55 protein-coding genes and 1 pseudogene (2 of these 56 running past the window's edge) are annotated in these 56,556 nt (G+C 72.9%); 24 read left to right on the top strand and 32 right to left on the bottom strand.

All coding sequences use genetic code 11. The features are described from left to right. The 4 genes in view from ACFPIJ_RS20025 to ACFPIJ_RS20040 are tightly spaced (at most 23 nt apart) and all read left to right on the top strand, a layout consistent with a single transcriptional unit that may run on beyond the window. Positions 1-246, top strand: partial view of a hypothetical protein gene (locus tag ACFPIJ_RS20025; protein WP_380116661.1) — the 3' portion only. The gene continues 120 nt to the left of window position 1, outside the view; the window shows 246 of its 366 coding nt (coding positions 121-366); its start codon lies off the left edge, out of view; the stop codon is at positions 244-246. Then, on the top strand, positions 239-619 hold the full coding sequence (locus tag ACFPIJ_RS20030) for a hypothetical protein (RefSeq protein WP_380116662.1): 381 nt from the start codon (positions 239-241) through the stop codon (positions 617-619). The genes ACFPIJ_RS20025 and ACFPIJ_RS20030 overlap by 8 nt, the downstream gene beginning before the upstream one ends. A 17-nt stretch (positions 620-636) precedes the next feature. Next, on the top strand, positions 637-888 hold the full coding sequence (locus ACFPIJ_RS20035; RefSeq protein ID WP_380116663.1) for a hypothetical protein: 252 nt from the start codon (positions 637-639) through the stop codon (positions 886-888). A gap of 23 nt (positions 889-911) precedes the next feature. Next, positions 912-1,244, top strand: a complete 333-nt coding sequence (locus ACFPIJ_RS20040) for a hypothetical protein (RefSeq protein WP_380116664.1) — start codon at positions 912-914, stop codon at positions 1,242-1,244. A gap of 417 nt (positions 1,245-1,661) precedes the next feature. Here the strand turns inward: ACFPIJ_RS20040 and ACFPIJ_RS20045 are convergent, their stop codons facing one another. From ACFPIJ_RS20045 to ACFPIJ_RS20065, 5 genes and pseudogenes are all read right to left on the bottom strand, one after another. Continuing rightward, on the bottom strand, positions 1,662-4,967 hold the full coding sequence (locus tag ACFPIJ_RS20045) for an error-prone DNA polymerase (protein WP_380116665.1): 3,306 nt from the start codon (positions 4,965-4,967) through the stop codon (positions 1,662-1,664). Further along, entirely contained in the window at positions 4,967-6,487 is a 1,521-nt protein-coding gene (locus ACFPIJ_RS20050) for a DNA polymerase Y family protein (RefSeq protein WP_380116666.1), read from the bottom strand. The genes ACFPIJ_RS20045 and ACFPIJ_RS20050 overlap by 1 nt, the downstream gene beginning before the upstream one ends. Before the next feature lie 74 nt (positions 6,488-6,561). After that, positions 6,562-7,268, bottom strand: a pseudogene (locus ACFPIJ_RS64575) (hypothetical protein); the annotation flags it as partial. Positions 7,269-8,682: 1,414 nt separating this feature from the next. Beyond that, positions 8,683-9,216 (bottom strand): SAV_6107 family HEPN domain-containing protein, encoded by a 534-nt coding sequence (locus ACFPIJ_RS20060; RefSeq protein WP_203852523.1) that lies wholly within the window; start codon positions 9,214-9,216, stop codon positions 8,683-8,685. Between the two features lie 425 nt (positions 9,217-9,641). Then, positions 9,642-10,226: a helix-turn-helix domain-containing protein gene (locus ACFPIJ_RS20065; protein WP_380116668.1), complete on the bottom strand. Its 585-nt coding sequence runs from the start codon at positions 10,224-10,226 to the stop codon at positions 9,642-9,644. A 48-nt stretch (positions 10,227-10,274) separates the two neighbouring features. On the opposite strand from ACFPIJ_RS20065, the gene ACFPIJ_RS20070 reads away from it, so the two are divergent. The 8 genes from ACFPIJ_RS20070 to ACFPIJ_RS20105 are packed head-to-tail and all read left to right on the top strand — an operon-like array spanning position 10,275 to position 17,485. Further along, positions 10,275-11,189 (top strand): class I SAM-dependent methyltransferase, encoded by a 915-nt coding sequence (locus ACFPIJ_RS20070; protein WP_380116669.1) that lies wholly within the window; start codon positions 10,275-10,277, stop codon positions 11,187-11,189. A gap of 42 nt (positions 11,190-11,231) precedes the next feature. Next, positions 11,232-12,176: an EamA family transporter gene (locus tag ACFPIJ_RS20075; RefSeq protein WP_380116670.1), complete on the top strand. Its 945-nt coding sequence runs from the start codon at positions 11,232-11,234 to the stop codon at positions 12,174-12,176. Positions 12,177-12,186: 10 nt separating this feature from the next. Next, the gene (locus ACFPIJ_RS20080; protein WP_380116671.1) at positions 12,187-12,681 is read left to right on the top strand and encodes a YbaK/EbsC family protein; all 495 of its coding nucleotides are present in this window, start codon (positions 12,187-12,189) and stop codon (positions 12,679-12,681) included. Then, on the top strand, positions 12,678-13,703 hold the full coding sequence (locus ACFPIJ_RS20085; RefSeq protein WP_380116672.1) for a hypothetical protein: 1,026 nt from the start codon (positions 12,678-12,680) through the stop codon (positions 13,701-13,703). The genes ACFPIJ_RS20080 and ACFPIJ_RS20085 overlap by 4 nt, the downstream gene beginning before the upstream one ends. Further along, positions 13,700-14,236, top strand: coding sequence for a GNAT family N-acetyltransferase (locus ACFPIJ_RS20090; protein ID WP_203852529.1), 537 nt, complete (start codon positions 13,700-13,702; stop codon positions 14,234-14,236). The genes ACFPIJ_RS20085 and ACFPIJ_RS20090 overlap by 4 nt, the downstream gene beginning before the upstream one ends. Beyond that, on the top strand, positions 14,233-14,967 hold the full coding sequence (locus tag ACFPIJ_RS20095; protein WP_380116673.1) for a carotenoid biosynthesis protein: 735 nt from the start codon (positions 14,233-14,235) through the stop codon (positions 14,965-14,967). Before ACFPIJ_RS20090 ends, ACFPIJ_RS20095 begins: the two co-directional genes overlap by 4 nt. Next, complete coding sequence (locus ACFPIJ_RS20100; RefSeq protein ID WP_380116674.1) at positions 14,949-16,037, top strand: glycosyltransferase family 2 protein; 1,089 nt, start codon at positions 14,949-14,951, stop codon at positions 16,035-16,037. The genes ACFPIJ_RS20095 and ACFPIJ_RS20100 overlap by 19 nt, the downstream gene beginning before the upstream one ends. Then, positions 16,025-17,485 (top strand): phytoene desaturase family protein, encoded by a 1,461-nt coding sequence (locus ACFPIJ_RS20105; RefSeq protein ID WP_380116675.1) that lies wholly within the window; start codon positions 16,025-16,027, stop codon positions 17,483-17,485. Before ACFPIJ_RS20100 ends, ACFPIJ_RS20105 begins: the two co-directional genes overlap by 13 nt. A 187-nt stretch (positions 17,486-17,672) precedes the next feature. Here the strand turns inward: ACFPIJ_RS20105 and ACFPIJ_RS20110 are convergent, their stop codons facing one another. Then, positions 17,673-18,362 carry a CDP-alcohol phosphatidyltransferase family protein gene (locus ACFPIJ_RS20110; RefSeq protein WP_380116676.1) on the bottom strand — a complete coding sequence of 230 codons (690 nt, stop codon included), beginning with the start codon at positions 18,360-18,362 and terminating at the stop codon, positions 17,673-17,675. After that, entirely contained in the window at positions 18,343-19,260 is a 918-nt protein-coding gene (gene metF, locus ACFPIJ_RS20115) for a methylenetetrahydrofolate reductase [NAD(P)H] (protein ID WP_380116677.1), read from the bottom strand. Before metF ends, ACFPIJ_RS20110 begins: the two co-directional genes overlap by 20 nt. Before the next feature lie 185 nt (positions 19,261-19,445). On the opposite strand from metF, the gene ACFPIJ_RS20120 reads away from it, so the two are divergent. After that, entirely contained in the window at positions 19,446-20,885 is a 1,440-nt protein-coding gene (locus ACFPIJ_RS20120) for a transcriptional regulator (protein ID WP_380116678.1), read from the top strand. A gap of 445 nt (positions 20,886-21,330) precedes the next feature. Then, positions 21,331-22,398 (top strand): polyprenyl synthetase family protein, encoded by a 1,068-nt coding sequence (locus tag ACFPIJ_RS20125; RefSeq protein WP_380116679.1) that lies wholly within the window; start codon positions 21,331-21,333, stop codon positions 22,396-22,398. Here the strand turns inward: ACFPIJ_RS20125 and ACFPIJ_RS20130 are convergent. Genes ACFPIJ_RS20130 through ACFPIJ_RS20140 form a run of 3 tightly spaced genes read right to left on the bottom strand, consistent with a single transcriptional unit; the run spans position 22,334 to position 23,370 of the window. Further along, positions 22,334-22,669 carry a lycopene cyclase domain-containing protein gene (locus ACFPIJ_RS20130; protein WP_380116680.1) on the bottom strand — a complete coding sequence of 112 codons (336 nt, stop codon included), beginning with the start codon at positions 22,667-22,669 and terminating at the stop codon, positions 22,334-22,336. The two genes, ACFPIJ_RS20125 and ACFPIJ_RS20130, sit on opposite strands and share 65 nt — an antisense overlap. Then, complete coding sequence (locus ACFPIJ_RS20135) at positions 22,666-23,019, bottom strand: lycopene cyclase domain-containing protein (protein ID WP_380116681.1); 354 nt, start codon at positions 23,017-23,019, stop codon at positions 22,666-22,668. Before ACFPIJ_RS20135 ends, ACFPIJ_RS20130 begins: the two co-directional genes overlap by 4 nt. A 3-nt stretch (positions 23,020-23,022) precedes the next feature. Next, positions 23,023-23,370 carry an Rv2175c family DNA-binding protein gene (locus ACFPIJ_RS20140; RefSeq protein WP_380116682.1) on the bottom strand — a complete coding sequence of 116 codons (348 nt, stop codon included), beginning with the start codon at positions 23,368-23,370 and terminating at the stop codon, positions 23,023-23,025. A 51-nt stretch (positions 23,371-23,421) separates the two neighbouring features. Here ACFPIJ_RS20140 and ACFPIJ_RS20145 point away from each other — a divergent pair, with 51 nt between their 5' ends. The 3 genes from ACFPIJ_RS20145 to ACFPIJ_RS20155 are packed head-to-tail and all read left to right on the top strand — an operon-like array spanning position 23,422 to position 26,904. Further along, positions 23,422-24,018: a hypothetical protein gene (locus ACFPIJ_RS20145; protein WP_380116683.1), complete on the top strand. Its 597-nt coding sequence runs from the start codon at positions 23,422-23,424 to the stop codon at positions 24,016-24,018. A 34-nt stretch (positions 24,019-24,052) separates the two neighbouring features. After that, positions 24,053-26,035, top strand: coding sequence for a Stk1 family PASTA domain-containing Ser/Thr kinase (gene pknB / locus ACFPIJ_RS20150; protein WP_380116684.1), 1,983 nt, complete (start codon positions 24,053-24,055; stop codon positions 26,033-26,035). Further along, a complete protein-coding gene (locus tag ACFPIJ_RS20155) occupies positions 26,035-26,904 on the top strand; it encodes a deoxyribonuclease IV (RefSeq protein ID WP_380116685.1) in 870 nt (289 codons plus the stop codon). Before pknB ends, ACFPIJ_RS20155 begins: the two co-directional genes overlap by 1 nt. 51 nt (positions 26,905-26,955) lie before the next feature. On the opposite strand, the gene ACFPIJ_RS20160 is transcribed toward ACFPIJ_RS20155, so the two are convergent. The 4 genes from ACFPIJ_RS20160 to ACFPIJ_RS20175 all read right to left on the bottom strand — a co-directional run bounded on the left by ACFPIJ_RS20160 (position 26,956) and on the right by ACFPIJ_RS20175 (position 31,870). Further along, a complete protein-coding gene (locus tag ACFPIJ_RS20160; protein WP_380116686.1) occupies positions 26,956-27,987 on the bottom strand; it encodes a threonine aldolase family protein in 1,032 nt (343 codons plus the stop codon). Further along, positions 27,980-29,377: a class II 3-deoxy-7-phosphoheptulonate synthase gene (locus ACFPIJ_RS20165; RefSeq protein ID WP_380116687.1), complete on the bottom strand. Its 1,398-nt coding sequence runs from the start codon at positions 29,375-29,377 to the stop codon at positions 27,980-27,982. Before ACFPIJ_RS20165 ends, ACFPIJ_RS20160 begins: the two co-directional genes overlap by 8 nt. A gap of 157 nt (positions 29,378-29,534) precedes the next feature. Then, complete coding sequence (gene lpdA / locus ACFPIJ_RS20170; RefSeq protein ID WP_380116689.1) at positions 29,535-30,908, bottom strand: dihydrolipoyl dehydrogenase; 1,374 nt, start codon at positions 30,906-30,908, stop codon at positions 29,535-29,537. After that, positions 30,905-31,870: a magnesium transporter CorA family protein gene (locus tag ACFPIJ_RS20175; protein WP_380116691.1), complete on the bottom strand. Its 966-nt coding sequence runs from the start codon at positions 31,868-31,870 to the stop codon at positions 30,905-30,907. The genes lpdA and ACFPIJ_RS20175 overlap by 4 nt, the downstream gene beginning before the upstream one ends. 28 nt (positions 31,871-31,898) lie before the next feature. Between ACFPIJ_RS20175 and ACFPIJ_RS20180 the strand changes: the two genes are divergently transcribed. Continuing rightward, positions 31,899-32,687 carry a thioesterase family protein gene (locus tag ACFPIJ_RS20180; RefSeq protein WP_380116692.1) on the top strand — a complete coding sequence of 263 codons (789 nt, stop codon included), beginning with the start codon at positions 31,899-31,901 and terminating at the stop codon, positions 32,685-32,687. 52 nt (positions 32,688-32,739) lie between these two features. Here ACFPIJ_RS20180 and ACFPIJ_RS20185 read toward each other — a convergent pair whose 3' ends face one another. The 4 genes from ACFPIJ_RS20185 to ACFPIJ_RS20200 form a co-directional block, all read right to left on the bottom strand. Further along, positions 32,740-33,099 carry a hypothetical protein gene (locus ACFPIJ_RS20185; protein WP_380116693.1) on the bottom strand — a complete coding sequence of 120 codons (360 nt, stop codon included), beginning with the start codon at positions 33,097-33,099 and terminating at the stop codon, positions 32,740-32,742. 16 nt (positions 33,100-33,115) lie between these two features. Then, entirely contained in the window at positions 33,116-35,023 is a 1,908-nt protein-coding gene (locus ACFPIJ_RS20190) for an endonuclease/exonuclease/phosphatase family protein (RefSeq protein ID WP_380116694.1), read from the bottom strand. Continuing rightward, the gene (locus ACFPIJ_RS20195; protein ID WP_380116695.1) at positions 34,986-35,660 is read right to left on the bottom strand and encodes a winged helix-turn-helix domain-containing protein; all 675 of its coding nucleotides are present in this window, start codon (positions 35,658-35,660) and stop codon (positions 34,986-34,988) included. Before ACFPIJ_RS20195 ends, ACFPIJ_RS20190 begins: the two co-directional genes overlap by 38 nt. A gap of 374 nt (positions 35,661-36,034) precedes the next feature. After that, the gene (locus ACFPIJ_RS20200; protein WP_380116696.1) at positions 36,035-36,451 is read right to left on the bottom strand and encodes a PIN domain-containing protein; all 417 of its coding nucleotides are present in this window, start codon (positions 36,449-36,451) and stop codon (positions 36,035-36,037) included. Positions 36,452-36,523: 72 nt separating this feature from the next. Between ACFPIJ_RS20200 and ACFPIJ_RS20205 the strand changes: the two genes are divergently transcribed. Together ACFPIJ_RS20205 and ACFPIJ_RS20210 are read left to right on the top strand one after the other, a co-directional pair. Continuing rightward, positions 36,524-38,518, top strand: coding sequence for a diguanylate cyclase domain-containing protein (locus tag ACFPIJ_RS20205; protein WP_380116697.1), 1,995 nt, complete (start codon positions 36,524-36,526; stop codon positions 38,516-38,518). Positions 38,519-38,561: 43 nt separating this feature from the next. After that, the gene (locus tag ACFPIJ_RS20210) at positions 38,562-39,530 is read left to right on the top strand and encodes an SLAC1 family transporter (protein ID WP_380116698.1); all 969 of its coding nucleotides are present in this window, start codon (positions 38,562-38,564) and stop codon (positions 39,528-39,530) included. 21 nt (positions 39,531-39,551) lie between these two features. Here the strand turns inward: ACFPIJ_RS20210 and ACFPIJ_RS20215 are convergent, their stop codons facing one another. The 12 genes from ACFPIJ_RS20215 to ACFPIJ_RS20270 all read right to left on the bottom strand — a co-directional run bounded on the left by ACFPIJ_RS20215 (position 39,552) and on the right by ACFPIJ_RS20270 (position 52,416). Then, positions 39,552-40,841, bottom strand: a complete 1,290-nt coding sequence (locus tag ACFPIJ_RS20215) for an AAA domain-containing protein (protein WP_380116699.1) — start codon at positions 40,839-40,841, stop codon at positions 39,552-39,554. A 168-nt stretch (positions 40,842-41,009) separates the two neighbouring features. After that, positions 41,010-42,497 (bottom strand): hypothetical protein, encoded by a 1,488-nt coding sequence (locus ACFPIJ_RS20220; RefSeq protein ID WP_380116700.1) that lies wholly within the window; start codon positions 42,495-42,497, stop codon positions 41,010-41,012. 81 nt (positions 42,498-42,578) lie between these two features. Beyond that, positions 42,579-43,706 (bottom strand): hypothetical protein, encoded by a 1,128-nt coding sequence (locus tag ACFPIJ_RS20225; protein WP_380116701.1) that lies wholly within the window; start codon positions 43,704-43,706, stop codon positions 42,579-42,581. 34 nt (positions 43,707-43,740) lie between these two features. Beyond that, on the bottom strand, positions 43,741-44,535 hold the full coding sequence (locus tag ACFPIJ_RS20230; RefSeq protein ID WP_380116702.1) for a hypothetical protein: 795 nt from the start codon (positions 44,533-44,535) through the stop codon (positions 43,741-43,743). 127 nt (positions 44,536-44,662) lie between these two features. After that, positions 44,663-45,709, bottom strand: a complete 1,047-nt coding sequence (locus ACFPIJ_RS20235; RefSeq protein ID WP_380116703.1) for an acyltransferase family protein — start codon at positions 45,707-45,709, stop codon at positions 44,663-44,665. A gap of 130 nt (positions 45,710-45,839) precedes the next feature. Continuing rightward, positions 45,840-46,328, bottom strand: a complete 489-nt coding sequence (locus tag ACFPIJ_RS20240) for a DsbA family protein (protein WP_380116704.1) — start codon at positions 46,326-46,328, stop codon at positions 45,840-45,842. Between the two features lie 27 nt (positions 46,329-46,355). Next, on the bottom strand, positions 46,356-47,543 hold the full coding sequence (gene tuf / locus ACFPIJ_RS20245) for an elongation factor Tu (protein ID WP_380116705.1): 1,188 nt from the start codon (positions 47,541-47,543) through the stop codon (positions 46,356-46,358). 247 nt (positions 47,544-47,790) lie between these two features. Next, positions 47,791-48,873 (bottom strand): FHA domain-containing protein, encoded by a 1,083-nt coding sequence (locus ACFPIJ_RS20250; RefSeq protein WP_380116706.1) that lies wholly within the window; start codon positions 48,871-48,873, stop codon positions 47,791-47,793. A gap of 258 nt (positions 48,874-49,131) precedes the next feature. Next, complete coding sequence (locus tag ACFPIJ_RS20255) at positions 49,132-49,635, bottom strand: DUF2199 domain-containing protein (RefSeq protein WP_380116707.1); 504 nt, start codon at positions 49,633-49,635, stop codon at positions 49,132-49,134. Between the two features lie 8 nt (positions 49,636-49,643). After that, positions 49,644-50,450, bottom strand: coding sequence for a pyrroline-5-carboxylate reductase (gene proC, locus ACFPIJ_RS20260; protein ID WP_380116708.1), 807 nt, complete (start codon positions 50,448-50,450; stop codon positions 49,644-49,646). A gap of 131 nt (positions 50,451-50,581) precedes the next feature. Continuing rightward, complete coding sequence (locus tag ACFPIJ_RS20265; RefSeq protein ID WP_380116709.1) at positions 50,582-51,610, bottom strand: 6-phosphofructokinase; 1,029 nt, start codon at positions 51,608-51,610, stop codon at positions 50,582-50,584. Positions 51,611-51,777: 167 nt separating this feature from the next. Next, positions 51,778-52,416 (bottom strand): MerR family transcriptional regulator, encoded by a 639-nt coding sequence (locus ACFPIJ_RS20270; RefSeq protein ID WP_380116710.1) that lies wholly within the window; start codon positions 52,414-52,416, stop codon positions 51,778-51,780. Positions 52,417-52,498: 82 nt separating this feature from the next. Here ACFPIJ_RS20270 and ACFPIJ_RS20275 point away from each other — a divergent pair, with 82 nt between their 5' ends. Further along, entirely contained in the window at positions 52,499-53,458 is a 960-nt protein-coding gene (locus ACFPIJ_RS20275) for a hypothetical protein (RefSeq protein WP_380116711.1), read from the top strand. Further along, positions 53,458-53,895, top strand: a complete 438-nt coding sequence (locus tag ACFPIJ_RS20280; RefSeq protein ID WP_380116712.1) for an ABA4-like family protein — start codon at positions 53,458-53,460, stop codon at positions 53,893-53,895. Before ACFPIJ_RS20275 ends, ACFPIJ_RS20280 begins: the two co-directional genes overlap by 1 nt. Here ACFPIJ_RS20280 and ACFPIJ_RS20285 read toward each other — a convergent pair. Continuing rightward, the gene (locus ACFPIJ_RS20285) at positions 53,876-54,376 is read right to left on the bottom strand and encodes a polyadenylate-specific 3'-exoribonuclease AS (protein WP_380116713.1); all 501 of its coding nucleotides are present in this window, start codon (positions 54,374-54,376) and stop codon (positions 53,876-53,878) included. The genes ACFPIJ_RS20280 and ACFPIJ_RS20285 overlap by 20 nt on opposite strands. A gap of 30 nt (positions 54,377-54,406) precedes the next feature. Then, a complete protein-coding gene (locus ACFPIJ_RS20290) occupies positions 54,407-55,297 on the bottom strand; it encodes a phosphotransferase enzyme family protein (RefSeq protein WP_380116714.1) in 891 nt (296 codons plus the stop codon). Between the two features lie 293 nt (positions 55,298-55,590). Between ACFPIJ_RS20290 and ACFPIJ_RS20295 the strand changes: the two genes are divergently transcribed. Together ACFPIJ_RS20295 and ACFPIJ_RS20300 are read left to right on the top strand one after the other, a co-directional pair. After that, positions 55,591-56,283, top strand: coding sequence for a Crp/Fnr family transcriptional regulator (locus ACFPIJ_RS20295; protein ID WP_203852570.1), 693 nt, complete (start codon positions 55,591-55,593; stop codon positions 56,281-56,283). 67 nt (positions 56,284-56,350) lie between these two features. Next, positions 56,351-56,556, top strand: the beginning of a protein-coding gene (locus tag ACFPIJ_RS20300; RefSeq protein ID WP_380116715.1) for an ATP-binding protein. Its footprint extends 3,382 nt past the window's final position; only the first 206 of its 3,588 coding nucleotides appear in the window; it begins with the start codon at positions 56,351-56,353; the stop codon falls past the right edge of the window.

Raw genomic sequence — 56,556 nt, forward strand, 5'->3', positions numbered from 1 at the left:
GTCGGGGCGCTCGTGCTGGTGCAGGTCGTCGCGCTCGCCGTCGGGCTGGCCCGCGGGAACGGCCCCGAAGCGGGCGGCGAGGTCGTCACCCTCATCGGATACATGCTGACGGCGCTGCTGCTGCCGCCGGCCGGGGCGGTCCTCGCCCGGATGGAACCGACCCGCTGGGGTTCCCTGCTCATCGGCAGCACCGCCGTCATCGTGCCGGTGCTCATCCTGCGACTGGGACAGATCTGGAATGGCTGAACGTGTCAACCGCGGCCCGGGCCGCGTCCTGGTCGCGATCTACGGCGTGTTCGCGCTCGCCGCGACGGCCCGCGCGAGCGTGCAGATCGCCACGAAGTTCGGCGAGGCGCCCCTGGCGTACACGCTGTCGGCGCTCGCCGCGGCCGTCTACATCGTCGCGACCGTCGCCCTGGCCCGCAACAACCGCCGGATCGCCCTCGCCGCCTGCGGGTTCGAGCTGCTCGGCGTGCTGACCGTCGGCACCCTCAGCGTCGTGGACGGCGGGGCGTTCCCGGACGCCACCGTCTGGTCGGACTACGGGCAGGGCTACGGCTACGTCCCGCTCGTCCTGCCGGTCGTCGGCCTGTGGTGGCTGCTGCGCGGACGTCGGTGACCCTCACCCTGACGGGCGTGCGCGACCTCGAGTCGCTGCGGGGCCGCACCGACCTGCGTCGGCTGCGGATCGTTGCCTCGGAGCTGCCCGACCTGGACGTCCTGGAGGACCTTCCCGGGCTCACCCATCTCGAACTCGTCGCGTGCCGGATCGGCAACCCCTTCGGCTGGTCCGGGTGCGAGCGGGTCGACCTGGTGTTCACCGTCATCGAGGGTGTCCCGACGTCGTCGGCCTGCCCCATCCCGAGGAGGGCCGGGACTTCCCGCTGACCGCGGTGCCGGACGCGGACACGATGACCGAACACGAGCGACGGCAGGCGGTGGTGTACTGGGAACGCGACGGCCTCCTGCCCGGCGCTGTCGCCGGTGGCGGGCCGGTGTTCGTGCGGCCGGGGCTGGCCGCGGCGCAGGTCGACGCGGACCAGCTGCTCGCCCGCCGGTTCACCGACGACGAGCGGGAGCTGCGGTGGTGGCTGGCCGGCGCGACCGGCGACCTGTTCGACGTCGGCACCGAGGCGAGCATCGGCCACTTCGCGGACCGGTTCCCGCACCTGCTGCGGTTGCCCGTCGACGTGCCCGGCGAGCCGTACCGCCCGACGCGAACTGGCTCCTCGAGCAACGGCTGAGCCTGTGGACGATCCTGCGGGACTGCCCGCCGCTGCGGGCCGGCGCCGTCACCTGGACCGTCGGGATCTCGGCGCCCGGCCAGCTCGACCTGCTCGCCGCGACCGGACTGCTCGTCGTCGGGCGGGCCGCCGACCGGCTCCTCGTCGTCGTGGCCACCGGGGACTCGGAGTTCCGCCTGTACCACCTCGACACCCGCACCTATCTCGACGCCCTCGCCGACCGGCGACCGGACGGGGACCCGGGCGACCCAGGCGACCCGGACCTCCGACGCCTCGCGGAACTGGCCAGTACCACTGGGTCGTCGATCTCGACGACGAACAGCAGGACGATCCGCTGGTGTACCGCGTCGACCACGACGACTGGGACCACGTCCCGTCCGGCAACCGCCTGTCCGGCCTGAACCTGATCGCGGACGCCTAGCGGAAGTCGCGGGACGCCGAGCGGATCGGCAGGCTCAGCACCGCGAGATGGTCGGCGCGCAGGTTGAGCACGCCCTCGACCTTCTCCAGGATCCCGCGCACCACCATCGCACCCGCGGTCCGGGCGACCTTGCGGTGCCGCTGCCACAGCCCGGGCGTGCAGGTGACGTTGAGCATGCCGGTCTCATCCTCCAGGTTGATGAACGTGACCCCGCCGGCGGTCGCCGGGCGCTGCCGGTGCGTGACGATCCCGCCGACGGAGACCCGGCGGCCCGGCTCCACGCCGTGCAGTCGCTCCACGGACACCGCGCCGATCCGGTCGAGGTACTCCCGGGCGAACTGCGCCGGGTGCGCGTCCGGTGCCAGCCCGGTCGCCCACACGTCGGCGACCAGGCGTTCCACGGCGTCCATCCCCGGCAGCATCGGCGCCTCCAGGCCGCCGGTCGTGCCGGGCAGCCGGCCCGCCGTCTCCCGGGACGCCGCGCCCGCCGCCCACAGCGCCTCCCGCCGGCTGAGCCCGAGCCCGGCGAAGGCGTCCGCGGTGGCAAGGGCCTCCAGGTGGACGGTGCTCAGCCCGGCCCGGCGGGCCAGGTCGCTCATGGACGTGTAGGTCCCCCGTCCCTCGGCGATCCGTTCGGCGACGTCGGCGCCGATGGAGCGCACCGACGACAGTCCCAGCCGCACGACCGGCCCGCCGCGCCCCCACCCGGACGGGCCGGCGCCCGGCGTCTCCCCCACGACGGGATCCTCCAGCGTCGCCGACGCGAGACTCAGGTTCACGTCGGGGCGGCGGACGGTGACGCCGTGCCGGCGGGCGTCGTCGACGAGCGACTGCGGCGAGTAGAACCCCATCGGCTGCGCGTTGAGCAGCGCCGCGCAGAACGCCGCCGGGTGGTACCGCTTGAGCCAGGCACTGGCGTAGACGAGATACGCGAAACTCATCGCGTGGCTCTCCGGGAAGCCGTAATTGGCGAACGCGGCGAGCTTGTCGAACAGATCGTCGGCCAGCGCACCCGTGATGCCCCTCGCAGCCATTCCCTCGTACAGCCGCCGCCGGATGCGACCCATGCGCTCCATGGACCGTTTCGAGCCCATGGCGCGCCGCAGCTCATCGGACTCGGCCGGGCTGAAACCGGCCACGTCGATCGCCATCTGCATCAGCTGCTCCTGGAACAGCGGCACCCCCTTCGTCTTCTCCAGGGACTTCTCCAGCAGCGGATGTGGATAGGTGACCTCCTCGAGTCCGTTCTTGCGGCGGATGTACGGGTGCACCGAACCGCCCTGGATCGGGCCGGGCCGGATCAGCGCCACCTCGACGACCAGGTCGTAGAACTCGCGGGGTTTCAGCCGGGGCAGGGTCGCCATCTGGGCGCGGCTCTCCACCTGGAACACCCCGACGGAGTCGGCCCGGCACAGCATGTCGTAGACCTCGGGGTCGTCCAGGGGCATCGTGGAGATGTCGAGCTCACCGCCGATCATCTCGAACGCGTACCGCAGCGCCGACAGCATGCCCAGGCCGAGCAGGTCGAACTTGACGAGGCCGACGGACGCGCAGTCGTCCTTGTCCCACTGCAGGACGGTCCGGTCCGCCATCCGCGCGTGCTCGACGGGACAGACCTCGATCACCGGCCGGTCGCAGATGACCATGCCGCCGGAGTGGATGCCGAGGTGCCGGGGAAACGTCAGCAGCGCGTTGGCGTGCTCGACGACCTGCCGGGGGATGTCGTCGTGGTCGGTGTCGCTCACCGCCGCGTGCCGCTCGACCTGCTTGCTCCACGCGTCCTGCTGCCCCGGGGAGTGCCCGAACGCCTTCGCCATGTCCCGCACGGCGGACTTCGGCCGGTACGAGATGACGTTGGCGACCTGCGCGGTGTACCGCCGGCCGTACTTGGCGTACACGTGCTGGATGACCTTCTCACGCTGGTCGGACTCGATGTCGATGTCGATGTCCGGTGGCCCGTCGCGTTCCGGGGACAGGAACCGCTCGAACAGCAGCCCCCACTTGACGGCGTCGACGTTGGTGATGCCGAGCGCGAAGCAGACCGCCGAGTTCGCCGCGGAGCCCCGCCCCTGGCAGTAGATGTTGTTCTCCTTGCAGAACGTGACGATGTCGTAGACGACGAGGAAGTACCCGGGGAAGTTGAGCTCCTCGATGAGCGCCAGCTCGTGCTCCAGCTGCGCGTGCGCCCTCGGGTTGTCGCGGTACCGGTCCGCGGCCCTCGTCATCGTCAGGTGCCGCAGCCAGTCCATCTCCGACATGCCGGGCTCCGGCACCGGGTAGTCCGGCAGTTTGGGCGCGACGAGCTTCAGGTCGAACGCGAGCTCCGCACCGAACCGCGCGGCGTTCGCGACGGCGCCGGGCCAGGCCGCGAACCGGGCCGCCATCTCCGCGCCGGAGCGCAGGTGGGCGGTGCCGGCGGCGGGCAGCCAGCCGTCGATGTCGTCGAGGCTGCGCCGGGCCCGGACGGCGGCGATCGCGGTCGCCAGCCTCCTGCGGCCCGGGGTCGCGTAGTGCACGTTGTTCGTCGCGACCGTTCTGGTTCCGCTGTCCGCCGCCAGCTCGGCGAGGGCATCGTTGCGCTCGTCGTCGTACGGCCCGCCGTGCGACGTCAGCTCCACCGCCACCGATTCGGGGCCGAACAGTGCGATCAGGCGGTCCAGTTCCTGTCCTGCCCGCTCGGGGCCGTGCTCCAGCAGCGCCGCCGGGACGTGGCCCTTGCGGCAGCCGGTGAGGATCAGCGCGTGGTCCCTGAGGGTCGCCGCGACCTCCTCCAGGTCGTACACCGGCCGGCCCTTCTCACCGCCGCGGAAGTGGGCCTCGCTGATCGTGCGGGACAGCCGGGCGTACCCCTCCGGACCCCGCGCCAGCACGAGCAGGTGCCGGCCGTGCGGGTCGGGCTCGCCGTTCTGCGGCCCGGGCAGCCCCAGCGACAGCTCCGCGCCGAACACGGTCCGGATGTCGAGCTCCCTGGCGGCCTCGGCGAACCGGACCACACCGTAGAAGCCGTCGTGGTCGGTGATCGCGACCGCCTCCAGGCCGAGCCGGGCCGCGGTCTCGGCGAGCTCCTCGGGGTGGCTGGCCCCGTCGAGGAAGCTGAAGTTGGTGTGGCAGTGCAACTCGGCGTACGGCACCGCGTCGGCGGGCCGCTCCAGCTCCGGTGCGACGTACCCGGCGCGCTTGCGGGTCCACGCCGGGGAGTCCCCGCCGTCGCCGTCGTCCGCGGCCAGGGGGTCTTTTACGTACTGTCCGCTCAGCCTCTGCTCGAACTCACGCCACGGGATGTCGGGGTTGGAGAATCCCATCAGTCGTACAGCGCTTCCACGTGCCAGACGCCTTCCTCGAGCACCGCCAGGACCGCCCGTTCGTCGGCGAGCTGGAGCTGGAACCGGGCCCGCCGGCGGGCCCCTTCCTCGTCCCACCAGCGCTCGTCGACCGGCCACGGGCCCGCCCAGGCGACGATGGTTTGCCTGTCCTTGCCGATCTGGATGCTTTCCGGCGCGCCGCTGAGCTCCAGGCGCCCGCTGACCCGCACCACCTGCCCGTCCTTGTCGGTGACCTCGGCGGGCAGCGGCCGCGGGTACACGGTCGCCGGCGACGGCGACGGCAACCGCCCCGGCCACGGCGCCTCGGTGCCCTGCGCGACCCGTTCGTCGCCGAACGCGACCAGGCGGATCCGGCTGCTGTCGGCCCGCCCGCCGTCGAGGACCGCGGTGAGGACCGCGTCCGGCCCGAGCAGCCCCTGGACCCGGGTCAGGGCCCGGTGCGCGCGGTCGCGCTCGTCGCCGGCCTCCCCCCACAGCCCCGGCTGGAGCCCGAGGTGCTCGACGACCCCCTCGGGGATGAGCCGCAGCCTGGCGATGCCGCTGGTTCCGCCGGCGTTTCGTTGCAGCCAGCCGTCGAGCTGCCACCGGAGCCGGTCGGCGATCGCGGCGACGCTCAGCAGCCCGTCGTGCCGCCAGGTCCGCAGCAGCTCCTGCCCGGTGACGGTGGTCGCCTCGATCCCCAGCCGGGTGCAGGCGAGCCCGTTGCCCTGGAGCCGATCGTGCAGCCGCTCCGCGAGGGCCCTGGCCGCGAACGCGGCCGCGTCGACCCGCTCGACCGGCTCGTCGAACGTCTCGGTCACGTCCAGGTCCACCGGCGGCCGCCGCGGCGCGAGGGGCCGCTCGTCCCGCCCGCCGGCCAGCCGGTGCGCGAGCGCCGCGTCGAACCCGAACCGTGCCAGGACGTCCGGCCCCGGCAGCGCCGCGAACTCCTTGAGCGTGTGGATCCCGAGCCGCCGCAGCAGGTCCGCGAGCGCGGGGCGCCCGAGCGCGGTGATGCTGAGGTCCGCGAGAAACGCCGCGGTCTCCCCCGGCGCCACCAGCACCCCGGCCCGCGCGGCGAGCCCCGCCGCGAACGTGCCCTCGGCGATCCCGACCTGCGCCTCCACGTCACACCGCTGCGCGATCTGCTCGACGATCTGCTCGGCCGCCGCCGCCTCACCCCCGTAGTACCGCGCCGGCCCCCGCGCCGCGAGCGCGCACGCCCCCGGCCGCAGCATCTCCACCCCCGGAGCCAGCTCCTCGATCGCCCCGAGCACCGGTTCGAACGCCCGCATGTCCCGGCCCGGGTCGTGGTCGAGCACGATCAGGTGCGGGCACCGCCCCTGCGCCTCCCGTTTCCGCAGCCCCCGCCGCACCCCTTCGGCCCGCGCCGCCGGCGACGTGGCCAGGACCCGGTTGGCGTGCAGCACCGCCACCGGCTGGTCCGCCGGATACCCGTCGACGATCTCCGCGGCCACCACCGGCCAGTCAGGACACCAGACCACGATCGTCCGCACCATCACCGCCACCGCCCCCGAACCTGTTGCGGATTGGCGTTGCGCCGGGCGACTTCGATCAGCGCAGGGTGCCGGCCGCCGGCGGCTTCGGCGGCCAGGGGCCGGGGCTCGAACGGTTGTGGCATCAGCCGACCCTCCGCAGCGCGGCGGTCGTCCTGCGGGGCATCCGCGCGTCGCGGACCGGCGGCAACGGCCCTTCCAGGGCGGGCAGCCACAGGGTCACCTCACGCACGGCGGCCGCCGCTCCCCGGCCACGGGCCTGGATGGTCAGCTCCCGGCAGCGCAGCCGGCCCCGCCCCGCGCCGAGGCCGCCCCAGCTCTGCTGAACCGGGGCCACCGTCACGTCCGCGCCCGCCCATGCCCCCGCCGGCATGAGGACGCTGCCCCGCTGCCGGGCCCGCGCCGCCAACCGGCCCGCCACCGCCGGCGCCACCGCCCCCGGCACCGCCGCCACCACGATGTCCACGCCGTCGAGCAACGCCGCGACGATGCTCGCCCACTCGGCGCCCGGGTCCGGCACCAGCGCGAGCCGTTCCAGGGCGATCCCCATCTCGGCCGCCGCCACCGGGCTCAGCGCCGGCATCCCCACCACCGCACACCACGATCCGGCCCGGCTCGCCGCCGCCAGCAACGCCAGCAGCACCGACGACGTCTGCACCGCGATCGTCGCCCCCCGCCGCAGCCCACCGCCGGGCAGCAACGCCCGCAACCCCGCGAGCACCGGCAGGACCTTCCCGGCCCCGATCCCCGCCTCGGGGGTGTGCTCACTGGCCGGCCGCACCATCCCGGCACTGACCAGCCCGGCCAGCCTGCGCCCCGGCTCGCTCCCACCCCGCGGCTCCGCGAGCGCCCGCAGCCGCCCCACTCCGTCCACCGGATCCTGGCGGGCACCACCCCCCGCGACCGACTGCCCACCAGGGACGGGAGCCAGCCGCAACTGCCCCGGCTCGGCGAGCGGCTCCTCCCGGACATCCGAACGACCGGGCCTTGCCGCCTGCTGCCCGCCACGGACGGAACCAGAAGCCCCGATCGCAGCCAGGGCGAGCCGCAACTGAGCCGGATCGGCAGGCAGCGCCGCTCGGGCACCCGGCCGCCCGAGCCCTCCAGCCTGCTGCTCACCACGCGCGGAACCGGAAGGCGGGACCGGAACCGAGGCGGGAACCAGAGCTGGAATCGGGGCGGGAGCTGGAGCCGGGGCGAGGGCGAGCAGGCGCAGCGGGGCTGGTCCGGCGGGCGGATCCTGGGGTGGCGCGCAGCCGGTGGACGGCACGGACTGCAGTTCGTAAGGGATGGCCGGGGCGATCGGGACGGGGCTCGCCGGGAGGTGGGCAGGGTCGTTCATGCCGTCGGCCCCGACCACACCGTCGTCGTCGACGTGTGCGTCGTAGGTCTCGGCGGCCGCCGAAGCCGACATGCCAGCCACGGCACCTGCTCCCCCACTGTCTGTGCTGTTCTCCCGCCGCGCCCCGAGATCCCGCTGCGACGGCCTTACACGACGCTGTCCCCTGCTGTGGCGCGGACCGCTGCCCGCCCCGTCAAACCCGCCGACCGTCCTGCCCGGTCAGTCCCGCCCGGTCAGTCCCGCCCGGTCAGTCCCGCCTGGCGTCCCCGCCGAGCAGGACCGCCAGGGCAGTCCCGTCGGACCTCCCCACGGGGCAGGACCGCCAGGGCAGTCCCGTCGGACTTCCCCACCGGGCAGGTCCGCCAGCAATCCCGCCCCGCGTCCCCACCGAGCAGGATCGCCAAGAGCAGTTCCGCCGAGCCTTCCCGCCGAGCCTTCCCGCCGGGCAATCCCGCCCCGCGTCCCTACCGAGCTCTCCCACCGGCAGGTGCTGCCCGGTCGGACGCGGAACTCAAGTGGGCGGACGGCGATGCGGTGTGGCCCACGTGGCTGACGCCGCAGATGGCGGCCGGTCCAGACGCTCGGCATCCCCACCCGGCAGGGCCTGGATGCCACCCGGTCCGGCCACCGTCTGCGGCGTCAGCCCCGGAACCAGGCCCCAACCCGCACCTGACCTCGCACCCGACCCGTGAACCCGACCCGTGAACCGGCCGGTCCAACGTGAGGTGGGAAGCCCGGACGGCACCAGCTTCACGACCGGAACACCGCACCAGCGGCTCCGGCGAGAAAAGCGCCGCCGGTGAGACGACACCGCGGAGCCGGGGCAGGTCGGCCGGGTTCCGGCACCGACCGTGGATCAGCTGGCCAGGCCCTCGAGCCTGGGCTGATAGGAGAAGCCGAGGCCGACCTCGACGACGGCGATGAACTGCTCCGCGGAGCGCATGAGGTCATCGGCCTCCCGGGCGGTGACCACCCGCGGGATGCCCGCCTCGGCGGCGGAGCGCTTGCTGGCACCGGCGGCGAAATAGGCCGCCCACTCGGTCAGCTCGGGCGCGACGAGCACCAGCAGCGACCAGACGCTCGTCACCCGGCTGCGGCGGCCCGGCGCGGCGGGCACTGCCCTGGCGGCGAGGACGGCGGCGGCGGCGCGGAGCGCGGCGAGGTGGGCGGTGGCATAACGCATCCCATCGGTGCGGATCTCCGCTGCCTCTTCGAGGCCACGACGGGCAAGGGTCAGCAGCTCCCGCGGGGTGCGGTGGGGAAGCGCATGCGCGGGAACCGGAAGCTGTTGCCGGGACGCACCGCCGGCCGGGCCGGCGACCGCAGGGGTGGCCGGGGCGGTCGGGAATCGACTGACGTTGGACGAGTGGGTCGAACGGTTCGTCGGCATCGGTGTCTCCCTCTGTGGTGCGTCGGCGGGCCCCGCCATGGGTGCCCGTGGTGCGTGCGGGCCGCCGCTGGGGGAGTAGCGGTGACACGCGCGGGTCGATCGGTGCTCGGACAGCGGGTCGAACTGCGACTCCGCCGGCCGGGCGTGGAGCTTCCCCACACCACCCCCGGCCGGCGGGCCGGCTGGGTCGTGGCCCGCCGCCCGGGGGTCGTGGGCGGCGGGCCACGACCCCGCCTGAGGCCAGACCCGCGAAAATCCGGCCTCCGCGGTGTCGCGGACCGCGCTCGGGAAGAACGCCGCGAATCGCCTTCCCGATGCAGTTCGAACACTCGTTCGACTGGGATAAGACTACACCCGGGGGGCGGGAAAGTCGCGGCGGCGCGGGAGATTTTTCGAACATTCGTTCGCACGCGCCGCGGACGCGGTCATCCGCTCGCGCTGACGCCCCCCGAGGGGTGCAGATGGGTGCGCTCGCCGTCGTGGTCGAAGATGCAGAGGATCTCCGCGGGGCCACCGTGCGCACCGAAGGCATGCGGGGTCATGGTCGAGAACTCCGCCGCCTGACCCGTCTCCACCAGGATGGTCCGCTCCCCCAGCCGCAGCTCGATGGTCCCGGACAGCACCGTGAACCAGTCCTTGCCCGGGTGCACCCGCAGCTCACCGGGGACCGCCCGGCTGACCCGCATCTTGGCCACGGAGACGCCGTGCGGCCCCGGCTCCCGGGTCAGCATCCACGTGGTCATCCCGTGCGCCACGTCGCGGCGCGGCCGGATCACCACGTCCTCGTCGTCCATGGACTCCACCAGCTGGTCCAGCGTGGTCCCCAGCGCGCGGGCGATCGGAGCGAGCTGATCCAGGGCGATCCGCCGGTGGCCGGTCTCGATCCTGCTCAGCGTGGAGGGGCTCAGGTAGCACCGGGAGGCGAGGTCGTCCAGCGACCAGCCCTTGGCGATCCGCAACCCGCGGATCCGCTTGCGAACCAGCCCGTCGAGCTCACCGTCTTGCGTCATACGCAAGATGCTATGCCACCAACGCAACTCGCGGCTATGGTCAGCGGCATGGCACACCACCACGACCACCAAAAGAGCCACGACCACCAGCAGAGCCAGGACCACCAGCAGAGCCAGGACCACCAGCAGAGCCACCAGCACGACCACCAGCACGGTCACAGCCACGCGAACCACGACCACGGAAGCCACGAGGCCCTCGCCGACATCCTCGACCTCGACGCCGAAGTGCTGCACGAGCACCTCACCGAGGTCATGGCCTGGGTGCACGAGCGCACCGGCACCGCGGCGACGGTGCTTGACCTGGGCGCCGGCACCGGCGCCGGCACCCTCGCGCTGGCCCGCCGCTTCCCCGCCGCGCGGATCACCGCGGTCGACATGTCCCCGCAGATGCTGGACCACCTGCGGCACAAGGCGCACGCCGCGGGGCTGGCGGACCGGATCCGCACGGTCGAGGCGGACCTCGACACCGCCTGGCCGGACGGGGTCGAGACGCCGGCCGACCTGGTGTGGGCGGCCAACTCCCTGCACCACCTCGCCGACCCCGTCGGCACGCTGCGCACGATCCGCGCCGCGATCCGCCCCGGCGGGCACCTCGTCGCCCTCGAGATGGACGCGTTCCCGCGGTTCCTGCCGGACGACGTGCTCGAGGCCCGCTGCCACGCCGCGGTGGCCGAGGCCCGGGCCACCGACATGCCGCACCTCGGCGCGGACTGGGCGCCGCTGCTGCGCGCGGCCGGCTTCACCGTCAAGGCCCAGCGCCGCTTCGAGATCGACCTGCGACCGCCGCTGCCGGAGGCGACCGGCCGTTACGCCCAGACGTCCCTGCGCCGCCTGCGTCAGGGCCTCGAAGGCCGGCTGAGCCCGGAGGACCTGGTGGCACTGGAGGCGCTGGCGGAGGCCGTACCCCAGCATCCGGACCTCACCGTCCAAGCTCGACGGACCGCTTGGATCGTCGAACCGTAAGGGGTGGCACAGCGGTCCACTCCTGACCTGTACCCTCTGCGGGTGACCCACCAGCCCCGCCCCGCCGCCGGTGTCGCAATGGTCCTCGCCGGCAGCGTCCTGTTCGCCGTCAACGGCACCGTGTCCAAGCTCGCCGCCGAGACCGGGATCGACGCGCCGCAGCTCACCACCCTGCGGGCCGGCGGGGCCGCGCTGGGGCTGTTCGCGCTCGCGCTCGCGCTCCGGCCGTCCCGGCTGCGGATCACCCGGCGGGAGGTGCCGATGCTCGTCGCGTACGGCCTCGCCGGCTTCTTCTTCGTCCCCATGCTCTACTTCGTCGGCATCGGCAGGCTGCCGGTCGGCATCAGCCTGCTGTTCGAGTACACCGCGCCGGTCCTGGTCGCGCTGTGGGCACGGTTCGTGCAGGGCCACGCGGTGCGGCCGAGGCTGTGGGTGGGCCTCGCCGCCAGCCTCGCCGGGCTCGCCTGCGTCGCGGAGATCTGGGGCGAGCTGCGCCTCGACGCGGTCGGGGTGAGCGCCGCGCTCGGCGCCGCCGTGCTGCTCGCCGTCTACTACCTGCTCAGCGCCCGGGGCGTGGCGAGCCGCGACACGCTGTCGCTGACCGCGTACGCGTTCGGGGTGTCCGCCCTCGCCGGCTCGCTCGTGCGGCCGTGGTGGGAGTTCGACTTCGCCCGGACCACGGTCACCACCCACGGCGTCCCGGTCTGGCTGCTGCTCCTCTATGTCGTGATCGGCGGGTCGATCGCCCCGTACCTGCTGATCGCCGGCGCGATGCGGCACCTGCCACCGACCAGCGTCGGCATCATCGGCATGTCGGAGCCGGTGATCGCCACCGCCGTGGCCTGGCTGGTCCTGCACGAGCACCTGAACGTCGCGCAGATCTGCGGGGGCGCCCTGATCCTGGCCGGCGTCGCGTTGGCCGAGACCGCGCGGGTGCAGACGGTCCCGGCCGAACGCCACCCCGAAATTGTCGGCGCCCCCAACTAGAGTCGACGGCATGCAGGTACATCCCAACGTGCAGGCAATCCAGGACGCCCTCGACGCCGCCGGGGCACGCGACGCCGCCGGCAACCCGTGCCAGGTCAGGGTGCTCACCGAGCCGGTCCCCACCGCCGCGACGGCGGCGGCCGCGGTCGGGGTCGAGGTCGGCCAGATCGCCAACTCGTTGATCTTCGACGCCAACGGCGACCCATTACTGGTCCTCACGTCCGGCGCGCACCGCGTGGACACCGGCAAGGTCGCCGCGCTGCTCGGCATCGCCAAGAGCAGGGTCCGGCGGGCCAGCCCCGAGTTCGTCCTGGAGCACACCGGCCAGGTGGTCGGCGGGGTGTCGCCGCTGGGCCACCCGAAGCCCGTCCGCACCTTTGTCGACATCGATTTGGAGGGGTACGGCGAAATCTGGGCCGCGGGTGGCATCTCCCAGGCGGTCTTCCCGATCACGTACGAGGAGTTGGTGCGCATCACCGCCGGCACCCCGGCCGAGGTCGCGTGACGGTCCGGCTCCACGTCTGGCGCGTCCGCAGGGCCGCGGTGCCGCTCGCGTTCTGGGGGATGGCCGTCGACCGGCGGAGGCTGCGCCGCCAGGCAGGCTTCGTGAAGCTGCTCGGCACCGGCCGGGGCAGCGACTTCGGCGCGGGCAGGACTGACCTGACCCGCTGGGCGGCGATCATCGTCGGCGACGCCGTCGTCGTGCCACCGATGCGGGGAGCCATCGCGAGCTGCGTCGTCACGCTGGCGCCGATCGCCAGCCGCGGCACGTGGGCCGGGCACGCACCGTTCGACTCCGACGGCAGGAGCAGCCCCGCCGCCCGCAAAAGCCCGGCCGACCGCACCACCGACCCGGCCGACCGCCGGAGCGAACCGGCCGACGGCAGGCGCGACCCCACCACCCAAAAGAGCGACCCGCCTGACGGAAGGCGCGATCCGGCCGACCGTAACAGCGACCCAGCCGCCCACACGCGCCCAGCCGACGGCAACGGCGACCCGGCCGACGGCACAAGCGATCCCGCCGACGGCACGCGCCCAGCCGACGGCAAAAGCGAGCCTGCGGACGGCATGAGCGACCCAGCCCGCCGGAACGACCCAGCCAGCCCGAGCGGCCCGGCCAGCCGGAGCGGCCCGGGCGGCCCGGCTGTCCACGGGAGCGATCCTGGCGACCGCGAGGGCCGCAAGGCCGACGGCATGATCGCGGTGCTGACCCGGGCCAGGCTGAAGGCCCGCAAGGCACCCGCGTTCTGGCGGGCCATCGATCCCGTGTCCAGGGCGCTCCCCGAGGCCGAGGGCATGATCTGCGCGTTCGGTGTCGGGGAGGCACCCGTAGGATTCCAGGGCACGGTCAGCCTCTGGCGCAGTGCGGCGGATGTCGTGCGTTTCGCGTACCGTCAGCCCGAGCATGCCGCCGTCGTGGACCGCACGGCCCGGGAAGGCTGGTATGCGGAGGAGTTGTTCGCCCGGTTCCGCGTGCTGGACATCACCGGCGACCGGGAGGTGATCGGTTGGAGGGACAGCCCGTGAGGCTCGTGCGGTGGCGCGGGGACGACCTCCTCGCGCGACTCGACGACGTCATCGCCGTCTACGGGGAAGCGATGGGCTACTCGGTCCAGCTCCTGCAGACCCGCCGCGGCTATGTGGCCGGCCACACCCGGCGCGAGTCGTTCCAGGCGGTCGCGACCCTGGACGACGAGGACAACCTGCTCGGCTTCGGCTACGGCTACCGGGGCACGTCCGGGCAGTGGTGGCACGACCAGGTGCGCAACGCGCTGCGCCGGGAGCACCGCAAGTTCTGGCTCGGCAACTGCTTCGAGCTCGTCGAGCTGCACGTCCGGCCGCACGCGCAGGGGCACGGCATCGGCGCCCGCCAGCTGCACGACCTGCTCAGCAACGCGCCCCAGCAGACCGCGCTGCTGTCCACGCCCGAGGCGCCGGAGGCGACGTCGCGGGCCTGGCGGCTCTACCGGCGGTTCGGCTTCGTCGACGTCCTGCGGCACTTCAACTTCCCGGGCGACGACCGCCCGTTCGCCGTCCTCGGCCGGCAACTGCCACTGTGAGAGCCCTCTGGGCCGTGCTCGCAGCGCTGGTCCTCGTCGAGATCGCGTATCCGCTCGTGCACGGCGGCACCCGCGCCGTGCTGACCGTCGCCACCGTCGTGGTCGGCTACCTGCTGTCCGTCGGGCATGCCTGGCTGTCCCGCGGCCCGCGCACCGCGGCCGTGCTCATCCTGGTCACGACCGGCGGCGGCTTCGCCGTCGAGGCGGCCGGCCGGGCGACCGGGTACCCGTTCGGCGACTACGACTACACCGGTTCGCTCGGGCCTCGGCTGCTGGGCGTGCCGCTGGTGATCCCCCTGGCCTGGACGTGGATGGCGTGGCCGGCGTGGGTCGCCGCGGCCCGCCTCACCACCCGGCCGTGGCTGCGGACCGGTGTCGCCGGGCTGGGCCTGGCCGCGTGGGACCTCTTCCTCGACCCGCAGATGGTCGGCGAGGGCCACTGGCGCTGGGACAGCCCCGGCGCCGCGCTCCCGGGCGTCCCCGAAATTCCGATCACCAACTATCTCGGTTGGCTGGTGGTGGCGTGGGTACTGGCGGCAGCGCTCACGGTCACCGCTGAGAACGGCAGTGACGACCGGCCGATGTACGCGCTGTACCTGTGGACGTACGGCTCCAGTGTCCTCGCGCACGCGGTGTTCCTCGGCCTGCCGGCCTCGGCCGCGTGGGGCGCCGCCGGGATGGGCCTGGTCGCGGTCCCGCTGGCGGTGACGCTGTGGCGCTCGCGGTCCTGACCCTCGCGGTGCTCGCGCTCACCGTGCACACGCTGGTCAATGCCCGGCTGCTGCGAAGGCCGGGCGCTGGAACGCGGCAGCACCGGGTGGCCGTGCTGCTGCCGCTGCGGGACGAAGCACACCGGGTCGAGCCGTGCCTGCGCGCGCTGCTCGCCCTGCGCGGCGAGCCCCGGCTGCTGATCCTCGACGACGGGTCCACCGACGGCACCGCCGACCTCGTCCGGTCCGTCCTCGCCCCCGCCGGCGACCGGGTCACGCTGCTGACCGGCCGGCCGCTGCCACCGGGCTGGCTCGGCAAACCCCACGCCTGCCACCAACTCGCCGAGGCCGAGGCCGAGGCCGGAGCCGAAGCCGACGTCCTCGTGTTCATCGACGCGGACGTGGTGCTGCGGGAGGACGCCCTCGACGCCGCCACCGCGGTCCTCGACGACGCGGAGGCCGACCTGCTCAGCCCGTACCCCCGCATCACGGCAGGCAGCCCGGGCGAGCGGCTCGTCCAGCCCCTGCTGCAGTGGTCGTGGCTGACGTTCCTGCCGCTGCGGGCGATGGAACGCTCGCCCCGCCCGTCGCTCGCCGCGGCCGGCGGGCAGTTCCTGCTGGTCCGGCGGGCCGCCTACGACCGGGCCGGCGGGCACGCCGCAGTCCGGGACAGGATCCTGGAGGACATCGAGCTGGCGCGGGCGGTGAAACGCACCGGCGGCCGGATCGCGCTCGCGGACGGTTCGGACCTCGCGACCTGCCGCATGTACACGTCCTGGCAGGATCTGAGAGACGGCTACAGCAAGTCGCTGTGGGCGTCGTTCGGCTCGCCGGTGGGCGCCGCCGCGGTCGTGACGCTGCTGCTCACCCTGTATGTGGTGCTGCCGCTGACGGGCACCTGGTGGGGCCTGGCCGGCTACCTGCTGGGCGTGGCCGGCCGGGTCGTCAGCGCCCGCGCGACCGGCGGCCGGGCCTGGCCCGACGCGCTCGCCCACCCCGTCTCCGTGCTGCTGTTCGCCTGGCTGGTCGTCCGGTCGTTCCGGCGGCGAGGCCGGGTCACCTGGAAGGGGCGCCCCACATGGCGACCGTGACCGTCATCGGCGCCGGCGTCGGCGGCCTCGCCACGGCGGCCCGGCTCGCCGCCGCCGGCCACCGCGTCACCGTGTTCGAGCAGGCTCCGGCGGCGGGCGGCAAACTCGGCCGGCACGAGCGGGTCACCACCGCCGGCACGTTCCGGTTCGACACCGGGCCCAGCCTGTTCACGCTGCCGCAGGTGGCCGCGGAGCTGTTCGCGCACACCGGCGGCCCCGCCCCCGAGCTGGATCTGGTCGCGTTGGATCCGCTGGTACGGCACTGCTTCCCCGACGGCACGACCCTGGACTCGTGTGCCGGGGCCGGCTTCGCCGACCGGATCGCGGGCGCGTTCGGCCCGGCGGCGGCCGACGACTGGCGGCGGCTGTGGCGGCGCGCCGGGCGGGTCTGGGAGACCTCGTGGCGGCACGTCCTCACCGCCCCGGTGGACGGCCCGCTGCAGCTGGCCGGCCTGGCGTGGCGGCTGCGTGACCTGGCCGCGATCGCGCCCGGCCGGACGCTGCGCGGGCTGGGTCGCCGGCACCTGCGGGACCCCCGGCTGCGGATGCTGCTGGACCGGTACGCCACCTACACGGGCGCCGACCCGCGCCGGGCCCCGGCCGCGCTGCTCGCGATCCCCTACGCGGAGCTGGAGTTCGGCGGCTGGTACCTGCGCGGCGGCCTCGGCACCCTCGCCGACGCCCTCCTCGCCCGCTGCGCCGCGCTCGGCGTCACCGTCCACCTCGGCACACCGGTCGGATCAGTCCTCGTGGAAGGCTCCCGGGCCGCCGGGGTCGTCCTCGCCGACGGCACCACGGTCCGCAGCGACCTGGTCGTCGCCAACGCCGACGCGCTGCACGTGTACCGCGACCTGCTGCCGGCACCGCGCCGGGCGGCCGCCCTGGAGCAGCGCAGCCTCGGCGGGTTCGTCCTGCTGCTCGGGGTCCGCGGCACCACCCCGCGGCTGGCGCACCACACGGTGTTCTTCCCACGGGACTACGACGCCGAGTTCGACGCGATCTTCGGCGCCCCGGCCCGCCCGCCGGACGACCCCGCGGTGTTCGTCACGTCGGCCGACGACCCCAGCGCCCGCCCGGACGGCCACGAGGCGTGGTTCGTCCTGGTCAACGCCCCGCCGCAGGGAGCCTTCGACTGGCGCGCCCCCGGCGTCGCCGAGGGCTACGCGGACCGGGTCCTCGCCGTGCTCGCCGACCGGGGGGTCGACGTGCGGGACCGGCTGCTGTTCCGCGACGTGCTGACCCCCGCGGACCTGGAGGCGGCGACCCGCTCCCCCGGCGGCGCGATCTACGGCACCGCCAGCCACGGCCTCACCGGCCTGCTCCGGCCCCCGACCCGTGGCGCGGTCCGGGACCTGTTCCTGGTCGGCGGGTCCGTGCACCCCGGCGGTGGCCTGCCCCTGGTGATGCTGTCCGCGAAGATCGTCGCCGACCGGATCGGCCCTGCGTAAGACCTTGAACCTGTCCGCTGAGAGCAGCAGGATCGGCGCGCCGACACCACTCGGATCGGACCGGTCGACGGCGGCTGACCGCTTACAAGCAACCGTACACCAGCCCAAAAAACCGGACTCCGGAGCGTTACCGGCCATCACCGTTCGCAGTCTCGCGCGGGTCGCAACACCCAGATCCTGCCCTGTTTCACGATAATGCACGGCGGACGACGATCACTAACTGGACGAAGCCGACGGTGGTCAGCGCCGCCATCACCACCAGTACGGCAAGGACCGTCACGTCCTGCCAGCCGCCCGCGACCGCGGCGACCGCGGCCGCGAGGAGCCCGAAGATCGTGACCAGCACCCGGGTGGGGCGCTCCGCGACCGTGACCGTGCCGATGTCGGACATGCCGGCGACGGTGGCTCTGGCCCGCACGTACTCGTGCAGCCACATCACGCCGCAGCACGCCGCGGCGAGCCAGGCCGGCCCGCCGAGGACGACCAGTGCCGCGAGCCAGCACGCCTCGGCGACGCGGTCGGCGGCGGAGTCGTAGACCTGGCCGAGCCGGCTCGCCCGGCCGGTGACCACCGCCAGGACACCGTCGACGGTGTCCGCGACCGCCGACAGCAGCACCAGCACCGCACCCGCCAGGGCCCAGCCGCGCCCGGCGGCGACGGCGAAGGGCACCGCCACGGACAGCAGCAGCCCCAGGACGGTGACGGCGTTCGGGCTGCGGACACCGATGCGGGCGAGGGCGGCGCCCAGCTCGTATGACATGCGCAGCCAACCCCGCACGAGCTGCGGCGCGGACCTCGGGTCGTAGCCGCCGTGCGCCACCGCCCACCGCTCGGCATAGGCGTCCCAGTCCCGGACGTCAGACGCGGGCGCCGACACCGAGCTGCTGCCAGACCTCTCGCGTGGCCGTCGACCGATTGAGCGTGATGAAGTGGATCCCCGGGATGCCCTCGTCGAGGAGCCGCTCGCACATCTCGCTGGCCAGGTCGATGCCGAGGCTCCGGACGGCCTGGGGGTCGTCGGCGACGGCCTCGAACCGCGCGGCGAGCGCCGGCGGGAACGGCGCGCCCGACAGCTGCTGGGACCGGGCGATGGTGCCCATCGCCGTGACGGGCATGACCCCGGCGACGATCGGGGTGGCGCAGCCGGTTGCCGCGACCCGGTCCCGCAGCCGCAGGTAGTCGTCGGCGTCGAAGAACATCTGGGTGATCGCGAAGTCGGCGCCGGCCCGACATTTGCGGACGAAGTTGGCGGTGTCGGACTCGATGTCGGCCGACCTCGGGTGCTTGTACGGGAACGCCGCCACCCCGATGCTGAAGTCCCCGGACTCGCGGACGAGACGCACCAGGTCCTCCGCGTAGAGCACGCCCTCGGGGTGCCGGACCCACTCCCCCATCGGGTCGCCGGGCGGGTCGCCGCGCACCAGCAGGAAGTTGCGGATGCCGGCGCCGGCCAGCTGGCCGATGACGTTGCGCAGCTCGGCGACGGAGTGGTTGACGGCGGTCAGGTGCGCCATCGGCAGCAGCGTCGTCTCCGTCGCCACCCGCTCCGTCACGGCCACGGTCGTGTCGCGGGTGGTGCCGCCGGCACCGTACGTGATGGAGACGAACGACGGCCGCAGCGGCTCCAGCTCCCGGATCGCCTGCCACAGCTGGCGCTCGCCCTCGGGAGTCTTCGGGGGGAAGAACTCGAAGGAGAACGTCGGCGCCGCCCCGGCGATCAGGTCACCGATCGCCGCGGGTCCACCGCCCATCACAGAAGGAAGTCCAGATGCCACGCCCCGACTGTAGTGCCACCGGCACCACGGCCGGGAGCTCCGTCGTCACCGAATCATGTCGTACCCCTGGGGTAGAAACGACATCGGACGGTTCGACGTCCGCGGGCAGCGCGAAGCCCGCGGCGCCGGGCGTCCGGCTGGACCGCGAGCGGACGGGGGTCGCTGGTTCCAGGAGGTCGTGACCGATGTCTCAGAGGATCGACCCGCCCGCTGGCCCGGGCGAGTCGCTCGGCGTGCTGCTGACCCGGCTGCGCCAGGCGCAGGGCAAGTCACAGGTGCGGCTGGCCGGGCTGCTGTGCGCCGCGTCGGGCCTGCCGACACTCACCCGCCACGAGATCTCCAGGTGGGAGCGGGAGGAGCGGGTCCCGAGCCAGGTCTGGCTGGGCTGGCTCGCGCTCGTGCTCGACACCCCGGTCCACGACCTGGAGCGGGCCGCGGCGCGGACCCGCCGGCGGAGGGAGCCGACCATGACCCCGACCACCTCGACCACCACGACCACCACGACCACCACGACCACCACGACCACCACGACCGTCCCGGCCGTCCCGGCCACGGCGCCGCCCACGGGTCCGGCCGGGCGGGGCGGTGCCGGGGCATGCGGGCCGGCCGGGGCCGGCGACGGTGGACCGGACCGGCGCGGGCGCATCGACGAGCTGCGCCGCATGGACGACCTCCTCGCCGGCCCCGAGCTGCTCGCGCTGGTGCGCGCCGAGCTGCGGGCCGCCGCACGCGACACCACCGCCGGCCGTGGTGCCCCGGCGCAGGTCGCGGAGCTGGCCCAGCTGCACGCCTGGGTGGCCGCCGACGCGGGCCGGCAGACGCCAGACGGCATCCTGCGCAGCGGGGTGCGGGCGGCGCTCGCCGCCGGCGACCGGGCGCTCGCCGGGCATCTCCTCGGCTGCCACGCCCAGGCAGTCGCGGAGCGCGGCGACGGCCCGGCCGCCCTGCGGGCCGCGGGCGCCGCCGAGCGGGTCGCGGCCGGCAGCGACCCGGCGACCACGACCGTGCTGTCGTTGCGGGTCGCGTTCGCGGCGGCGCAGGCCGGCGACCGGCGCACCTGCGACACGGCACTCGCCGCGGCGGGGCACGCGCACACCCGTGGCCGGCCCGGCCTCGCCCCGCCCTGGCTGTACTGGCTGGACGACGCCCACGTGGACGCGCTCACCGGCCTGTGCCTGGCCGCGGCGGGCCGGCCCACGGCGGCGCTGGCCCGCCTCACCACCGCGCTGCGCTCCCCGACCGTGCGGTTGCGCGCCGCGGGCCTGGTGACGGCCGCCGCCGCCCACGCCCACCTCGCCGCCGGCGACCTCGACGCGGCCTGCGCCGCCGCCACCGAAACGCTGCTCACGTGCGTGGACTCGGGTTCGTTCCGGGTGCTGGACCGGCTGCGCCGCCTGGAGCCGGCCCTGCACGCCGCAGCCGGCCCCGGCTGGCCACCGGCCGCGCTGCGCGCCTACACCACGCTGGCCGAGTCGGCCGCCACGTATCTGCCGGGTGCCGCCCCGCCGCCGGTGCGCCCGGCCCCGCTCCGGCCAGCCCCGGCCCCGCTCCGGCCAGCCCCGGCTCCGGCCCCGCTCCGGCCAGCCCCGGCTCCGGCCCGGCTCCCGGGCACGGCGGCCAGCTGATCCGGCACCCCGACCCGCCCCGCCCGACCACGACACCGGGCGGCGGCCACCAGGGGCATTGGTCGTCGTTCGGTGTTACAACACCGATCATGGCAAGACCGTGAGAGCTCGGCGCGAGCCTTGCCCGCGCCCTGATTCAGGTGGTGTGTTCGAAGGTTGAAGCCAGCGACGGTGTGGCACCACCGAACGACGCCCTCGGCGGCGCTGGACCATGCGATCGCGGTCGTCGGGGATCAGCACCCCGGACACGGCACCCACCGCAACCAAGAAGCCCGACCCGCACGGCCGAAGGCTGCGCGGGTCGACGTTCAGCGAGCGGCCGGTCTCGCAGCGTCGCCGCAGCCCGGGGCGGTGTCCTCCGAGTGGCCACTTCCCCTGCCGCACCGGCCGACGCAGGTGGGTACCGGAGCGGCGGGCCCGCCGCTTTCGGACTAGCGTCTCTGCCGTGACGCACCCCTTCCTCGACCGGGCCGACCTCCGCACGCGGGTGCGGCAGGCGCTCAGTGACTTCCTCCAGCGGCGGCGGAGCCGGCTGGCCGAAATCGAGCTGGCGGCGCTCGCCCCGGTCGCCGACGCGATCGAGGCGCTCGTGCTGCAGGGCGGCAAGCGGCTGCGGCCGGCGTTTGCGTACTGGGGGCATCGCGGGGCCGGCGGTGAGGACGACGACGCGGTGGTGGCGGCGGTCGCCGCGCTCGAGCTGGTCCAGGCGAGCGCGCTGATCCACGACGACGTGATGGACGGTTCGGAGACCCGGCGCGGCGAGCCGGCCGTGCACCGCAGGTTCGCGACGCTGCACGCGGAGGCCGGCTGGCGCGGTGACCCGGCCGGGTTCGGCACCGCCGCGGCGATCCTGCTCGGCGACCTGAGCCTGGTGTGGTCGGACGAGATGCTGCACGCGAGCGGGCTCGACCCGCACGTCCTGGCGAGGGCCCGGCCGGTGTTCGACGACATGCGGACCGAGGTGACCATCGGCCAGTATCTCGACGTGCAGACGCAGGCGACCGGGGACACGTCGACGGCGCGGGCGAGCCTGGTGGCGCGGTTCAAGTCGGCGAAGTACACGATCGAGCGGCCGCTGCTGCTCGGCGCCGCGATCGCCGGGGCGTCGCAGACCCTGGCCAAGGCGTATGAGGGTTACGGGCTGCCGCTGGGCGAGGCGTTCCAGCTGCGCGACGACGTGCTCGGCGTGTTCGGGGACCCGGCGGTGACGGGGAAACCCGCCGGCGACGATCTGCGCGAGGGCAAGCGGACCTACCTGATCGCGGCGGCCCTGGAGGCGGAGAGCGCGACGGCGGCCATCGACGAGCTGCTCGGCAACCCGGACCTGGACGCGAGCGGGGTCGCCAGGTTGCGCGAGGTCATCGAGGGCAGCGGCGCCCTGGCGAGGACCGAGCGCAGGATCGAGATCCTCACCGCGGAGGCCCTGACGGCCCTGGAGGGCGCGCGGATCACCGCGGAGGCGCGGGAGGTTCTGACGGGTCTGGCCCAGGCCGCGACGCAGCGGACAGTCTGACCCACAGCGACAACGTCAGCACGATCAGCGCGAAGCCGAACGCGAGGTCCTCGACCGGGGCGTACACCAGCCGCACCCCGAGAATGTCGTCGGGGTTGTAGAGGACCACGCCCCGCCCGGTGAGGATGCCGTTCGACAGCAGTTGGAAGCCGAAGATGATCGGGTACGTGCACCAGAACACGCGCCCGAGCACGATCCGGCTCCGCAGCACGAACACGTCGATCAGGACGGCCACGACGACGCCGGTCACCGCGGCGGCGGTGTAGGTCACGGCCGCCGCCGCGAAGCGAGCCGCCGCCGCGCGGCGAGGCGCAGCAACGTCTGCCGGGTCGCCTCGAAGCCGAGGATCGCGCAGACCGGCACGACGAGGAAGAACAGCACCTCTTCCAGCGGCAGCCCGCCCGGGAACAGCACCCCGGTCAGCTGCGCGGGGTCGAACGTCCAGTGCCCGGCGCGGATGGCCAGGAGGTCCCATCCGACGAACACGGCGGCGACCGGCGCGATCGTCAGGACGAGCCGACGGACCTGCCGGAGCACACCGACCTTCAGCAGCGGCTCGAGCCACAGCGCGCCGAACAGGCAACCGGCGAGCACCAGCAGGTACGTCAGGTGCGGCAGCATCCGTCAGAAGCCCAGCGCCTGCGCGCGGCGCTTGACCTCGGTGGCCCGGTTACCCCGCAGCGCCTCGGCCGGTGTGCCCGGCAGGGTGTCGTCGGGCGTGTACAGCCACCGCAGCGCCTCATCGTCGTTGTACCCGGCGTCGTGCAACACCGTGAGGACGCCGGGCAGGTGCTTCACCACACCGTCGTCGCTGATGAAGTCGGCCGGCACGCGCAGCACACCGTCCTTGCGGACGGCGAGGAACTTGCGCTCCCGGACGAGCTGGTGCACCCGGTTCACCGGGATGTCGAGGCGTTCAGCGACGTCCGGCATGGTCAGCCACTCGGTCGGGCCCACAGGTTGTTCGGTCACAGGAACACAGTGCCATGTCGCTGCGACGACAACTGACGGAGGGGAACGGCTGTGGGGCTCTGGCTCAAGGTCCACCGTGAGGTCACCGGTGCCTGGCGCTCCGCGTGCTACGACGTCTACCGGCAGGTGAGCCGGCGCAAGCTGGTGCAGTTGCTGACCGACGAGACGACCGAGTTCGCGGCGCGGCACCGCGCCCGGGACGTGCCCCGCCGGCCGCGGCGGGTGGCGGCGACCAGCGGCGTCGCGCTGCTCGTCGCCGGTGGGGCGGCCGGGACCTACCTCGCGGTCGCGGGCAGTCTCACGGCGATGCGGACGCCGCCGGCGCCGCCGGCGGTCGCCGCCGCGGCGGAAAAGGCGCCGGACGTGACGGAACCGGCGACCAGCGCCGCGCCGCAGGCCGAACCGACCCACGCCCGGCCGCAGGTGCGGCGGTCCGCACCGCAGCCGATCCTGGCGATGCCGGCCGTGCCGCCGCCCGCCGGGGCGCCCACGACGAACCGGCCGGAGAGCACGCCGACCCCCTCGGCGAGCCCCAGCCCGAGCGCATCAGCCAGTCCGTCACCCTCCGCAACCGGAGCATCGCCAACCCGTACAGCCTCGAAGACCCCGAAACAGGGACAAAGCAATGTCGGTGTGGCAGGACGCTGAGGAATCGGGTTCACCAGCCGTACACTCGCAGCCAATGGATACCACGGTCGCCGATCCCCTTCTCGGTGCGCTTGTAGACGGGCGCTACCGCGTTCGCTCCCGTGTCGCCAAGGGCGGCATGGCGACGGTCTACACCGCTCTCGACGAGCGGCTCGAGCGCACCGTCGCCCTCAAGATCATTCACCCTGGTCAGTCGCACGATCCGCACTTCGTCAACCGGTTCACCGACGAGGCGAAGACGATCGCGCGGCTCACCCACCCCAACGTCGTGGCGGTCTACGACCAGGGCACCCACCACGGCCTGCCCTACCTGGTGATGGAGTTCGTGCGGGGCCGCACGCTGCGCGAGGTGCTCGCCGAGCGCCGCCGCCTGCAGCCGCAGGAAGCGCTCGCGATCATGGAGCAGATGCTCGCCGCGATCGCCGCCGCCCACCGCGCCGGCCTGGTCCACCGCGACGTCAAGCCGGAGAACGTCCTCGTGGCCGAGGCCCCCGGCGACGCGCACAACCTCGTCGACGGCGTGGTCAAGGTCGCCGACTTCGGGCTCGCCCGCGCGGTCGAGGCCAGCGCCGACGAGACCGGCTCGCACCTCATGGCCACCGTCGCCTACGTCGCGCCGGAGCTCGTCACCGACGGCCACGCCGACCCCCGCACCGACGTGTATTCCGCCGGCATCGTGCTGTTCGAGATGCTCACCGGCCGGGTGCCCTACGAGGCGGACCGGCCCGTCGAGGTCGCCTGGCAGCACGTCGACCGGGACGTGCCGTTCCCGTCGCGGTACACCCCGGGCCTCCCGCCGGCCATCGACGACCTGGTCATCCGCGCGACCCGCCGCGACCCCGGCGCCCGCCCGACCGACGCGGGCGCGATGCTCGCCGAGGTCCAGGCCGCCCGCGAGAACATCGGCATGGAGCTGGCGACCCGGTCCCGGCCCCTCGCGCAGCCGACGGTGATCGTGCCGCAGGTCGAGTCGGTGCCGCAGAACGTGTACCGCACCGGCTCGATGTCGGTCGAGCCGGCCCGGCCGTCCTGGGCGAAGCTGCCCAGCCCCACGCCCGCGCAGCCGCCGGCCCGCCGCCGCCGGGCGCAGCCGGAGCCGACCGGCCCGGCCGCCCGCCTCGCCGAGCTGCTCGCCCAGGTCAATGCCAACCCGCGGACCCGCCTGACGGTGATCGCGGCGATGCTCACGCTGGGCCTGCTCGTCGCCATCGGTGGATACTGGATCGGCGTCGGCCGCTACACCGACGCGCCCGACCTGACCACGATGAGCAGCGACATGGCCGGCCAGCAGGCCAGGGCCGCCGGGTTCAAGGTGAAGTTCGGCCCGGCCAAGTTCGACACGAAGATCGCCAAGGACAAGGTCCTCGCCCAGGACCCGGCGGCGCACGCGCGCATCCTGGACGGCGGCACGATCACGCTGACGCTGTCGCTCGGACCCGAGATCCACAAGGTTCCCGACATCGCCGGCAAGGAGTATGACCTCGCGCTCGTCGACATCCAGGCAACCGGCCTGCAGGCGACCCGCGCCGAGAAGTTCGACGACGCGATCCCGGCCGGCTACGTCGTGGAGACGGACCCGAGGATCGGCACCGAGGTCAAACCCGGCCAGACGATCAAGATTCTCGTCAGCAAGGGCCCCAACCCGGTCAAGGTGCCGCTCGTCATCGGCAAGAACATCGAAGACGCCAAGCAGGCCCTCACCAAGGTGAAGATCACGGTCGGCAAGATCGAGGCCGTCGACAGCGACAAGCCCGCGAACGAGGTCACCTCGCAGAGCATCGGCGACGGCAACAGCGTCACCGACGGCATGGTCATCGACCTGCAGATCTCCAAGGGCCCCGCGCTCGTCACCCTTCCCGACGTCCGCGGCCAGCAGCTCGACGATGCCCGGCGGGCCCTGGAGGCGATGGGCCTCGCCGTCGACGCGCAGGGCTTCGGCACCGTCCGGCAGATGGACCCGGGGCCCGGCACCCAGGTCCCGCCCGGCACCCGGATCCGCCTGCTGGCGTACTTCTAGTGCACGGTTCGACACCGGTCGGCGGGCACGCGCCCGCCGCCGGTGGGCTCGCCAAGGCGTCGCTGCGCTACGTCGAGCAGACCGACGCCACCGCCGTGCAGGTCTACGTCTCCAACCCGCGCGGCTGGGCGGTCACCGACGGCGACCCCGCCCAGGACGCGGCGTTCCGCACCGGCTGCCACGACCGCGGCGTCACCGCGTACATCCACGCCGCGCTCCTGGTCAACCTCGGCTCCCCCACCGAGGCCACGGTCGAGCGGTCCATCGCCTCCCTCGAACACGCCCTGCGCCGCGGCAAGGCGATCGGCGCCCAGGGCGTGGTCTTCCACGCCGGTTCAGCGGTCGACGCCGCGCACGCCGAGAAGGCCCTGGATGTGGTACGGGACGTGCTCCGCCCCCTGCTCGACCGGGCCGCCGGGGAAGGCTGGCCACCCCTGCTGGTCGAGCCGAGCGCCGGCGGCGGCCGTTCCCTGGCGTCCCGGGTCGAGCACCTGGAGGCGTACCTCGCCGCCGTCGACGACCACCCGCACCTCGGCGTCTGCTTCGACACCTGCCACGCCTGGGCCGCGGGGCACGACCTCGCGACCCCCGGCGGCATGGCCGCCACCCTCGACGCCCTGCTCAAGGCGACCGGCCCCGGCCGGCTGCGGCTCATCCACGCCAACGACTCGAAGGACCCCTGCGGCTCGACCCGCGACCGCCACGAGTCCCTCGGCAAGGGCACCATCGGCGCGGCGGCGTTCGCGGAGCTGGCCCGGCACCCGGCGGCGGCCGGCGTACCGCTGATCGTGGAGACCCCGAGCGGCGAGCTGTCCGCCGACCACGCCGCGGACATCGCCCTGCTGCGCAGCGTGTCCGCCTCCCGCTGACATCGACCCGCACCACGGTCCGGCCACAGCGACCAGGGTGCAGAGCGGGGGTCAGGTCAGGAGCTTGGTGAGCACCGACGCGGTGGTGGTGACGTCGTCGTCGGTGAGGTCCAGGTGGGTGGTCAGGCGGACCGTGCGCGGCCCGAACGGGGACACCAGCACACCGAGGTCGCGGGCCGCCGCCGTCAGCTGCGCCGCGTCGAGGGCGGCCGCGCGCAGGTCCAGCATGACGAGGTTCGTCTCGACGCGGGCCGGGTCGACGACGCCCAGCGGGGCCAGCGCCGAAGCGAGGTGCCGGGCCTTGGCGTGGTCGTCGGCGAGGCGGTCGATGTGGTGGTGGAGGGCGTACAGGCCGGCCGCGGCGAGGATGCCGGCCTGGCGCATGCCGCCGCCGAGGCGTTTGCGGATCACGCGGGCCTCGGCGATGCGGGCGGCGGAGCCGATGACCAGCGAGCCGACGGGCGCGCCGAGGCCTTTGGACAGGCAGACGGACAGGGTGTCGAAGAGCCGGCCGTATTCGGCGAGGGGGACGCCGGTGGCGACGTGCGCGTGCCAGATGCGGGCGCCGTCGCAGTGCAGGAGCAGGCCGTTGTCGTCGCAGATCGTGCGCAGCGCCTGGAGGTCAGCCAGCGGGATGATCGAGCCGCCGCCGCGGTTGTGGGTCTGTTCGACGGCGATCGCCCTGGTGGGGACGGTGTAGCCACCGGGCTGGCGGATCATGTCGGCGATGGCGGCCGGGTCCAGGGCGCCGCCGGCGAAGGGCCAGGTGCGGGTGGAGATGCCGCTGTACGCCGCGGCCGCGCCCATCTCGTACGTGACGACGTGGGCGTCGGCGTCGCAGAGCAGTTCCTCGGCGCGGGGGACGACGAGCTGCAGGGCGATCTGGTTGGCCATGGAGCCCGACGGCGTGAAGAGGGCCGCCTCGTGGCCGAACAACGAGGCCCCGTAGGACTGCAGCTCGTGCAGCGACGGGTCCTCGTCGAACACGTCGTCGCCGACCGGCGCCTCGGCCATCGCCAGCCGCATGGCCGGCGTCGGCCGGGTGACGGTGTCGGAGCGCAGGTCCGCGACCCGGTCAGCCACGCAGCATCTCCGCGACGAGGAACGCCAGCTCCAGGGACTGCTGGGTGTTGAGCCGCGGGTCGCAGGCGGTCTCGTAGCGGCCGGGGAGGTCCTCGTCGACGATCGCCTGGGCGCCGCCGAGGCATTCGGTGACGTCCTCACCGGTGAGCTCGACGTGCAGGCCGCCGGGGTGGGTCTCCAGCTCGCGGTGGACCTCGAAGTAGCCGAGGACCTCGTCGACGATCCGGTCGAAGTGCCGGGTCTTGTACCCGTTGGAGGACTCGTGGGTATTGCCGTGCATGGGGTCGCACTGCCACACGACGCGGCAGCCGGCGGCGGTGACCTTCTCCACGATCGGCGGGAGCGCGTCGCGGACCTTGGTGCTGCCCATGCGGGCGACGAAGGTGAGCCGGCCGGGGATGTTGTCGGGGTTGAGCTTCTCGAACAGCTCGAGGGCCTGCTCGGGGGCGGTGGTCGGGCCGAGCTTGACGCCGATCGGGTTGGCGATGCGCGACATGAAGTCGACGTGGGCGCCGTCGATCTGGCGGGTGCGCTCGCCGATCCACAGGAAGTGCCCGGACAGCCCGTACGGACGGCCGCCGGCGATGCGGGCCAGGGGGCGTTCGTACTCCAGCGCGAGGGCCTCGTGCGAGCAGTACAGGGTGACGGTGCGCAGCGCCTCGTCGTCGTTGACGCCGCAGGCCTGCATGAAGCGCAGGGCGCGGTCGATCTCACGGGCGATCGCCTCGTAGCGCTGGCCGGCGGGCGAGGTGACGACGAAGCCCTTGTTCCAGTCGTGGACGGCGTGCAGGTCGCCCATGCCGCCGCCGAGGTAGGCGCGGAGCATGTTCATCGCGCTGGAGGAGTTGGCGTAGGCGCGGACCATCCGCTGCGGGTCCGCGATGCGCGCCTGAGGGTCCTGGTCCAGTGAGTTGATCATGTCGCCGCGGTACGCCGGGAGCCCGAGCGAGTCGAGGGCCGCCGAGCGGGGCTTGGTGAACTGGCCGGCGACCCGGCCGAGCTTGATGACCGGCAGGGACGCGCCGTAGGTGAGCACGACGGCCATCTGCAGCAGCGTGCGGGCGTTGGCCAGGACGTGCGCCTCGGTGTTGTCGGCGAACGTCTCGGCACAGTCGCCGCCCTGCAGCATGAAGGCCTTGCCGTCGGCGACGAGGGCGAGCCGCTCGCGGAGCTGGTCGACCTCATACGGCGCGACGATCGGCGGCACCGAGGACAGCAGCTGACCGACCTCGTCGACCGCCTGCTGGTCCGGCCACGGCGGGGTCTGCGCGCGGGGCAGGGTGCGCCAGTGGTCGAGCCCGAACTCCTCGTCGTCCTTGGAGTCGCCGGCGACGGCCACTCGGGAGATCTCGGGTCCGGGGTATGTGAAGTGGTGCCACTCCTGCCGCATACGCCAAAGCCTACCGACCCCTCGGGACCGGCGGCTGTCGCCATCCCGCCGGTCCCGCAAACTGGACCGAGTGCGCCGCGCAGCGGCGCATGGGGGGTGTGGGGTGGGCACCCCCCACGAAACCGCGGGCGAAGCCCGGGGAGCTGGAGACTGAGAGTTACATGTTGATCATGTGACCGGCGAGGCCGTGGATGGCCTCCTTGACGGCCTCGCCGAGGGTCGGGTGGGCGTGCACGTTGCGGGCGACCTCGTGCACCGTCAGGTCCCACTGCTGGGCCAGGGTCAGCTCCGGCAGCAGCTCGGTGACCTCTGGGCCGATCAGGTGGGCGCCGAGAAGCTCCCCGTACCTGCCGTCGCTGATGATCTTCACGAAGCCCGTCGCGTCGCCGAGGCCGTGCGCCTTGCCGTTGGCGGTGTAGGGGAACTTGACCACCTTCACGTCGAAGCCCTGCTCGCGGGCCTGCGCCTCGGTCCAGCCGAAGCTGGCGATCTGCGGCTGGCAGTACGTCGCCCGCGGGATCATGACGTAGTCGAGCTCCATGGTCTCCGCACCGGCGATGGTCTCCGCGGCGATGATGCCCATCGACTCGGCGGCGTGCGCGAGCATCAGCTTCGCGGTGACGTCGCCGATCGCGTAGATGTGCGGCACGCTCGTCCGCAGCCGCCCGTCGACGGCGATCGCGCCCCGGTCGGTGAGCGCCACCCCGGTCTTCTCCAGGCCGTAGCCCTCGACCCGGGGCTGGAAGCCGATCGCCTGCAGCAGCTTGTCGGCCCGCAGCACCTTCGACGCCCCGCCCGCCGAGACGGTGACCTCGACCCCGGAGGACGACTCGGCGACGGATTCCACCCGGGTCGAGGTCAGCACCTCGATGCCGAGCCGCTTGTAGCGCTTCGCCAGCTCCGCCGACACCTCGGCGTCCTCGAGGGGCACCATGCGGTCGAGGAACTCCACGATGGTGACCTTGACGCCGTAGTTGTGCAGGACGTACGCGAACTCGACGCCGATGGCGCCCGCCCCGGCGATGATGATCGAGGACGGCAGCTCCTCGGCCAGGATCTGCTCCTCGTAGGTGACCACCCGGGACGACAGCGAGGTGCCGGGCAGCAACCGGGTGGTGGCACCGGTGGCGATGATGGCGTTGGCGAACGTGATCGTGTCGTCGCCGACCTGCAGGGTGTGGTCGTCGAGGAAGACACCGCGGCCGTGGTACTGACGGATCTCGTTCTTCTTCATCAGGTAGTGCACGCCCTTGACCCGGCCGTCGGCGACCTTGCGGCTGCGCTGGAACGCGGCGGAGTAGTCGAAGGTCACCGACCCCTGGATGCCGAACGTCTTGGCCTCGGCGGTGAAGATGTGCGCCAGCTCGGCGTTGCGCAGCAGGGCCTTGCTGGGGATGCAGCCGACGTTGAGACAGACGCCGCCCCAGTACTTGTCCTCCACGATCGCGGTGCGCAGGCCGAGCTGGGCGGCGCGCACGGCGGCGGTGTACCCGCCCGGGCCCGCGCCGAGGACCACTACATCGAAGTTCATAGCCAATCCTTGCGTTTGAAGGTGACGTACAGCCCCACGGACAGCACCACGATCAGCACGGCGGAGGTCACGAAGCCCGCGCGGTGCGCGTAACCCGGGAACGGAAGGTTCTGCCCGTAGTAACCAGTAACAGCGGTGGGCACCGCGATGATGGCCGCCCAGCTGGTGACCTTCTTCATGATGTTGTTCATCCGGTTGCCCTGCACGGCGAGGTTCGACTCCAGGATGCTCGCCACGAAGTCTCGCAGGCTCTCGGTCCACTCCGTGACCCGCATGACGTGGTCGAAGAGGTCCTGGTAGTAGGGCGCGATGTCCTCGTCGACGAACGAGGTGCGACTCAGGCCGCTGACCACCTCGCGCATCGGCAGCACGATCTTGCGCAGGTGGCTGAGGACGCGGCGCAGCCGGAAGTTGCGTTGCTGCACGTCGCGGACCGCCGCCGGGGTCTCCTCGAACAGCTTGTCCTCGAGCGCCTCGAGCGCGTCGTCGAGCTCCTGCACCGCGTCGAAATGCCCGTCGACGATGACGTCGAGCAGCCCGTGGGCGAGGTAGGCGACGCCGTGCCGGGCCAGCTCGGTGGTGGCGTCCCAGCGCTGCACGACCGCGTCCACGTCGAATCCGTCGCCGTGGACCGTGATCAGCGCCCGGTCGGTGAGGAACGCCGACACCTGGTGCACGACCAGGTCGGCGGCGTCGGCGGTGAAGCCGACCTGATACGCGCTGAGGTACAGGTGGCCGCTGTAGTGGCTGAGCTTCGGCCGCTCCCGCGGCGAGGACGCGTCCTCGATCGCCAGCTGGTGCAGCCCGAACTCCTCCTGCACCCGCTCGTAGTCCTGCTGCGACGGTGCCGTGAGATCCAGCCACACGACTGTGTCGTCGGCCTGCAGGTGATCCGAGATATCGTCGAGCGGGAAATCCTCGGCTACCAGGTCACCGTTGCGGTAGAGCCGCGTGCGAGCCATGCCGTCATCCAACCAGAAGGAGGCAGGCGTGGCAGCGTTCACCGACGCGACGCGGATCGAGTCCGACGGCGCCGGCGGCTTCGCAGCCGACCTTGATCCATTGTGGACCGTCGGCGGGAAGCCCAACGGCGGCTACCTCCTCGCCATCCTCGCCCGCGCCGCGGTCGAGGCGGCCGGCACCCAGCCGCACCCGATGTCGGCGAGCGCGGTGTACCTGTCGCCGCCGGACCCCGGCCCGGCCGCCGTCACCGTCGAGGTGCTGCGCGCCGGCCGCTCCGCGAGCCAGGTCAGGACGCGGCTGAGCCAGAAGGACCGCACCTGCGTCGAGGCGCTGTTCACCCTCGGCACGCTCGCGGCGGCCGGCGACCCCCGCTGGATCGACAGCACTGCCCCTCCGGTCGCCGCCGAGGCGGATCTGCTGCCGACGCCGTCGGAGGCGCCCGGCACCGGGCTGCGCATCGACATGCTGGACCAGTTCGAGCAGCGCATCGACTGGCAGGCGGTCGGCGACCCGCCCGGTGAGCTGCGCGGCTGGCTGCGCCTGCCGGACGGCGCCGGCTGGGATCCGGTGTCGCTGCTGTTCGCCGCGGACGCGTTCCCGCCGGCGACGTTCACCCTGGGCAGCAACGGCTGGACCCCGACGCTGGAGCTGACGGTGTACGTGCGGGCCCTGCCCGCCCCGGGTCCGCTGCGGGTCCGCCAGCGCGCCCGCCTGCTCACCGAGAGCCTCGTCGACCAGGTCTGCGAGATCTGGGACGCCGACGGCCACGTCGTGGCCCAGGCCACCCAGCTCGCCGCGTACCGCATGGCCGCATAGGCACGGCGCCCCGCACCGGGGACCGGTGCGGGGCGCCGTGATCGAGAGGAGGTTACCGCTTGACCCGTTTCCTCACGCTCTTGCTGGTGCTCCGCCAGGCGTTGACGGCCCGCTGACGCGGCGTCGGCTTCCGGCGGCGACGCACGACCGTGACCACCGCGACGATCACGGTGGCGACTCCGGCCGCTGCGGCGGTCACCAGCGGAACGGGCCGACGGCGTGCCACGTCCTTGCCCTGCTCGGCCAGTTCGGCCGCGCGCTGCTTGGTCTTGGCGGACATCGTGTCGACCGTGTTGCCAAGGTCGTCGCGAGTATCGGTGGCCGTGTCATCGGCCCAGCCACCGATCTTGCTCCCGTTCGCATGTGTGACGCTCATCGCTGCCCCTTTCTCTCTGAGCGTCAGGTTGCCCACCGGCGGGCCGGCTCAATCACCGCAATGTTGTGGCGACCATCGCATGGTCCGACGTCACTGCCCTGCCGACACTGACATCGGCGCAGGTCAGGCCCCGGACGAGGACGTGGTCGATCTGCTTCACGGGCACGTCGGCGGGGAACGTGCGCACCGGCCGGAACGCGGCGAACCCGTCGGCGAACCCGGCGTCCGCGAACGCCCGCATCGACGCGTCCCCGGGCTCGATGTTGAGGTCACCGGCGATGAACGTGGGCCGGCCCGCGCCGAACCGGGTCGCGAACGCGGCGATCTCGGCGACCTGCACGAGGGGCTCGGCGTCCGGCGGCGGCTGGATGTGGGTGGAGACGACCGCGATGTCCCGGCCGCCGAACCGCACGACGACGCCGAGGGCCTGGGCACCGGTCGGCGCGCCCACCGCGGACAGCGGCACCGTCTCGACCGCGCCGACCGGCAGGTTCGTCAGCACCGCGTCGCCCCAGACGGCGTCCGCGGCCGGCCCGAACCAGTACCGCATGCCGAGTTCGGCGGCGAGGACCCGCAGGTCGTCGTGGCCACCGTTGAGCAGCCAGGCCCGGTCGACCTCGGACAGGACCACGACGTCCGGGTCCGACGCGGCGATCGCCCGGGCCGCGGCGGCGGGACGGTAGGTGCCGTCGAGCCCGAAGCCCATGCGGATGTTGTACGCGACGAGCCGCAACCCCCGTTCCGGCCCGCCCGCCGTGCCGTCAGTGGCCGTGACCGCCGGGGTGACGGTGACCCCGAGCAGCGGCACGAGGAAGCACAGGGCGAGCCCGGCGAGTGCGGCCCGGCGCGGCACCCCGGCCGCGGGGACGCCCGCCCCGGAACGCAGCAGGATCCAGGCGGGGGCGACGGCGACGGCGACCGGCACCCACTGGTTCGGGTAGCCGAGGTCGTAGGCGGCGTAGTAGGCGACGGCGGCGACGGCGAACACCACCATCCCGGCGACCGCCGCATACCCGGCCGCCGCACCCCGGCCGGCGTCCGCCGCGGGTGTGCCGTCCGCCGCTGAAGTACCGGGCGGCGCGGGAGCACCGTCCGCGGCCCGGAACGCCCGGCCGAGCGCGCCGCAGCCGAGCAGCAGCGCGACGAACAACCCGTCCGGGGTGAGCCAGATGACCGCGGCGGCGAGCAGCAGCAGCCCCGCCAGGACCCGGTCGAAACGCCCCCGGAGCCGCCCGGTGGCACCGGCCAGGAACCCGGCGACGGCCAGGCCGAGCAGCAGTTCGGGGACGGCGGGCGGCGCGTCGCTCGCAACCGGGTCGAACCGGAACGACACGGCCACGGTCGCGATCGCCGGGGACAGGGCGAACATCCCCGCGAGCAGCATCGCCGGGCCGACCAGGAACCAGGCCGCCGCGGAGCTGCGACCGGGTGCGGCGCGGCGCTGGCACCACAGGAGCAAGAGGCACTCGAGCGCGACGATCGGCGCGGCCCACCAGCGGGACTGCCAGCTGAGGTCGACCGTGCGCAGGGCGGCGTGCTGCAACGCGGCGGCGGCGAGGCCGACAGGGACGCCGACGGCCGCGGGGCCGCCCCGCACGGCGCTCGCCGCGAGCCAGGTCAGCCCGGCGAGCAGGCCGGTGGAGGCGACGTACAGCTGCGGCTGTCCACCGTGGACGAACAGCAGCGCGAAGCGGCAGGCGGCGAGCCCGGCGGCACCGGCGATCGCGACCTTCGCCGCGTCCCACCTGGCCGCGAGCGGCACGACGGCGAACGGGACGAGGAACCACAGCAGCGCGAAGGCGCCCATGAGCTCGGCCGGCGTCGAGGCGGCCTGCCCGAAGATCGTGATGATCGACGGGAGCCACACCCGCAGCAGGTCGACCAGGAGCAGGATCCCCGCGGCGAGCGCGGGGATCCGGGGGTCAGTCCTCGCGAACGACAACCTGGACGGCGGCGTCATCGTCGAGACGATAGCCGACGCCGCGGACGGTGGCGATGATCCGGGCGGCCTCGCCGAGCTTGACCCGCAGGCGCCGCACGTGGACGTCGACGGTGCGCTCGGTGCCGACCATGTCGTAGCCCCACACCTGGCGCAGCAGCTGCGCCCGGCTGAACACGCGGCGCGGGTGCTCGCAGAGGAACAGGAACAGGTCGTATTCGCGGCGGGTCAGCGGCACGGGCGCGCCGTCGCGCAGGACGAGCCGGGAGCCGGTGCACAGGTAGAGCGACGGGGCGTCGGGTGTGGCCGCGCCGATCCGCTTGACCCGGGCCGGCTCGGTCACGCCGGTCGCGGTGCCGGCGTCGGTGGTCTCGACCAGCCGCAGGTTGCGGCCGGTGTGCTGGGACGGCCCGTGCTGCAGCGTGTGTGCCGGTGCGGTGGCGCGCTGCAGCGGCGCCGGGGTCTGCGGGCCCCGCTGGATCGAGGGCTGGATCGACGGCTGGATCTGCTGCTTGGCCTGGCTGGCGGCGAGCGCCTCGAGGTCGCTGATCAGGCGGGACGCCTCCGGTGGGAGCTCGTCCCCGTTGAGGGTGATGTGCACGGTGATGGTGACCACCGATGGCGCTACCTCAGGAGCACCGACGACCGAAATGGCCATTTTCAAATCCTCTCGAAAAGCCTTTGGAATGACGCCGAATCAACGGATAGCCGCTCGACAAAGGCCGTCGAAATGGTGTGCACGCCGCGAGACCCACAACGGGTCAAGGAGTACCTCATGGCACATGGCACCGACCTTACCAGCATCGTCACGCCCTGCGACAGATCTGTAACCTGCCGCACAGAATAGATCGATGACAATTTGTCTGATGTTTTTGGCCGACATTCACCGGCCATTCACGACACGTCTACGAGTCCAGCTTTGCCACCCTACGGCGACGGGTCAATCCCTTCCCGGATGTTGAGAAGATCATGGGTTAGGGTGCCAGCAAACCCATGCCAAGGTGCGCACATGTTGCCGACAAATCCTATCCGCTAGGTAGAATCACGTCGTCCACCATATGGGATCGACGCGCGCAACTCACCGGGGCTGACAATACTCGCACCGAGCTCGCGCACCCGTTGCCGGAGCTCCCGGTCCGCGGTCACCACCACGACCGGACGGCGGACCACATTGTCGGCGACGAGCGCGACGATGTGGTCGTCACCGGATTGCGGCGCGGCCTCCACGTGCACACCCGCAACCGGCGGCACACCCCGGGCGGCACCCTCCACCACCAGGGTCACCGCACCGAGCAGCACGGCCGGCAGCGTGGAGACGTCCCGGGCCGCCAGGGCGTCGCGGAGCCGGGTCGCGGCCCCGCGCCGGTCCCGCCACCAGCCGTCGGGCACGGAGCCGACGACATTGGCGCCGTCCACGACGATCAACGGTTCAGCGGATTCGGCATCCATGTGAGCAGTCTTACCCGCCGATCATCCTCAGCAGTCCCCGGACCGCGCCGATGTCGAGCACCGGAGGGCGCCATGGAACAGATCCGCGAGACGGCCGGTGTCACCCTGCGCGCCATCGTGCGATACGTGCGCGCCAGGGGCGGCGACACCACGGTCGCGCACGTGCTCAACCTCGCCGGCGAACACGAGCCGCCCGAGGCGTACGACGACGCCCGCCGCTGGTGGTCCTACGAGACGAAGATCAACGTGTTCGCCGCCGCCGCGCAGGCACTCGGCGACGAGTCCGTCGGGCTGCGGGTCGGGCAGAGCATCCTGTCCTACTCGGTGAACACCCCGCTGCGGCTGGGCCTGCTGATGCTCGGCGGGCCGACGCAGCTGATCCGGCTGATCGCGACGACCAGCGCCAAGTTCAACGCCAGCGCCGACATGTCCACGCTGTCGACCGGGCACGGCACCGCCACGGTGCAGTACCGGCTGCGCGCCGGCTACCAGCCCAGCCGCTACGACTGCGACTACACCCGCGGGCTGCTCACCCAGCTGCCGGCGCTGTTCGGGCTGCCCGCGGCCACCGTCACCCACGACGTCTGCCAGGTCGAGGGCGCCGAGGCGTGCGTGTACACGGTCCGCTGGCGGCAGCGCCGGCTGCTGTCATGGCTGTGGCGGGGCCGCCGCCGGCCCGCCGACGACAGCACCGACGACGTCCTCGCCGGCCGGATGGAGCTGCTGCAGCGCACCGTCGCCGAGCTCGTCGCCGCCGAGCAGCCCGAGCGGGCCCTCGCCGTGGTCGCCGACCGGGCCGGCTACGCCGTCAACGCCCAGGCGTTCCTGCTCGTGGCCTCCCCCGTGCCGGACCAGCCGCGACAGGTCCACGGCTACGGGCTGACCGACGCCGAGATCGCCGTGCTCACCGACGCGCCGCCGACCAGCTACGGCGGCACGCTCGTGGCCGACATCGCCTCACCGAACCGCTACTACGGGTATCTCGTGGCCTACTGCGAGGACTTCTTCGACGCGGAACGGCGGATGCTCGACGCGTACGCGAACCTCGCCGCCGTCGCCCTCGACGCGCTGTCGGCCCTGGAGACCGCCGCCGAACGGCAACGGACCGCGGAGAGCCTCCTGGCCCTCGCGCGCAAGCTGACCCTGGCCCGGACCACGACCGAGGTCGCCGAGGTCACCGCGGACGCCGTCCGGTCCGTGATGGGCGCCGACTCCGCCACGGTGCTGCTGCACCAGCAGGGCAAACTCCGCATGATCGCCAACTCGGGGGCCGGCGACGGCCGGCTGCGCAAGGCGCAGAACCTCACCGTGTCCCCGCAGGACACCGACCTGTTCGACCGCTTCCGCGCCAACACCGGCCGCGCCCGCGTCTACGACCGCACCAGCGAGGAGCCGTTCATCCTCGCCATGCTCGACACGTTCGGCCACGACATGATGATCATCGTGGACATCGCACTGCCGGACCACCCGTACGGCATCCTGGTCGCCGCCTACGACACCCCGCAGGGCACCACCCGCGCCCGCGAGATCATCAACCGGATGGCCGGCGTCGCGGACCAGGCCGCGACCGCGCTGCGCACCTGCGAGCTCCTCGAGGAGACCTGGCGGCTGGCGCACGTCGACGCGCTCACCGGCCTGGCCAACCGCCGCGCGTTCATGGCCGCCCTCGACGCCGCGCTCGGCGTCGGCGAGGGCGCGGTGCTGTTCATCGACCTCGACGGCTTCAAGACGGTCAACGACACCCTCGGCCACGCCGCCGGCGACCAGCTGCTCGCCGCGGTCGCCGGCCGGCTCACCGCGGCGGCGCGCACCGGCGACCTGGTCGCCCGCCTCGGCGGCGACGAGTTCGTCGTGCTCACCCACGGCACGCTCGGCGCCGACGGCGTGCCGGAGCTGGCCGGACGGATCCGGGCCGCGCTCACCGAGCCGGTCGCGGTCCTCGGCGGCGGGACGATCACGGCCCGCGCCAGCGTCGGCGGCACCCGCTTCCACGCCGGCGAGGAGTCCCAGCACGTCCTGCACCGCGCCGACACCGCCATGTACGAGGCCAAGCACGTCCTGACCTGATCGGTCCCGGGATAACCGCCGCGGTGCCGGGTAGTGCCCGACCGTGAACCCACGGACCAGCGAGCCGCACGTCGGGATCACCCCGAACCTGTTCGGCATCGCGTACGGACTGGCCGGCCTGGCCGGCTGCTGGGGTTACGCCGCGCTGCTGGGCTTCGCCCCCGCACTCGTCTCCGACATCCTGTGCGTCCTGGCCGCCGCCGTGTGGCTGGCGCTCCTGATCAGCTACCTGTCGCAGGTGCCGCGACGGCCCGGCGGCTGGTCCGCCGAGCTGGCCGACCCGGTGCTCGGGCCGTTCGTCTCGCTGATCCCGATCGTCGGCATGCTGCTGTCCGTCGGCCTGATGCGGCACGAACGCACGGCGGGCCAATGGCTGTTCGGCGTCTTCGCCGCCGGCACCGTCGTGCTGGCCGCCTGGATGACCGGCCAGTGGCTCTCCGCGGGCCTCGACCTGGACAAACTCCATCCCGGATACGTGCTGCCGGCCGTCGCCGGCGGACTCATCGCCGCCATCGGCGCGGCTCTCGCCGGCTGGGCGGGCCCGGCCAGGGTGTTCTTCGGCCTCGGTGCCGTGTCGTGGCTCGTCATCGAGTCGATGATCCTGGCCCGGCTGTACTTCCGCCCCCCGCTGCCTGCGCAGCTGCGACCTACCCTGGCGATCCTCGCGGCCCCACCGGCCCTCGCCGGTCTGGCGTATCTGGCCGTCACGCGCAACCGGGTCGACGCCGTGACCTTCGGGCTCGCCGGCTACACCCTGCTGGCCGCACTCGTGCAGCTCCGGCTCGTCGGCGTGTACCGCCACCTGCACTTCGCCTCGGGGTTCTGGGCGTTCGCCTTCCCTTACGCGGCGGTCGCCACGTTCACGCTGCACTGGGTCGCCTACGCCCACCCGCCGGGCTACCGGATCTGGGCCTGGATCGTCGTCCTCGCGATCACCGCGTTCGTCGCCGCGCTCGCCGCCGAGACGACCATGGCGCTCGCCCGGCACCGTTTCCTGCCACAACTGCGCTGAACCCGAGCTGAACCAGGCTGGTCAGTGATCTCCGCTGAGGTGGGCCAGCATGGCCTGGTTGGCCTCCCAGCCGTCGGGGAAGCGGACCGGGACGTTGAGGTGGACCGGCTCGGCGGACGGGTGGGTGTCGAGGAGCTCGGCGATGCCGGCCCTGGCCACGACCACGCACGCGTGCCGGTGCCGGGAGGCGAGCACGCAGAGGCGGCCCGCTTCGAGGTGGAAGGCGCTCGCGTCGCGGCGGCCGGACAGCGGGTGCAGGATGACGGTGACGTCGTACTCGCGGCCCTGCAGGCGGTTCGCGGTGTCGACGGTGACGTCGGCGGCGACCGTGCCGGCCAGGGCCTGACGGATCGCGGCGACCTGGTCGCGGTGGGCGGCGCCGACGGCGACCCGGTCGACGGTGACGGGCCGGCCGTCCGGGGCGTGCTCGGAGTAGGCGACCGGGCCGCGCTGCAGCAGCCGGGTCACCAGGTCGGCGATCGCGGCGACCGCCTCCCGGTCGGTGCGCACCGTGTGCCGGGCCGGCAGTTCGTGCAGCGCCCAGCCGGTGCGGCGGGCGGTCTCCAGGGTCGCATCGAGGCCGTGATCGCCGCCGAGCGCCCGGGCGGAGAACTCCAGGCGCCGGTCCGCCGGTTTCGTGCCCGCCTCGAACGGCGTGAACGGGTAGAACGCCGCCGACACCACGGACGCGGCCGACGGTGGGAGGCGCCACGACACCGGCAGCCGGTGCACGGGCAGGTCCGGGTTGTGCCGCAGCAGCACCGCGACGGCGCTCTGCATCGGGTCCCAGGACAGGCCCGCCCAGCGCTCCACGGCCACGACCGAGAAGGGGTCGAGCTGGCCGGGGTCGCCGACGAACAGCGCGCGGGAGAACCGGCCGGCGACGCGCAGCAGCATGTCGGAGCGCATCTGGTACGCCTCGTCGACGATCGCCCGTTCCCAGCTGCCGTCGGTGACGGTCGCCCACTTCGCGGCGGTGCCGATGGTGACGGCGCTGGCGTTCATGTCGCTGACGGCGCCGCTGACGGTGACGGTGCCGTGCTTGACGACGCGCTGCGCGGGGACGTAGGTCGACGCGGACAGCCGGCCGATCGCCAGGTTGGGCGCAGCGGTCGCGAGCCGGTCGATGAGGTCGTCCACCTGCTCGTTGGTCTGGGCGACCACCATCAGTCGCTCACCGGCTTCGGCGAGGGTACGCGCGGCGCGCACGACCAGGGTCGACTTGCCGGCGCCGGGTGGCGAGTCGACGACGACCCCACGACCGGCGGCGGAGCCGAAGTCGCTGAGAATAGAATCGATCACACTGCTCACGCCGTCACCTCCGCTGCGCTCCGGCGCCGACGCGAGCCCACCTGTGCCAATGGTGAGCGGCCCGAGCCGCTCCGCTGGCCGCTCACGCCGTCACCTCCGCTGCGCTCCGGCGCCGACGCGAGCCCACCTGAGCCAATGGTGAGCGGCCCGAGCCGCTCCGCTGGCCGCTCACGACCAATCCTCCACGGCGTCGTTGTCGCTCGCGTTGTACTCGACGACCGGCGGCGGGCCGCCGTGCGTCCACGGGGTGTCGTCGCGGCTCGGGAAGCGGCCCGGCGGCTGGTAGGCGTCGGTGACCGGGCCGTACGTGACGCGCTCCCCCACCTCCGGCACCGACCCCGGCGCCGGTTGTTTCGTGGAGCGGCCCATGCCTTTGGACAGTTCGAGGACGACGTCCACGCTGGACACCGACACGACCGTCGCCTGCTGGGCGAGGCGGGCCGGGGACACCAGGTGCGCGCCCGGTTCCAGGCGCACCGGGTCGTCGGTCTGCACCGTGATGTGCGGGCGCAGCGCCGCCTTCTTGCCCGACGTGTCGACCCGGTTCGGCGACGCGGCGACGACCGTGCCGGTGAAGGCCTCCCCCGACAGCCGGAACTCGGCCATCACGAGGGGGTCGTCGAGGGCCCGTTGCGCGTCGTAGCGGGCCTGCTCGCGTTCGAGCCGGTCGAGCCGGCCCGCGGCGGCGACGGCGCTGTCCCGCCGGGGCTGCGGCAGCGCGGTCCCCTCGGCCAGGGCCATGTGGTACATGGTGAACACGTCGCGGTCCATCGCCCAGCGGGTCTCGACGGACCCGCCCGCCGGCCGGGCCCGCAGCAGCCGGACCGCCTGCCAGGTCAGGTCCCAGGTGGGCCGCATCTGGTCGGCGACGGCGGCGGTGAGCGCGGCGAGCGCCCGTTCCCGGGCGAAGTCGTCGGTGTCCGAGCGGGCGACGGCGGCGAGCGCGGGGGCGAGAATCTCGTTGTCGAAGGTCGGGTCGGTGCTCGGCCCGGCCGGCGGGGAGCGCAGCGGGTCCTCGGCCAGGGCCGCGGCGCTCGCGCCGTCGAGCCCGCCGGGCGGGTCGATCCAGCCGAGCAGCGCGGCGAGGTTGGCGTCCTCCAGGCCGCTCTGCCCGGTCGCCCAGTGCTCGCTGAGCACCGACGTCATGGCCAGGAGCATCGAGGAGCCGGGGTGGTCGGCGCGTTCCCGCAGGAACGTCAGCCACTGCCCGAGGATCGGCACGGTGCGGTGCACCGGGTACGGGCCGAACGGCCGGCGGAACCGGGTGGAGCGGCCCAGCAGCCGCACGAACTCGACGCCGCCCCGGTTCGGCACGATGACCTGGGGGGCTTCGGCGTAGCGCAGTTTCGTGCCACCGGCGCCGGTGTCGACGCTGCGGGCGCAACCGTCCACGTAGGACAGCACGACCCGGGCCAGCTCGGCGACGAAGTCGAAGCGCTGGGTGCGGTCGCGCGGGTTGGCCACGACCAGCAGCCGTGGCTCGCCGGGGTCGGTGCCGACGATCGCGGCCAGGGGCGCGGCGGCCTCACCGGCGAGGCTCAGCGGCACCAGGACCAGGGGCCGCTCGGCGACGTGGGTGTGCCGGACCGTGGTCAGCGGCTGCGCCCGGCCGGACTCCACCGCTTCCGCCCGGGCGAGCGCCGTCAGGATACTCACGTCGCCGGCTCGCTACGCTCACCGGCGCCGCGAGGCACGAGGCGCTGCAACATGGTTCGCTCGCTCCGCTCGCTCACTGTTTCAGCCGATGCCGTCGAGGCACTCGGTGCGCAGCTTGTGCGCGAAGCGCAGCAGGCCGGCGATCTCCTCCTGGCCGGCGCCCGGCGTCAGCGTCCCCCGGGCCAGGCCGAGCACGGTGCCGATGCTCTCCACCCCGCCGAGGTCGTCGCGGACCGACCGGCCGAGGGCGGACGTCGAGCCGGCCGACTCGTCCCGGCAGAAGAACGCCATCTCGCACGTGCCGAGGCAGTCCGGGCTGTACCGGGCGTCGATCGTGCTGACCGCCTTGCGCAGCTCGTCGGCGGGGCGGGTGGCCTGCTGGTCGCCGTCGTAGGCGAGGTCGAAGGTCAACCCGGCCGGCAGCGCGTCGAGGATCGACTCCAGGCGGGTGAGCCGGGACAGCTGCCGCCGCAGCACGGTCAGCTGCTTGCGCACGTCGACGAGGGTGGCGGTGGGCCGGTTGGCGAAGTTCTCCGGGCAGACGAGCACCACGTCGTGCGACACCGACTCCGGCGGGTGACCGAGCTCGGCGAGCAGTTCGCGCATGGCCATCACGTACACCGCGGACTGGGTCGCGGCGGCGGCGGTCTTGCCCGGGTCGGCCTGGCCGTCGATGACCGCGAACGACTTGATCTCCACGACGTGGAACTTGCCGCCGGCCCGGAACGCGATGAGGTCCGGCTCCAGGTACGCGTAGTACCCGGCGATCTCCAGCCGCAGCATCGGGTGGTCGAAGAGCGTCCCCGCGTCGTCCCGGTCGGACGCGGCCCGGGCGAGGAGCGCCTTCGTGCGGGCGTACCGGACCTCGCGGCTGGCGTTGCCGCCGACGTTGGACAGGTCGTCGTAGGCGACCTCGGGGATCGCCAGGCCGAGCCGCTCCCGCAGCAGCTGCAGCAGCTCGGCGGCGCCGTCGGCCTTCACCTGCGCCTCGAACGCGTTGCCACGGGCGATCGCGAACCGGGACTGGCCGAAGCCGGCGGGGAAGCCGAGCTGCCCGGCGACGGCGCCCTTGTTGACCCCGGCGGCGTCCATCAGCCCGCGGCGGCCGCACCCCGGGTTGCTGGTGAGGGCCGCGATGGTGCGCGCGTTGTGGTTGCGCGGCGCCACCGTGCCGCGGATGCGGTCCAACCGGTCGACCAGTGGGTCCATGAGCGGTCTTCTTTCGGGGAAGAATTTCGCGGTTTCACGTCGTGCTCGCGGTACGACGCAGGCGTTGCAGACGGGCTCCGAACAGCGCTTCGGATCCGTCCAGGCGTTCCTGTGCCCGGGTCGCCGCCGCGGTGCGGTCCGCGGTGTCGGCTTCCAGGTGCACGTCGAGCTCGGCCTGGGCCAGCTCGGCAACTGATTCGGGGGTGATGCCGGCACTCCCCGCCCCGGGGATGCTCGCGGCGAACCGCCACAGCAGCCGCCGGGCGTCGTAGGCGTCCTCGGGCAGCTGCGCCACCCGCTGGGCCACCTTGATCGCGCCGATGAGGAAGTCGACGCGGGCGCTGAGCGGTCCGACGACCCTGATCTCCAGGGGCCAGGTGGACAACGCCAGGAGCCCGCGCGCCGGGGACAGCAGGTCGGCGGTGAGCGCGGGACACAGGTAGTACGGCCGGCCGAACGGCTGGACGCGGAACGAGCGTTCCTCGTCGCGGCGCAGGCTGGTGAGGCGCGCCGCGACCAGCTCGCCCGGGAAGAAGGCGTCGTGGACGGCGATGATGAGCTTCGGCGCGGCCGGCACCGTGAGCAGGGTCAGCGCGTGGTGCACCTGCTCACGGATCGACAGCATCGGCTTGTGCACCGGCTGCGGCGCCGGCCGGGCCTGGTCCTCCAGGTCGGCGAGGGCGTCGTCCCAGGCGTGCTCCGCCTGGCGCAGCTCGGCCCGCAGGGCACGGGCCATGGTCCGGTCACCGGTGGTGGCGGCCCGTCGCAGCTCGCCACGCAACCGGTCGATCCGCCGCTCGAGCATCTCGATGGTGATCGGTTCGGACACGAACGGCACGGTAGCCGGTTCCAGCAAGTTCCAGCAAAGACCAGTGTCGGCGTGTCGTGTGGCAACTTTTGCGCTGAACGGGTTTCCGGCTGCTCCTCGAGGCGCCGTCGGCGTGTCGTCTTGCTTTTTACACCGGTACCGGTTGCGCCTGGTCCTCCAGCCCGCGGGCGGATGTCCGGGTCGGTAGCGGGATGAGCTTCGGCTTGCGCCTGGCGGCCAGGTCCTCGACCCAGCCCAGCCCGAGCACCACCAGGGTGACCAGCGCGAACACCAGCACGATCTGGAGCAGCCCACCGTAGGGGCCGAGCAGCGAGACCCCGGCGGCGACCGCGGCCAGCCGGACCGCGGTGATCACGGCCTCGTGCCACAGGTAGATGGTCAGCGCCCGCCGGTTGACCGCCTCGACGGCCGGCTCGGCCGCGCCGAGGCTCAGCGCCGTGGGCGCCGCGTTGAGCATCACCAGCAGGAAGGCGGTCGACCACAGCACGTCGGCGACCGGCACGTCGTTCATGTCGTACCCGCGCGGCCCCGGGTTGCTGTACAGCATGAAAAGCCCGATACCACCGATCACCAGGCACGCCGGCCACAGCACCTTGCGGGAGACGCGCTGCAGGGTGCCGTCGTGGTGGGCGAAGCCGAGCATCCACATCGGCGCGTACATGAAGAAGTCGCGGACCATGCCGCCGGTGCCGTGGCCGGTCTCCCACATCGTGACGAGGATCCCGAACGGCACGAGGACGGTGGGGATCGGCGCCTTCCGGAAGAGCCACAGCATGACCGGCGACAGGATGATGAACCACAGGTAGGAGCGGACGTACCAGATCTGGCTGAACCAGACCCCGCCCTTCTCCGACGTCGGCGGGTCGTCCAGGGGCAGGAACCACAGGACGAGACGCCAGGTGTGTTCCAGCCCGCCCATGAACGACATGAGCACGATGGCGAACGCGCCCAGCACCCAGAACGGCACGACGATGCGGCGCATGCGCCGGCCGATCGCCTTCAGGCCGACGCCGTCGGCACGGTCGAGGGAGGCGGCCATGAGGGAGCCGCCGAGCGCGAACATGAGGCCCATGGCCGGGAACGCAACGGTCAGCCACGCGAACCCCAGGGTGTGGTAGGTCACCACCCGGATGATCGCGACGGCTCGCAGGAGGTCTACGTACCGGTTCCGCATCCCCTACAGGTTGCCCTGACGCTCTTAACGGCAACCTTAGTTCAGCTCAAAATTGGCTGTGTTTATTCTCAAAGATCCTAGGGAGGACAAGCCGTAACTCTTCTGGCAATCGACACTGTTCACCCTTATCTCACCCGATTGCCACTTTATCGAGCGCCTCACGGAGCGACTCGAAGTCGAAGCCGCCCTCGTGCGGCACACCGTTCACGAAGAACGCGGGCGTCCCTCGCACCCCGGCGGACCGGCCCGCGGCGAGGTCGTCGTCGACCCGCTGGTAGTGCGCCCGGGTCCCGCCGGTGCCCGTGAGACCGAACTGCTCCGCGTACCGGGACAGGTCCGTGTCCTCCAGGCTGTCCTGGTGGGACAGCAGCAGCGCGTGCATGCCCCAGAACGAACCGGCGTCGGCGGCCGCCTCCGCGAGCAGCGCCGCCGGCATCGCCCGCGGGTGCTTGTCGACGAGCGGGAAGTGCCGGAACGCGAACCGCAGCCGCCCGGCGAAGTGCAGCTGCAGGCGCTCCACCACGCCGAACGCCCGGCCCGAGTACGGGCACTGGTAGTCCCCGTACTCGAGCAGGGTCAGCGGTGCGTCGGCCGGGCCTTGAACATGGTCGGAGTCCATACCGACCACTGCCCACCTCGGAGTCGTCTAGTCGAGGAGTTCGGTGACCGTGCCGGCGGCGACGGTGCGACCGCCCTCGCGCACGGCGAACCCGAGGCCTTCGGCCATGGCGACCGGCTTGCCGAGCTCGACCGTCAGGTCGACGGTGTCGCCGGGCATGACCATCGTGACCTCGCCCAGGTCGACCGACCCGACCACGTCCGTGGTCCGGAAGAAGAACTGCGGCCGGTAGTTGGCGAAGAACGGCGTGTGCCGGCCTCCTTCCTTCGTGGTCAGCGCGTACACGTGGGCGGTGAACCGGCGGTGCGGCGAGACCGACCCCGGCAGGGCGACGACCTGGCCCCGCTGCACGTCGCCGCGGCGGATGCCGCGCAGCAGCAGCGCCGCGTTGTCGCCCGCCTCGGCCTGCTCGAGCTGCCGGCCGAACGTCTCCAGGCCGGTCACCACGCTGGACCGGGTGGGGCCCAGCCCGACGACCTCGACCGGGGCGTTGAGCCGCAGCGTGCCTCGCTCGACCGCGCCGGTGACGACGGTGCCGCGCCCGGTGATCGTGAGCACGTTCTCGATCGGCATCAGGAACGGCTCGGCGAGCACCCGGTCGGGCACCGGGACATACCGGTCGACCGCGTCGAGCAGGTCGAGCACCGACCGCACGCCGGCCGGGTCGCCCTGCAGCGCCCGCAGCGCGGACACCCGGACGACCGGCACGTCGTCACCAGGGAACCCGTAGCCGCTGAGCAGCTCGCGGATCTCCAGCTCGATCAGGTCGAGCAACTCGGCGTCGTCGACCGCGTCGGCCTTGTTCATCGCCACGACCAGGTGGGGCACGCCGATGCGCCGCGCGAGCAGGACATGCTCGCGCGTCTGGGGCATGACCCCGTCGACCGCGCTGACCACCAGGATCGCACCGTCGACCTGGGCCGCGCCGGTGATCATGTTCTTCACGTAGTCGGCGTGGCCGGGCATGTCGACGTGGGCGTAGTGCCTGGTCGCAGTCTCGTACTCGACGTGGGCGATGTTGATGGTGATGCCCCGGCTGATCTCCTCCGGCGCCCGGTCGATCCCCTCGAACGAGGTGTACCGGTTGACGGTCGGGTAGCGCTCGGCGAGCACCTTGGTGATCGCGGCGGTCAGGGTCGTCTTGCCGTGGTCGACGTGACCCATGGTGCCGATGTTGAGGTGGGGTTTGTTCCTCGTGAACGTCTGCTTGGCCATCTGACACTCCACAGTGGATGTGTGGTGGGTGTGCAGAACCGTGCGGCCACCTTCGTGAAGGGTGGCCGGACCACCCTCCTCCGTAGGTTCCGCATGAAAGGCTGCGGGAGGAGGGTCAGCTTCGCAGTGCCGAGGCGTACGCGACCGCCGGGGCGGCCGATAGGCCTGCCTCGAAGAGGGCGGTCGTCGTGATCACGCCCGAAATATAGCTCGCCGTCGCTGCAACGACAACCGGTTTACTCTTGCGTCACTGCTTGGGCAGGCGCAGGGCGATCGTGGGCGCGTCGGCCATGACGGAGTTGGGGGCGCCGCCCTTGGCGACCGACGACGGTGGACGGTCCGCGCGGCCGACGGTGACCTCGGGATAGAGCTCGACCTCGTCCCACTCCCCCATCGCCTTGGGCTCGCCCCGGTGCAGGTCGACCTCGCGGGGCGGGACCGAGGAGCCGGTCCGGGCCAGGACCGCGGCGCCGTTGGTGCTGACGTCGGTGACCAGGATCATGCCGTCGCGCAGCTCGAGGCGCACGTGGTTGCGGCTGACCCGGCGGGTCGACTCGTCGTTGAGCCAGTTGCCGATGGTGATGCCGCCCGGCTCGTCCGGGGCCCGGCCGACGACGACCGGGCGGGCCGCGGTCAGCGGGAAGCGGGCGCGCACGATGCCGTCGATGCGCACCGCCATCGTCATCGCCGGCGGCCGGGGACCGGCGTCGATCAGCCGGTCGCCGTGGCGCGGGCACAGCGGGGCGCCACTGGGCAGCGCGGGTGGTGGCTGTCCGGCGCCGGCGGCGGGCTGCCGGCCGAACGTCGGGCAGTCGGCGGCCGGGCAGCGCCAGAACCGGCCGAGCACCGGGTGCGGCCGCGGCGAGGAGCCGGTCGACGGGGCCAGGGCCAGTTCCATCCCGCCGGCGGCGCCGGTGGTGAGGTAGACCGGGCCGGGGTGGCCGGGCAACGGGGTGCGGCTGATCAGGGGCAGGCCGGTGAGCGCGGCCGCCTCCCGGACCCGGGCACCGGTCCGGGCACCGGGCGGCAGCATCTCGATCAGCCCGTCGTCGGACCAGCGGCGCAGCACCATGCGCTCGTTGGAGGTGAAATCGGTGTCGGACATGGCGCCGCGTTCGGCGACGGCATACAGGGCGACGTTGCCGTCGCCGAGCTGCCGGCTGAGGGCGTCGATGAACATGCCGAGGCGCAGCAGGGAGGCGGGGCGACCGCCGTCGAGGTCGACGCTGCGGGCAGCCTCCACCAGGTCGATGACCCCACCGACAGCGAGGGGGTCGACACTCAGTCTCCGCTCGACCGCGTCGAGTGCACGGCTGGTTTCGAATCGCACCCGGCTATCATGTCGCACCTGCGCCGCCGGTTCGAGCCGGCATTGCCGCAAAGCCGCCGTCGACCACCTCTGCGGCCGACGGCGGGCTTCACGCCGCGCTGGTCGGCTGGGGAAGGGCACCGAGCGCGGGACACGTGACGAGCGGGGGGCCACCGGTCACGACGTGCATCAGCTTCACTGCACGTAACGGTACGGGCACCACACCGTGTCGGATACCGGTGAATACCTGAATGAACGAAGTGTCAGCCGGTGCCGCCCTCAGGCACCGCACGCGGCGGCGATGGCCGGCAGCTCGTGCGCGTCGATGCCCTCGCGCTGCCGCACCGCGAGGGGGTGCTCGTGCGCCCGGAGCTCCACCAGGGGACGCAGCCCGGGCCGGCGCGTGTGCACCCGGACCTTCAGCCGCAGGGTCTCCGGGTAGCCCGGGATCCGGTTGGCCAGCTGGCCGAAGAACGGCGGCTCGTCGGCCCGGTCCGGGTCCTCCCACTGCTCGACGGCCCGGGCGAAGCCGGCCGCGCTGAGGCTGGCCCAGACGCTGTAGGTCAGCGCGTCCGGCGCGCCGCGGACCGGGACCTCGATCAGGCCACGGATGAAGAAGTGCTGCTCATCGAGATCGGGCAGCTCGACGAAGCACAGCTCCTCCTCCAGGAACGATGCCCCGCCGACGCCGGGGACGGCCCAGGTGTCAGGAGCGGAGAACGACCACATGCTCGGCACGTCGCCGAGCTCCACGCCGCAGCACGCGCAAGTGATGACGGTCACGGGGAGATTCAACCACTCTGCGCGGCGAGCTCCCGGGCGCGGTCGCGGGCGGCTTCGAGCGCGGCCAGGAACGCGGCCCTGACCCCGTGGTTCTCCAGCTCGCGGATCGCGTTGATGGTCGTGCCGGCCGGCGACGTCACGGCCTCGCGGAGCTTCACCGGGTGCTCGCCGGACTCCCGCAGCATCACCGCCGAGCCGATCGCGGTCTGCACGATGAGGTCGTGCGCCACCTGGCGGGGCAGGCCGAGCAGGATGCCGGCGTCGGTCATCGCCTCGACCAGGAAGTAGAAGTAGGCGGGGCCGGAGCCGGACAGCGCGGTCACCGCGTCCTGCTGGGACTCGGGGACCCGGATGGTGCGGCCGAGCGGCCGGAACATCTCCTCGGTGAGGGCGAGGTGCTCGGCGGTGGCGTGCGGGCCGGCCGAGATCGCGGTCATCGCCTCGTCGACCAGCGCCGGGGTGTTGGTCATGACCCGGACCACGGGGGTGCCCTCGGGCAGGTGCCGGGCGAAGAACGCGGTGGGCAGGCCGGCGCAGAGCGACACGACGAGCTTGCCGGCCGGCAGCTTCGGGCCGAGGTCCGCCAGGAGCGCCCCGGCGTCCTGCGGCTTCACCGCGACGGTGAGCACGTCGGCCTCGAGCATCGCGGTCTCGTTGTCCACGACCTTGATGCCGTAGCGCTCGGCCAGCTCCTGGGCCCGTTCGGGGCGGCGGGCGGTGGCGAGGAGGCGGTCGGCGGACCAGCCGGCCCGCAACAACCCTGACAGCAGCACCTCACCGAGCTTGCCGGCACCGAAGACGGCGATGGTCCGCACGAACTCACTCCCTAGGTTGGCGACGCACCGCGGCCCGGCCCCAGCCGAGCCAAGGCGTGTTTGGCAAGTGGATGCCGGGCTGCGGCGGACCCACTTACCAAACACACCTTAGAGCCGGGCCGTGACGGGGATCAGGAGCCGAAGAAGACCTCGGCCTCGGTGTACCGCTCGACCGGAACGGTCTTGAGCTCACGGGTCGCGTCGGCCAGGGGGACGCGCACGATGTCCGTGGACTGCAGCGCGACCATCTTGCCGAAGTCGCCCTCGTGCACGGCGTCGATCGCGCCCAGGCCGAAGCGGGTCGCGAGGACCCGGTCGAACGCGGTCGGCGTGCCACCGCGCTGGATGTGGCCGAGCACGACGGTGCGGGCCTCCTTGCCGGTCTTCGCCTCCAGCTGCTCGGCGAGCCACTGGCCGATGCCGCCGAGGCGGACGTGGCCGAACGCGTCGAGCTCCTGGTTGTGCAGCACCATCTGGCCGTCGAGCGGCTGCGCGCCCTCGGCGACCACGACGATCGGGGAGTACTGCGTCTGGAAGCGCTTCTCGACGTAGCCGGCGACCTGCTCGACGTCGAACTGCCGCTCCGGCAGGAGGATGACGTTGGCGCCACCGGCGAGGCCGGCGTGCAGCGCGATCCAGCCGGCGTGGCGGCCCATGACCTCCACGACGAGCGTGCGGTGGTGCGACTCGGCCGTGGTGTGCAGCCGGTCGATGGCCTCCATCGCGATGTTGACCGCGGTGTCGAAGCCGAACGTGTAGTCGGTCGCGCCGAGGTCGTTGTCGATCGTCTTCGGCACGCCGACGACGTTGACGCCCAGGTCGGTCAGCTTCGCCGCGACGCCGAGGGTGTCCTCGCCACCGATCGCGACGAGCGCGTCGATGCCCAGCTCGGCCAGGTTCGACTTGATCTTCTCGACGCCGCCGTCGATCTTGAACGGGTTGGTCCGGGAGGAGCCGAGGATGGTGCCGCCGCGCGGCAGGATGCCACGGACCTGTGCGATGCCCAGCTCACGGGTGTTGCCCTCGAGGGGGCCACGCCAACCGTCCCGGAAGCCCACGAACTCGTGACCGTAGGTGGAGATTCCCTTGCGGACCACGGCACGGATGACCGCGTTGAGTCCGGGGCAGTCGCCGCCCCCGGTCAGTACGCCGATACGCATGCTAGATCTTGCCTTCCTGGTTGCGGTGCTGCCCGACCATGCTGACGGGCGCGGTCGAGCCCTCGTTGGCGACGCTGCCGATTCACAGCGCACTGTAGTCGCTCCGCCTGAACTCGCCGACGTCGCATCAGTCAGCACTTTCCGCCCGCCGGCCGTCCTGGACGGCCTCAGCAGCTGTCGTCGCGGATGCCGAACATCTTGGCCGACTCGTGCTCCTGCGCCATCCGCCGCAGGGCCGCGAGCAGGGAATCCCCCAGGATCGAGCCCACCACTGCGGCGTGCAGCTTGCCCTCGTTGCCGCCCGCCTGGGCGACGAAGCGCAGGTCGTGCACCGCGATCTGCTCGGCGAGGTCCGCGTACTGCTCCAGCAGGTGCTCGACATCGGCGCCGACCTGCTGAAACGCGGCGACGACCTCGGCCGCGGACTGCCGGGTGCGGGCGTTGTCCGACAGCAGCCAGCCGCGCTCCCTGATCAAGGTTCTCACCCGTTCGTGCGCCGCGGCGAGCATTGCCGGGTCGCTGGTCTCGCGGGTGCCGACGGTGGCCGGCAGGGCCCGGCCGAGCACCTCGTGCACATCGGGGTCCGGCCGGTCCAGCTCGGTGAGCATGTCCCGGATCGCGGCGATCGGCAGCCGGCCGATGTCCAGCAGCACCCGCACCAGCCGCAGCCGCTGGACGTGGCGATCGTCATACCTGGCCTGGTTGGGGCTGGTCAGCTCGCCGGCCGGGAGGAGCCCCTCGCGCAGGTAGTACTTGATCGTCGGCACCGGTACACCGGTCGTCTGGCTCAGTTCCGCAATGCGCATCAGGGTCCTTTCAGGGTTGACATGGATAGTATAACTCTCCAATAGTGGAGAGCGCCGCTATCCATACTGCTGGGAGCCTCTGATGCGTCTCGCACAGCTGCACCGCCCGCTCATCATCTCCACCGCGGTGATGATCCTCATCGCGATCTTCGCCGGTGCCGGGCTCGCGCTCGACGACCGGGAGCTGATCGGCGTCCCGATCTGGCTCAAGCCGTTCAAGTTCGCGGTGTCGATCGCCATCTACGCCGTCACCATCGCCTGGCTGCTGTCCCTGCTGAACCGCCGGCAGCGGCTCGGCTGGTGGCTCGGCACCGTGATCGCTACCGCCATGATCGGCGAGATGGTGATCATCGTCGGCCAGGCAGCCCGCGGCCGGCAGAGCCACTTCAACAACCAGACCCCGCTCGACTCCATCCTGTACAGCGTGATGGGCGCCACGATCGCGATCGCCTGGATGTGCACGCTGGTCCTCGCGATCCTGCTGCTCATCCAGCGCCTGCCGGACCGGGCCGACGCGCTCGCCGTGCGCTTCGGCCTGCTCGTCGGCCTCGGCGGCATGATGGTCGGCTTCCTGATGACCATGCCCACCAAGGCGCAGCTCGACCTGCCCGAGGGCGAGGCGCCCACGATCGTCGGCGCGCACAGCGTCGGCGTCGAGGACGGCGGGCCCGGCCTGCCCCTGGTCAACTGGAGCACCACCGGCGGTGACCTGCGCGCCGCGCACTTCATCGGCATGCACGCGCTGCAGGCCCTGCCGCTGCTCGGGTTCCTGCTGATGCTCGCCTCCCGGCGCTTCGCCCGGCTCAGCTTCGACCGGGTGCGGACCCGCATCGTGATCGTCGCCGGCAGCGCGTACGCGGCGCTCACCGCCCTGCTCGTGTGGCAGGCGCTGCGCGGGCAGTCGATCGTCCACCCGGACGCGCTGACCCTCGCAGCCCTCGGCGGCCTGCTGCTGGCCACGGCCGGCGGCCTGGCCTGGGCCCTGGACCGCCCTCGTACGGTGGAGCTCCCCGCCACACCGATGCTGAGTGAGGTCCACTGATGGCCGGCACCCTGTTCCAGCTCGCGTTCCTGGTGGTCGTGCCGTTCTGGGCGCTGATGATCGTCGCCCCGAAGTGGCACTGGTCACGCCGGATCGCCGGGTCGGTGTTCATCGCCCTGCCGGCGCTGGTCGTCTGGGCCCTCGCGATCGCACCTGTCTTCGGGGACTTCGCCGCGGAGATGCTCAACCCCGACCTGGCCGGCGTGCGTGCCCTGTTCGCCGACGACGACGTGGTCGCCGCGGTCTGGGCCCAGGTGCTCGCGTGGGACCTGCTCGTCGGCCGCTGGATCTACCTGGACAGCCGCGAGCGGCGGATCCATCCGCTGATCATGGCGCCGGTGCTGGTCCTGACGATCCTGCTGTCCCCGATCGGGCTGCCGCTCTACCTGGCGCTGCGCATCCCCTTCGCCCCGCAGGTCACGACCCCGGACGCATGACGGCCCAGCGGGCCAGGTTGTGCCGGGCGTCGACGAGCGCGTCGTGCCGCCCCTCCGCCGCGGGCAGGGGCGGCCGGCCCGACTCGTCCCACAGCTGGCGCAGGTCCTTGGTGAACCGGGGGATCTCCCGGGGCAGCGTCGGCATCGGACCCCACAGCTGGGCGAGGGCGACGTGGTCGTAGGCGGCATACCAGGCCCACAGCTCCAGCTCGTCGGCCTCGCCCGCGCGCAGCGGCTCGACCAGGAACTCCAGGAGCTCCTCACGGATCCGCTCGCGGGAGCGCCACGCCTTGTCGGCCGGTGACGGCAGCTTGTCCAGGACGTTGCGGCGCACCCACGGCACGGCCCGCGAGCCGTCGAACTCCGTGGAGACCGCGTAGTACTCCCGGCCGCGCTCGTCCACCACCCCGATGGAGACCAGGTCGATCAGGCGACCGTCCTCAATGAACTCACAGTCGTAGAAGTACCGATATGCCGACACCGCTCCCATCCTGCCGGGCGGTGCCGGGCCTCACCGCAGCAGGGTCGCCAGCCGGGTCAGCTCGGCGTGGTCGCGGGGGGTGCCACCGTCGGCGTGGATCCGCGCGGCGACGGCGGCGGCCTGGGCGGCGGTCCGCAGCGCGAGCATCGCGGGCAGGACCGCCTCACACTCGTCGCCCGGGACCGGCCCGGCCCGCACGTACGCCTCGACGAGCGCGCCGGCGCCGGTGCCGCCGGCGCACAGGACGGCGTGGGCCAGGTCGTACAGCAATGGGCCCGTGCCGGCGGCGGCCCAGCCGACCAGGCCGACCCGGCCGGTGGCGGAGTCGAGCCGGAACCGGGCGGCGGCCGGCGAGCCGTGCCGGACCCCGTAGGTGAGCTGATCGGTGACCGTGATCCGGCGGACCACGGCCGCGGTCTCCACGACGGCCGGCCCGAGCCACGGCTCCATCGCCAGGTGGGGCGCCGCCGACGGCACCGCCGCCGCCTGGAACTTGGCCAGGTCCTGATGCACGAACCGGCGCAGGCTGCGGTGCGCGGCGCCCAGCGCGCCGCCCCACCACGCCTGGTCCACGGGGTCGTCGGCGCGCAATGGCCGGCCGGGCACCAGGCACAGCAGGGCGAGGACGCCGTCACCGGCCCGCGTGGTGAGCGCGCCGTCGGCGGCCCGGACCGGACGGCCGGCGCACACGCCGGCGGCCTCGACGTGTTCCGCGGCACACAGGCCGGCCTCGAAGCCGCGCCGGGCCGCCGCGGGAGCCCATTTCACGACGAACTGGCCACTGTCCCGTGGCGACGATTCGAATTGCCGGTCGTCGATCTCCACCCGCCAGGCGGCGGCGCCGAGAGGAATGCACGGGCCGGGACTGCACTGCCAACTCCTGCGCAGTGTCGTGTGCACCTGGTCGGCAGCGGGAGCCACGCTGCGCATTATGCGCCGGCGCAGGGCAGAGTGCCGGGAAAACGCGGATACCCGAGGCGCCGGTGCTCGCACCACCGGCGCCCCGGGTATCCGACACCAACCCCGCCCCCCAGCGGTCTGCGTCCTGGCACTAGCCTGCCTGCGGGCGCATGCGCGGGCTGTCGGTGAGCCGATGCGGGGGATGTACAGACTCCGACACGCGCGTCATGATCTGGTAGAAGTTCCGTACTGTGCTCGTGATCACCTAACGTGATCACGAGTCCGATCAACGCTGCACCGGGAGGGGTTTGACCGTGGAGGGTCGGCTGCCAGATCCCGGCGACGCACTGACCGGTGTGGACATGTTCAGTGGTCTGGAGCCCGACGTACGTCAGCGGGTCATCCAGGCGGCGGTGCCACGGACATACCGCAAGGGCCAGCTGCTGTTCGTCGAAAACGATCCGGGCGAATCACTCATCGTGCTCAAACGCGGTGCCGTGATGGTGTTCCGGACCGCGCCGACCGGCGAGCGCGCGGTCCTCTCCGTGGTCCGCCCGCCCGACACGCTCGGCGAGGTGTCGCTGCTGGACGGGGCGGCCCGCTCGGCGTCCGCGGAGGCGATCGAGGACTGCCAGGCCCTGGCGCTGTCCCGGCACGCGTTCATCGAGCTGGTGCACGCCAACCCGCGCATCCTGGACGCCGTGATGCGTTCCCTGGGCGCGCTCATCCGCCGGCTCACCGAGCAGAACGCCGACCACGTCTTCCTCGACCTGCCCGGCCGGGTCGCCAAGACCCTGGTCCGCCTCGCCGGCGAGACCAACGCGCCGATGGTCACCATCGAGCTCAACCAGAGCCAGCTGGCCGAGATGGCGGGTGGCTCCCGGCAGAGCGTCAACCAGGCCATCGGGTCGTTCGCCAGCCGTGGCTGGCTGCGCACCGAGGGCCGCCGGATCGTGGTGACCGACCTCAGCGCGCTGCGCCGCCGGGCCGGGATGACCGACCGCTGACCTGCGTTTCGCACCACCGTGTTGCCGGACGCAACGCGGTGGCCGGTCGGGTCCCCGGCGTGTGAGGATGTGCGGGGACCCGAGTCAGGGAGTGTCGGCGATTTCCAGTCAGTGCGCACGCTGCGGCCGCCAGTCAGGCGACGGTGACCGGTTCTGCGGTGGATGCGGCGCCGAGCTGAGCCCGGCCTGCGCGACCTGTGGGCGCTCGCTGAGCCCCGACGCGTCGTTCTGCACCGGCTGCGGCACCCCACGCGCCGCCTCTGGGGCGGCCGG

It is taken from the genome of Dactylosporangium cerinum, assembly GCF_042653625.1.
GTDB classification, from domain to species: Bacteria; Actinomycetota; Actinomycetes; order Mycobacteriales; family Micromonosporaceae; genus Dactylosporangium; species Dactylosporangium cerinum.

Bases quoted from the DNA above. Each gene is read 5' to 3' on its own strand.
- ACFPIJ_RS20235 (WP_380116703.1), bottom strand. From the start codon at position 45,709: ATGCGGAACCGGTACGTAGACCTCCTGCGAGCCGTCGCGATCATCCGG.
- ACFPIJ_RS20205 (WP_380116697.1), top strand. From the start codon at position 36,524: ATGGAACAGATCCGCGAGACGGCCGGTGTCACCCTGCGCGCCATCGTG.
- ACFPIJ_RS20225 (WP_380116701.1), bottom strand. From the start codon at position 43,706: ATGGACCCACTGGTCGACCGGTTGGACCGCATCCGCGGCACGGTGGCG.
- ACFPIJ_RS20135 (WP_380116681.1), bottom strand. From the start codon at position 23,019: ATGCTGCCGCACCTGACGTACCTGCTGGTGCTCGCCGGTTGCCTGTTC.
- ACFPIJ_RS20270 (WP_380116710.1), bottom strand. From the start codon at position 52,416: ATGCGCATTGCGGAACTGAGCCAGACGACCGGTGTACCGGTGCCGACG.
- ACFPIJ_RS20040 (WP_380116664.1), top strand. From the start codon at position 912: ATGACCGAACACGAGCGACGGCAGGCGGTGGTGTACTGGGAACGCGAC.
- ACFPIJ_RS20165 (WP_380116687.1), bottom strand. From the start codon at position 29,377: ATGCGGCAGGAGTGGCACCACTTCACATACCCCGGACCCGAGATCTCC.
- ACFPIJ_RS20265 (WP_380116709.1), bottom strand. From the start codon at position 51,610: ATGCGTATCGGCGTACTGACCGGGGGCGGCGACTGCCCCGGACTCAAC.
- ACFPIJ_RS20045 (WP_380116665.1), bottom strand. From the start codon at position 4,967: ATGGGATTCTCCAACCCCGACATCCCGTGGCGTGAGTTCGAGCAGAGG.
- ACFPIJ_RS20175 (WP_380116691.1), bottom strand. From the start codon at position 31,870: ATGGCTCGCACGCGGCTCTACCGCAACGGTGACCTGGTAGCCGAGGAT.
- tuf (WP_380116705.1), bottom strand. From the start codon at position 47,543: ATGGCCAAGCAGACGTTCACGAGGAACAAACCCCACCTCAACATCGGC.
- ACFPIJ_RS20200 (WP_380116696.1), bottom strand. From the start codon at position 36,451: ATGGATGCCGAATCCGCTGAACCGTTGATCGTCGTGGACGGCGCCAAT.
- ACFPIJ_RS20065 (WP_380116668.1), bottom strand. From the start codon at position 10,226: ATGACGCAAGACGGTGAGCTCGACGGGCTGGTTCGCAAGCGGATCCGC.
- ACFPIJ_RS20195 (WP_380116695.1), bottom strand. From the start codon at position 35,660: ATGGCCATTTCGGTCGTCGGTGCTCCTGAGGTAGCGCCATCGGTGGTC.
- pknB (WP_380116684.1), top strand. From the start codon at position 24,053: ATGGATACCACGGTCGCCGATCCCCTTCTCGGTGCGCTTGTAGACGGG.
- ACFPIJ_RS20275 (WP_380116711.1), top strand. From the start codon at position 52,499: ATGCGTCTCGCACAGCTGCACCGCCCGCTCATCATCTCCACCGCGGTG.
- ACFPIJ_RS20050 (WP_380116666.1), bottom strand. From the start codon at position 6,487: ATGGTGCGGACGATCGTGGTCTGGTGTCCTGACTGGCCGGTGGTGGCC.
- ACFPIJ_RS20070 (WP_380116669.1), top strand. From the start codon at position 10,275: ATGGCACACCACCACGACCACCAAAAGAGCCACGACCACCAGCAGAGC.
- ACFPIJ_RS20190 (WP_380116694.1), bottom strand. From the start codon at position 35,023: ATGACGCCGCCGTCCAGGTTGTCGTTCGCGAGGACTGACCCCCGGATC.
- ACFPIJ_RS20280 (WP_380116712.1), top strand. From the start codon at position 53,458: ATGGCCGGCACCCTGTTCCAGCTCGCGTTCCTGGTGGTCGTGCCGTTC.
- ACFPIJ_RS20120 (WP_380116678.1), top strand. From the start codon at position 19,446: ATGTCTCAGAGGATCGACCCGCCCGCTGGCCCGGGCGAGTCGCTCGGC.
- ACFPIJ_RS20080 (WP_380116671.1), top strand. From the start codon at position 12,187: ATGCAGGTACATCCCAACGTGCAGGCAATCCAGGACGCCCTCGACGCC.
- lpdA (WP_380116689.1), bottom strand. From the start codon at position 30,908: ATGAACTTCGATGTAGTGGTCCTCGGCGCGGGCCCGGGCGGGTACACC.
- ACFPIJ_RS20060 (WP_203852523.1), bottom strand. From the start codon at position 9,216: ATGCCGACGAACCGTTCGACCCACTCGTCCAACGTCAGTCGATTCCCG.
- ACFPIJ_RS20240 (WP_380116704.1), bottom strand. From the start codon at position 46,328: ATGGACTCCGACCATGTTCAAGGCCCGGCCGACGCACCGCTGACCCTG.
- ACFPIJ_RS20105 (WP_380116675.1), top strand. From the start codon at position 16,025: ATGGCGACCGTGACCGTCATCGGCGCCGGCGTCGGCGGCCTCGCCACG.
- ACFPIJ_RS20030 (WP_380116662.1), top strand. From the start codon at position 239: ATGGCTGAACGTGTCAACCGCGGCCCGGGCCGCGTCCTGGTCGCGATC.